Raw genomic sequence first — 56204 nt, 5'->3', positions numbered from 1 at the left:
CGATCCGCCTTGCGTGGTTCTTCTTCGTGCTGCCCGCGCTGCTGATCAACTACTTCGGCCAGGGCGCGCTGCTGCTGCACGACCAGACCGCGATCGAAAACCCGTTCTATAAGCTGGTGCCGGAAAACCTGCTTTATCCGATGGTCGCGCTGTCGACCGCGGCGGCGGTGATTGCATCGCAGGCGGTCATCTCCGGCGCGTTCTCCATGACCCGCGAAGCCATGTCGCTGGGGTATTCACCGCGCATGGCCGTGGTGCACACCTCGCGTGAGATGTCCGGGCAGATCTTCGTGCCGTGGATCAACCGCCTGTTGTTCGTCCTCGTGATCCTGGCGGTGCTCGGCTTCCGCTCGTCGAATAACCTGGGCGCGGCCTACGGTATCGCCGTGACCGGCACCATGACCATGACCACGCTGCTGGCGCTGGTCGTGGCCAAGCGCCGCTGGAACTGGCACTGGTCGGCCGTCATCACCGTCGGCGTCATCTTCCTGGTCACCGACCTGTCGTTCTTCGGCGCCAACGCGCTGAAGATCGCGCACGGTGGCTGGTTCCCGCTGGTGCTGGGCGTGGTGATCTTCACCATGATGACCACCTGGCGGCGGGGCAGGGACCTCGTGGTTCGCGAGATCAAGCAGTCCGGCCTGGCGCTGGAGCCGTTCGTCGCGAACATTGCCGACCACCCGCCGCTCATCGTGCCGGGCACCGCCGTGTTCCTCACCGCGAACCAGAACAGCGTGCCGCACGCCATGCTGCACAACCTCAAGCACAACAAGGTGCTGCACGAGCGCAATGTGCTGCTCACCGTGGAAATGCTCGAGACGCCGGTGGCGGACTACGAAGAACGCATGGAGGTGCTGGAGTACGGCAACGGCTTCTTTGGCCTGCAGCTGCGCTACGGCTTTGCCGAGGATCCGAACATTCCGCAGTCGCTTTCCCGTGCGAGCGCGCTGGGCCTGGATTTCGACATGATGGACACGACGTTCTTCCTGTCGCGGGAAACGATCGTGGCCGATGTGCGCCGCCCGGGCATGGCGTTGTGGCGCGACAAGCTCTTCGCATTCCTGGCCCGCAACGCGCTGCCCGCCACGGCGTTCTTCCAGATCCCGGGCAACCGCCTGATCGAACTGGGCGCCCAGGTCGAGATCTAGGGGCGGGACGTGTAGGCGGCGGCTAGCCGGTCGCACCGCGACCGGCTTATGCGCATGCCATAATGGCCCCATGTCCGAGCACCGCATCATTTCCGCTGCCGCCGCCATGGATGACGAGGCGCTGGAGGCCAGCATCCGTCCGAAGCGCCTTGCCGAGTACCTCGGCCAGCAGACGGTGCGCGAGCAGATGGCCATCTATATCGAGGCGGCGCGGCGCCGGCAGGGTGCACTCGACCATGTGCTGATCTTTGGCCCCCCGGGCCTGGGCAAGACGACGCTCTCGCACGTCATTGCCAACGAGCTGGGCGTGAATGTCCGTTCGACCTCGGGCCCCGTGCTCGAGCGCGCTGGCGACCTGGCCGCGCTGCTGACGAACCTCGAGGCCAACGACGTCCTGTTCGTCGATGAAATCCACCGCCTGTCGCCCGTGGTGGAGGAAGTGCTTTACCCGGCGATGGAAGATTTCCAGATCGACATCATGATCGGCGAGGGCCCCGCCGCCCGTTCGATCAAGCTGGACCTGCCGCCCTTTACCCTGATCGGTGCCACCACCCGCGCCGGCCTGCTCACCGGCCCATTGCGCGATCGCTTCGGCATCATCCAGCGCCTGGAGTTCTACAGCGTCGATGAGCTGACCGCGATCGTTCGCCGTGCGGCGAAGATCTTTGGCATCGATTGCGATATCGAGGGCGCCACCGAGATTGCCCGTCGTTCGCGCGGTACCCCGCGTATTGCCAACCGGCTTCTGCGACGGGTGCGCGACTACGCCGAGGTCCGCGGCGATGGCCGCATCACCCACGAGCTGGCCCGCGCGGCCACCGACATGCTGAAGGTGGACGCCCAGGGCTTCGATGACCTGGACCGCCGCCTGCTCGGCACCATTATCGAAAGTTTTGACGGCGGCCCGGTTGGCGTCGAATCGCTGGCCGCAGCGCTCAGCGAGGACCGCGGCACGCTGGAAGACGTGGTGGAGCCCTACCTGATCCAGCAGGGCTACCTGATCCGCACGGCGCGTGGCCGCATGGCCTCGGCCAAGGCCTGGCGCCACCTGGGCCTCAACCCGCCACCGCGCCAGGCCGCCACGCCCGATCTGTTCCAGGACGCCCCATGAGCCTGTTTTCGTGGCCGGTGCGGGTGTACTGGGAGGATACGGATGCGGGAGGGGTGGTCTACCACGCCAGCTACGTCCGCTTCATGGAGCGGGGCCGTACCGAGTGGTTGCGCGCCCAGGGCATCGACCAGATGACGTTCCGGGAGAGCACCTCCCTGGGCTTCGTGGTCCGTGAGATGCACCTGGATTTCCTCCGGGCGGCCCGTCTGGATGATGAACTCCTGGTCACCGTGGCCGTCAAAGAACGTCGTTCAGCAAGTATGCTGTTCGGTCAGGAGATCGTGCGGGGGGATACGACGGTGTTGCGCGCCACGGTGCGCGTGGCCTGCGTCAACCTCGATACGATGCGCCCGGCCCAGATCCCCGCGGATCTGTTCGCCCCCGAATTACCCCTTACCTAAGCCTCAGATACCCGGCGGAGCTTCAAGCAATGAACGGTGGACTCAACATTTTCAAGCTGGTCACCGAAGCCAGCCTGCCTGTGCAGCTGGTCATGCTGCTTCTCCTGGTCTTTTCGTTCCTCTCGTGGGTGATCATCATCCGCAAGTACGGCCAGTTGAAGGAAGCCCACACCAACGCCGAGACCTTCGAGGACCGCTTCTGGTCGGGCGCCGACCTGGCCGCCCTGTTCCGCGAGGTGGGTAACCGCGAAGGCCAGCACGGTATCGAAAACGTGTTCGAGGCCGGCTTCCGTGAGTTCGCTCGCCAGCGCCAGCGCCGCGTGACCGATGCCGACCGCATCATGGAAGGCTCCGAGCGCGCCATGCGCGTGGCCGGCACCCGCGAGATCGGCAAGCTCGAGCAGAACCTGGAGTTCCTGGCCAACGTCGGTTCGATCAGCCCGTACATCGGCCTGTTCGGCACCGTGTGGGGCATCATGGGCGCCTTCCAGGGCCTGGGCGAGATGAAGGATGTCACCATCTCGGTCGTGGCCCCCCACATCTCCGAAGCCCTGATCGCCACCGCCATGGGCCTCTTCGCCGCCATTCCGGCCGTGTGGGCCTACAACCGCTTTGCCACCAAGGTGGAGCGCGTGGCGTCGCGCTACGAGGTGTTCCAGGAGGAGTTCTCCTCGGTGCTGCAGCGCCAGATCCACGCCGACGACACGGTCTGAGCCACCGCCATGGCTACCCGTAACGTCTACCGCCGTCACAAGCGGAAGCTGAAATCCGAGATCAACGTCGTGCCGTACATCGACGTGATGCTCGTGCTGCTGATCATCTTCATGGTCACCACGCCCATGATGAACCTCGGCGTGGATATCCAGCTGCCGCAGACCAACGCCAAGTCCCTGCAGGACAAGAAAGATCCAGTCGTCGTCTCTGTTGACGAGCAGGGCCAGATCTACCTGACCGCCAACGGCACGAAGCGCGAGCCGGTGAGCGTCGATGAGTTCACCAAGAAGGTCACTGCCTTCCACGACGCCAACCCGGAGCTCCAGGTACTCCTGGCCGGTGATGCGCGCGTGGGCTACGGCAAGGTCTACCAGATCCTCCCGATCCTCCAGGCAGCTGGTATTTCCAAGATCGGCCTGATGAGCCAGCCCCAGTCCGCGCCGAATGGAAAACCGTAACGGTACCCCCCGCGCGGTCGTCCTGGCCGCGCTCCTGCACCTGGGCATCGTGGCCTTCCTGGCCATCGCGGTGATCCCCTGCACGGACTACGAAAAGTGGGCCGAAGCCATCGGTGTGCCCGCCGATTGGAATCCGATGAAGTGCCCGGCGCCCATCCAGCTGCCCGGCCAGATCATCGAGGCCACCATCATCGGCCCCACTGGCTCGCCGCCGCCCAAGGCCACCAAGGTCAAGCCGACGCCGGATACCACCCCGCCGCCGCCGGTCACGCCTGCGCCCACGCCTCCGCAGGAGAAGGTGCCGGTGCCGACGCTCCCGCCGCCGCCCAAGCAGCCTGACGTCAAGGATCAGCAGAAGATCGTCGATGACGCCCTGCAGAAGGCCGAGGATGAAAAGAAGCTGCAGGAAGAAAAGCAGCGGCAGCGCCAGGCCGAGCTCGACGCCCAGCAGGAAGAAAAGAAGAAAGAGCAGCAGAAGAAGATCGATGACATCTTCAAGCAGCTCGATGCCGCCAAGGCGCAGACGAAGAAGGCCGATTCGAGCAAGAAGCAGGCGGAGCAGCAGCTCAAGGACCTGGCCAACGCGAAGGATGACGGGCTTCCCGACCTGCCACCGGCTGACCAGCGGCAGACCGGGCAGAACGGCAAGGACAACAGCAAGCAGGCCCTGTACATCGCGGCGATCCAGAACGCGGTGACCCCGAACTGGCTGCGTCCGGATAACACGCCGTCCGCCCCCTGCATGGTGCATATCGTGCAGATCCCGGGTGGACAGGTCCTGAGTGCCAAGGCCGATGCGAGCTGTCCGTACGATGCCGCCGGCAAGGCCTCCATCGAAAATGCGGTGCTTCGTGCCCAGCCGCTGCCGTACCAGGGCTTCGAGGATGTGTTCCAGCGCAACCTCACCTTCACGTTCCGGCCGCAATGATGTAGCGCGCCTCGCCCGGTCGCCGGGCGGGGCGGTTCAGAAACGGGTCACGCAACTTGCGACCCACGCGTTAAGATTCCGTCGACGTCCCCAGCCCAGGCCATGACCCCACCCATGCGCAGAATGCTTCCCCGCTTTGTCCTTCTCCTGGTGGCTCTCGCCGCCCTCGTGGCTGGCCCGGCCTCGGCCCAGTCCCTCAACGTGGATATCGTCGGCGGCCTGAAGACCGCTACGCCGATTGCCGTCGTCCCGTTCGCCCAGGCCGGCGGTGCACCGCTGCCCACCGATGTGGCCGATGTCATCCGCGCCGATTTCAACCGGTCGGGCAAGTTCCGCTCGCTCGACAAGGCCGATATCGTCGAGACCCCGTCGCAGGGCTCGGATATCAAGTTCGCCACCTGGCGCCTGCTCAAGCAGGATTTCCTGACCATCGGCCGCATCAGCGATGCCGGCGGCGGCATGGTCAAGGTGGACTACGAACTGTGGGACGTGAACCGCCAGCAGAGCCTGCTGGCCCAGTCGTTCACCGCCCCCACGGGTGACCTGCGTGGCGTGGCCCACCAGATCGCCGACCAGATCTATGAAAAGATCACCGGCGTGCGCGGCGCGTTCTGGACCCGCATCGCTTATGTCACGGCGGTCGGCACCGGCAACAACACCACGTATTCGCTGATCGTGGCCGATTCGGATGGCTTCAACCCGCAGGTCGTGGCCCGTTCGCGCGAGTCCCTGCTTTCGCCGGCCTGGTCGCCGGATGGCAGCAAGATTGCCTACGTATCGTTCGAAAGCGGCAATTCGGCCGTGTATGTGCAGAACATCTCCACCGGTTCGCGTAGCCTCATCGCCTCGCACCCCAAGGGCATCAATTCTGCCCCGGCCTGGTCGCCGGATGGCAGCAAGCTCGCCGTGAGCCTGTCCTACGTGGGTAACCCGGAGATCTTTGTCATCGACGTTGCCAGCCGCACCGAAACCCGGGTGACCAACAACTTCGCGATCGATACCGAGCCCACCTTCACCCCGGATGGCCAGAGCATCATTTTCACCTCGGACCGCTCCGGTAAGCCGCAGCTCTACCAGACCTCGATCTCGGGCGGCAACGCCCAGCGCCTCACGTTCCAGGGCGGCTTCAACGCCAGCGCCTCGGTCAGCTTCGACGGCAAGCAGATTGCGATGGTGCAGGGCAACGGGAACGTGTATCGTATCGCCATCATGGACCGCAGTCTGGGCGGGCAGGTGCGCTTCGTCTCCCCGGGTAACGTGGATGATTCGCCCAGCTTCGCGCCCAATGCCAGCATGCTGCTTTATGCCGCATCGCAGGGTACGCGTGGCGTCCTGTATGCGGTTTCGGCGGATGGCCTCGTGCGTCAGCGTCTCGTCCTTTCGGATGGCGACGTACGCGAGCCGTCCTGGGGACCGTACCGACAGCGTTGATGGCGCGCCCGTCAGGGCTGCGACATCGACAACGTCCCGGGAGGGCGCGGCTAGTCCGCGCCTTTCCTGCGGGCGAAGAATTAGGAACACCCGGCGATCACCTCCAAGGTGGCCGACGGAGCGAAGGCGTAGGGTGCGGGACAGCGCCCCGTCTGCGTGGATGTAAGTAGAAAAACAGCCGGCCAACCGGCGGTGTCTGTCCCGAAACCGTAAAAGACTGTCGGAACTCAACTGTTGAAGGAACGTCCCATGAATAAGACCGTTACCGTCACCCTGGCCGCTCTGCTCTGCGTGGGCGCGGCCGCGTGCGCCAAGAAGAACACCAAGCCGGCTCCGATGCCGGAACAGCAGCCGGTCGCCACGACCCAGGCCCCGACCAACGATGGCAAGTACAAGCCGGAAGACCTCGACACCGACGCTTGCCTGCGTCAGCGCGTCGTGTACTTCGACTTCGACAAGAACGATGTGAAGCCGGAATTCCAGCAGATCATCGCTTGCCACGCCAAGTACCTGCAGGACCGTCCGCAGTCGGCCATGACCCTCGAGGGTAACACCGACGAGCGCGGCACCCGCGAGTACAACCTGGGCCTCGGCGAGCGTCGTGGCAATGCCGTCTCCAGCGCCCTCCAGGCGGCTGGTGGTTCGGCTGGCCAGGTCAACGTGACCTCGTACGGCAAGGAAAAGCCGGTGTGCAAAGAGCACAACGAAGACTGCTGGGCCAAGAACCGTCGCGTTGAGATCGTCTACACCGCGAAGTAATGAAGAAGTCACTGGCTAAAAGTTTCACGGCCAGGCTTGGCGTGGCGGGGGCAATTGCCTCCGCCACGCTTTTTGCGTCTGTGGCCCCCGCGCAGGATCGCCTCAGCCTTGCCGATCGCGTGGCGCGGCTTGAGCAGCAGAACCAGGCGCAGTCCGGCACCACGCAACTGGTGAACCAGGTCAACGACCTGCAGCAGCAGGTGGCCCAGCTCCAGGGCCAGATCGAAGAGCTGCAGCACCAGAACCAGCAACTCCAGGATTCCCAGAAGGCGCAGTACGCGGACATGGATTCGCGGCTGGGCCGTATCGAGAAGGGCGGTGCGCCCGCTGGGCAGCCGGCTGCGGCAGCGCCCGGCCCGCAGCAGCCCGCGCCCGCCGCAGGTGCGCCGCAGCAGGCAGCTGCCCCGGCGCCGGCCGCGAGCACCGGTGGCAGCAACCCGGGCGCCGCATCGCCGGCCGAACAGGCCGCCTACGATGCGGCTTTCAAGTCGCTTCGCGGCGGTGATTACGTCACCGCATCGCGCGGCTTCCGCGACTTCCTCGTGAAGTACCCGGATAGCCCGCTCGCGCCGAATGCCTATTACTGGCTGGGCGAGTCGTACTACGTCACCATGAATTACCAGGTGGCCATCGAGGCTTTCCAGCGCCTGGTGAAGAACTACCCACAGAGCGACAAGGTCTCCGATGGCCTCCTCAAGGTGGGTTACTGCCAGATCGAGCTGAAGCAGCAGGATGCCGCCGTCGCCACGCTGAAGCAGGTATCGGCGAAGTATCCGGGCACCAAGGCCGCCGGCCTCGCACAGGAACGCCTGCGTCGCCTGCAGCGCCAGACGGCCAACTGATCCCATGAACGGCAACACCGCAATTCCGGCGGATGTTCCGCCGGCGGCTCCCGTCCGGGAGCGCTTGCGGATCACCGAGATCTTCCACTCCGTGCAGGGCGAGGCCGATGCGATCGGCTGGCCCACGGTGTTCGTGCGCCTAACGGGCTGCCCGCTGCGCTGTGTGTGGTGTGATACCGAGTATTCGTTCCACGGTGGCCAGTGGCACGACATCGATGCGATCGTCGAGCACGTCGCCAGCTTCGGTGCGAAGCACGTCTGCGTCACGGGGGGCGAGCCGCTGGCGCAGAAGCGCTGCCAGATCCTGCTACGCAAGCTGTGTGATGCCGGCCACGAGGTATCCCTCGAAACCTCCGGTGCGCTCGATGTCTCGCAGGTTGATCCGCGCGTCCGCAAGGTCATGGACCTCAAGGCGCCCGATTCGGGCGAGAGCGCGCGCAACCTGTGGTCCAACCTGGATCACCTGCTGCCGCACGACCAGGTGAAGTTCGTGATCGCCAGCCGCGCCGACTTCGAATGGTCTCGCGACGTCGTTCTCGAGCACGGCCTCGACAAGAAGGCGATGGTGTTGTTCTCCCCGGTGTGGGGCAACGTCCAGCCGCGCGAACTCGCCGAATGGATCCTCGCTGACCGCCTGCCGGTGCGCTTCCAGCTGCAGCTGCACAAGCTGCTGTGGAATGACGCCCAGGGCCATTAAACCCCAAGGTAACCGCATGAACGCTTCGAACTCCCCCCGCAAGGCCGTCATCCTCGTATCGGGCGGCATGGATTCCGCCGTGACGATCGCGATGGCCCGCGAACAGGGTTTCGACGTGCATGCGCTCAGCGTGGCTTACGGCCAGCGCCACAGCTCTGAACTCGAAGCCTCCGAGCGTGTCTCGAAGATGCTGGGTGCCGTTGAACACAAGACCGTGCATGTGGACCTGCGCAGCATCGGTGGCTCGGCACTGACGGCCGATATCGATGTGCCGGAAGACGGCGGCGAAGGCATCCCGGTTACCTATGTGCCCGCACGCAACACCATCATGCTTTCCATCGCCCTGGGCTGGGCGGAAGTGCTCGGCTCGACCGATATCTTCTGCGGTGTGAATGCCGTGGATTACTCCGGCTACCCCGACTGCCGCCCCGCGTTTATCGAAGCATTCGAAGCCCTCGCCAACGTGGCCACCAAGGCGGGCGTGGAAGGCGCCGGCATCCGTATCCATGCGCCGCTCATGCAGATGGGGAAGGGCGACATCGTTACCGAAGGCATCCGCCTCGGTGTCGACTTCTCCGAAACCGTCAGCTGCTACCAGGCCGATGCGCAGGGCCGCGCGTGTGGCCACTGTGATGCATGCCGCCTGCGTGCCGAAGGCTTCGCCAAGGCCGGTGTGCCGGATACGACGCGTTACGTGTGATGCCTGCGTTACATACCTGATGCCGCAGCCATGCGCATCAGGGTCGTGACGTACGGTTTGGCTAGCCAACATCCGGCGCCAAGAATGGCAATCAAGACGCTGACAACGCCGCTAAGAATCCACGTGCGTGGCGCGCTGTGAAGCACCCTTTCGTCGAGCCTCGAGACTGTACGGGTGAGTTCGACGATGGAATCCTCGATCCTCGCGAACCGACCGTCGAACCGATCTACGGTTTCTTTAAAACGGTCCTCGAGATTACCCATCTTAAGGTCGATCTTGTCGACCTTGTTGGAAAGGGCCTGAAGATCGTCACGCGTTTTCGCGAGCTTCGTATCGACCTTGTCGACTTTCTCTGAGACAGCCTGAAGTTCACCACGCGTAGCAACCTTCGTGAGGATGGTCTGCAGCGATGGGGCTGTTTCGCTACGCTGTGTTCTGCTCACACGCTTGCTCCTTGCGCCATGGTTTCAGCGCTGTGGTTGAGATATGACTTGTACGCTGAGGGCTGGCTCGAGATCGCTCTCCTGGTGGTGGGATCAGTCGAACGCGAAGGCACGGCGACGCGCACCAGAATGAAGGTGCAGATGCATGCCATGATGCAGCCAAGCAGGACGGCAAGAACCCAGGCCTTTGACGCGCTATCGATCGACAGCACATCGAGCCAGGCCGCTGACCGGGAAACGTCACGTACCGAGGATTCAACTCGCACGAACCGGTCGTCCTGCATATTGCTCCGGGATTCGAATCGACGCTCAAGCAGGCCGAGGCGTGAGGCCATGTCGCGCGAAACGATATCGAGGTGCGCCTCGCAGCGGCAGCGACACGTCCGCTCCGTGACGAGACCGCTTCCGCGTATGGAAGTGGGTGGGAGAGGTTGATGCATGAGGACCTCCTGGACAGGAAGGTCACTGTAGCCTGACGTCGACGCGTGAAAATTGAGAATCACACCCGACAACGATAGGCGAATGCCGATACGTTGCGTAGGCGAAACGGAAGCGGGGAAGGGCGCGATGGTGGGTCGTGACGGATTCGAACCGTCGACCTACGGATTAAAAGTCCGCTGCTCTACCGACTGAGCTAACGACCCATGCGCAAGGAGCCGGCTAGTTTAGTGCCCATGGCGGGGTGGCACAACCCAAGGGGCCGCCAGGGCCGTTCAGGTGGCCAGGACAATGGCCTCGACATCGCGGCCGGCATCGCGCCAGGCCGAGATGCCCCCCGTGAGGGGCCGGACGTTGGCGAAGCCCAGCTTGGTCAGCCGCTCGGCCACCTTGGCCGCCGAGACCTCATTCGGGCAAGAGCAATAGATGACCACCGCGGTATTCCGGGGCAGCTCGGAAAGCTCGGCGCTGGCGGTCGTCAGGTCGAACAGCCGCGAGCCGGGGATGACGAAAGGATCATCCTTTCGGTTCGAGAGGCTGCGGACATCCACGATCAGGGCGCCCGGGTCATTCGCCAGCAGCACGGCCAGTTCGTCGACCGAAATGCGGCTCTTGCGCAGGCGGGCGATCAGCAGTGTGCGCCGGATGTAACGGAACGCGATCCACACGACCAGGCTGATCGCGGCCAGCGTGGCCAGGCCGAACCCGAACTGCTTCAGGAAGGCCAACACGGCGTCGATCTGCCGGTAGAACAGCATGCCGACCGAAAGGCCTACGGAGATCCACAGCGCCGCGCCCACCAGGTCGTACACGGTGAACCGGCTGAAGCGGGTGTCCCCGGCCCCGGCAATGGGAATGGCCACCAATGAGAGGCCCGGGATGAAGCGCGATACGAGCAGCAGCTTGACCCCGCGCTTCTCGAAGAAGCCGCTCGCGCGGCGCACGCAGGTATCGGGTGACAGGGAGATACGGCACAGGCTATCGAGCACGCGGTAGCCGAACCGCCGCCCGGTGAGGAACCAGGCCGTGTCGCCGGCAAAGGCCCCCGCAAGCGCCCCCAGGAAGGTAGCCAGGATCAGGACAGGGTCACGCGCGAGGACCAGCGTGCTGCCCACCACGATAAGGGTGGGCATGGCCGGAACAGGAAGGCCGATGGCACCGGCAAATACGCCAAGGAACGCCACTACCGGCGCGGTATCCGACCAGTTGACGCTCGCCACGACCATACCCTCGGATGCACGGTTTCAGTGGCGCAAGGGTACGCCGGTCCTTGTTGCAATCACAGGGGCCGGATGCGCACTTTTCATAGCGCCGGGTGATGGCTCAGCGCGTTCGCAGCGCGCACCGTGGCGCCTACCGCGGCGCCCTCCAGCTGGACCCAGAACAGCGAGCCGCGTCCGGGGCTGGAGCGCACCCCAATGGTGCCGCCAAGCAGATCGGCGATACGTCGCGCCACGGCCAGGCCCAGCCCGTACCCTGGGTGCCCAGGCAGCCGCGTGAAGTCGTCGAACAAGCGCTCCTGCTGGCGTGGTTCCAGGCCCATGCCGTTGTCGCGCACCTCGAGTCGTACCGCGCTACCGCGGCGGCGCAGGGCAACCAGGACACGGCCATGCGGCGTGCTGATCACGGCGTTGGCGACCAGCCGGTGAATCAGTTCCGAGAGCAGGTTGGCGTCGCTGCGCACGGGCAGGCGGCCGCCACGCCAGTGGATCGTGACGCTGAGGCGCTCGGCATCGTTCGCAATGGCGCCGCGTTCGCGCACGAACAGGTCGGCGGCGATGAATTCGCGGGTCGCCGGTTCGATCGCGCCGGCATCGAACCGCGCCAGATCCAGTAGCCCTTCCAGCAGTTCGTTCAGGCGTGTGACGTTGGTACGCATTTGCCCCTGGACCGCGCGCTGACGCAGGTCATCGCCCGGCTGCATGCCACCCACGAACAACGACAGGGCCTGCAGCGGCTGGCGGAAGTGATCGCCCAGCTGTTCGATGAAGCGCGTCTGCCGTGCCATCTCCTGCATGCGCTGGCGGAACGCGTCGGCAAGGTCGGCGTCGTGGCGGGCGCGGAGGTCACGCAACTCACCTAGCAGCCGGGTCACGGCGAGGTCGAGTGATTCCGCGTCGGCCGGTGCACTGTCGGGTTGCGCTCCCAGGTCGGTATCGATCCGGGCCTTGATGGCATCGACGCCATCGACGAGTTCGCGTTCCATGAGGCGCTTGCTGGCAAGGTACACGGCGACGACACCCGCGCCGAGCAGCAGGATCATCAGGGTTCCGGCGAGGCGGCGTTCGCGTAGCGCTGACGTATCGGAAATCGTCTCAAGCTCGCCCAGCGGTGTCGCGACCGTCACGCGCAACTGATGGCCGTCGCGCAGCGGACGGCCGCTGTCGAGGACGATGGCGGTGCCTTCGTTGCGATGGAGGACGACGCGCCCCGTTGGCGAACTCCGCGATAACGTGCGCGAAAGCGCGTCACGCACCGCGTCATCTCCCATGCTTGGCACGACGACCCCTGCCAGCCGCACGGCCTGGATACGCGCGACGTTGCGTGCCTCCAGCGTGATGCCGCGCAGGTGCATCACCCCCAGCGTACCCGTCAGCGCGAGCGCGACCGCCACCATCGGCAGCAAGCCCTTGCGGACCCGCCGCTCGCTCGGCGGTAACGGCCGGCCGGGGAGGGTGGTGGACGCGATCATGGAGACGCCTTGGACGAGATCTATGACGAATCTATGAAACGCCCGGGCGCCGCGCGATAGACAAGGGGAGCTAAGACTTGCGGTGTATACCTTTCGGCCGACGGCCTATTTGCCACGCAGGCGCGCGACCAGCCCATCGTGATCGGTCTGGATTTTCTTGAAGCGCGCTTCGCGCGCGTCTTCGCTCACCCACTGCGCCGTCGTGGCACGGCGCTTTTCCAGGGTGTATTCGATATCCGCAAACGGCACCAGGCAGGCGTTCGTCGCTGGCGCAAAGCCGCTGATATCGTGGATGAGCTTGAGGTTGGCCTCCTCGCGGGCGCCATCCTTGCCCTTCCCATAGCCAGTAATGAACGCGGCTACTTTCTCGCGCAGGACAGGCGGCAGGTCGTTGCGGATGACGATGACCGCGTGCGGGATGAGCGACGATTTCCACAACACCCTGAGACGGGCGTACTGGTCGGGGAAATGCTGCTGAAAACGCTCCAGGTCAGCGGTGTTGTTCGTGGCCACATCCGCTTCGCCGTTGGCCACGGCCAGTGCGTTGTTCTGGTGGTTATCGACGTGGACCTTGGCGAAGAACGTGTCCGAATCCACGCCGCGCGCGGCAAAAAGCTGGGTTTCAGGGACAAGGTAGCCCGATACCGATAACGCCTCGCCGCGGGCGAACCGCCACTGGCCCGGGCGGGCGAATAGCTGGTCGAGGTTGCCGATGCGTGAATCGGCGGCGACCAGCAGTACTGCGTAGTAGCCCTTGGAGCCATCGCCCCGTGTCAGCTGGCCGATCACCTGCATGTTCTGGCCCATGACCGCATCCAGTGCGAGCCGCCCGGAAAGGAACGCGATATCGACGCGCTGCTCGCTGATCGCCTGGGCAATGCCCTCATAGGTCGTGACGGAGACGGCCCGCACGGGACGGCCGAGGGCCGTATGCAGGTCATCGAGCATGGGCCGCCAGGCTTCCAGCGATTCGGCCGGGCCGCCAATGGGCAGGATGCCGAAGGTGAGCGGGGCGTTCGGATCGATATCGGTGCCGCGGGCGCTGGCGGTGCCCGCAAGGAGGGTAAGGAGTACCAGCAGCCCGGCACTCAGCCAGCCACGGTGGCGCACTCGGGTCGTGCCTGCCCTGCCTGCCTGCATGCGCCTGCCTCGCGTCGTTTGACGTGTCGTCCCCCGGCGCTCCCTGCCTACACGGGCGCCAGATTACGCCGGCCCCGTGGCAAAACCGTGTCCTGTGTCAGTCCCCGAGGTGCTGCGCGGCCACGAGGGCCTCGAGGCGGTTGCGCACGTGCAGTGCGCGGAAAATGGCCGCCAGGTGGATCTTGACCGTGCCCTCGCTGATGCCCAGCTCGCGGGCGATCAGCTTGTTCGGGCGGCCCTTGGCCAGCAGCTTGAGCACATCGATCTGGCGATCGGTGAGCACCGTGGCGAGGCGCTCCTTGGTGGTCAGGCCGTCCCCACCGGCCATGGCGAACGCGGGGGTGAGCGGCGTGGCGGAGGCCGCCTTCATGGCCTCGGGGGGGACATAGATACCACCGCCCACCACGAGCCGCACCGCGTTCAGGATCACATCGGGTGGTGACGATTTCGGAATGTAGCCCTGCACACCCAGATCGAGCACATGGCGGATCGCGGTCGGGTCTTCCGTTCCGGAAAGCACGATGACGGGGCGGGCCCGGTCGGTCCCATCCTCGTCGGGTTCCTTCAAGGCGGCCACGGCCTCCTTGATGTGCTCGACACCATCGGCGCCGGGCATGGCCATATCGATCAGGGCGATATCGGGCAGGGGCGGTTTCGCCAGGTGGGCCTTCAGCGTCGCCACCGTTTCAGCTTCGACGAACTCGACGCCATCACCCAGCTCGCGAAGCTTCAGCTTCACGCCCTCGATGATGAGCCGATGATCGTCCGCGATCAGAACACGCATGCCACTCCTCCGCCCGCACTGCCACGAGCATCCCCGTTCGAAGGACCATAGCCCTCCCGGGTCGCCTCGGCAAGCAGGCCATTTGCATCAGACGGCCGCATGATGGACAGACCATGCGGAAACCATTACATCGTGGAGCCGTTCGGGGGATACCGGCTTGTACAGGACCTGCGTGGTCGCGGTATCCACGCTGGCCAGGTAGTCGCTGCGGGTTTCACCGGTGATCAGCACCCGGGCGAATGGCGGCGGATCGCCCGGACGGCGCCGGTAGTAGCGATCGAGCAGGGCCAGGACATCCAGGCCGGTGCCTTCCCGAAGCCGCAGGTCGGAGATGACCAGGTCGGGCGGCTGCATCCACAGGTGCACCGCTTCCATGGCCTGCTGGGCATCCTCGGCGGTCATGACTTCGCAGCCCCAACTGCCCAGCAGGTAGCTGATACCCGCCAGGATGCTGGGCTCGTCGTCGATGACGAGCACGCGCATCCCGGCGACGTCGCGCGGCATGCCCGGGTCGGGCGCCTGCGCGGCCGGCACCTCGGGCACGGGGTTGGCGGCCACCTCGGGCAGCGTGATCGAGAAGACGCTGCCTTTACCGGGCCTGGAGGTCACCGTGGCTTTGGTATTGAGCAGGCCTGCCAGGCGCTGCACGGTAGAAAGGCCCAGGCCGAGGCCGCGGCGGGTGCCCTCCGGCCGGCCGGCCTCGGGGCCGCTCTCCACGCGGTAGAACTCATCGAAGATGTGCGCCACGTGCTCGCGCGGAATGCCAAGGCCGGTATCCCATACATCGATGCGGACCGTGCCATCACCGCGGCGCCGGGCCCCCACCAGCACGCCGCCGCAACGCGTGTAGCGCAAGGCGTTGCTCACGAGGTTATTGAGGATCCGGGCCAGCATGGTGCGGTCGGTACGCACCCATACGCCCGTGGTGCGGACGACCAGGCGCAGGTCGTGCTGTTCGGCCACCATGCGGAAATTGACGCTCACCTCCTCGAACACCTCGTCCAGCGCGATGTCGCGGGGCGCAGGCTTCATGCCGCCCGTGTCCAGCCGTGAAAGATCCAGCAGCTCGCTGAAGAGATGATCCAGGGACTCCACGCATTCCTGGATGTGGGCGATGCGGTTAAGACGGACCGGGTCGAATTCATCCACGGCGAGGCCGGAAGAGAACAGCGTCAGTGCGTACAGCGGCTGGCGCAGGTCGTGCGATGCGGCCGCAAGGAAACGGGCCTTGGCCACGCTGGCGGCTTCCAGCGCCGCATTCTTCCGGGCCAGCTCATCGGTCGCGGTGGCGATCTCGCGCTCCATGCCGATTTGCGCGTGCAGCAGCTTGGACGCCGCGCCGTTGAAGCCCCGCTGCAGGTCACCGATCTCCGTGTCGTCGGTGACCGGTACGACCACCGTGCGGTCGCCCAGGCCGAGCTGGCGCACGGCGATGGCCAGGTTACGCAGCGGGGCGCTCATCCAGCGCGCGGCAGACCAGCCGATCATGACCGCGATCAGCAGGCTCAGCGACAACCAGATAAGCGCGTTATGGACGCTGGCGCGCTGGGCAGCCACCGCATCCTCCACGCTCACATCCACGGTGACGGACCCGACCACGCGGCGGCTCACGGGATCGAGCACGTCGCGTGACACCGTCAGGTTGTCGTCGTCCTCGACGGCCCCATTCACACGGTCCGCGAGAATCTCGCCATCGCGATCGGCGATGCGCACACGCGATACCTGGGGCAACTGGACGATGGACTGCGCGATGCGGCCGAGTTCGCGCCGCTGCTCACCACGCAGGGCATCACCGGAGACCGTCGCGGCCTGCTGGGCGATGGCATCCGCGGTCGAGCGGCCCATCTCGTGCAGGGTATCCATCTGGTGGCGGGTGAGCAGGGTGACGAGCAGGACGGCGCTGATGGCGGTGGGGGCAAGCGCCACGCAGGTCAGGCGCTGCACGAGCGACGTGCGCCGCCAAACCTTTTCAAGCCAAGAAGCCGATCCATCCCGCATGCCTTGTCCCCTGGCGCCGCGTTGGCCGGCGCGAGCCGTTAGCCTAGCGCAGTTTGCCGGGGGCGCGCTCAGCCCTGGCGGGCCGCCGCCATGCCTTTACGGCCGGTCGCTCCCCCAGGGGCGCGACCGGCTCCCCGGGACATGGGGGCCGCAGGGCCTTGCCGTCAGTAAGCGGCGCCGATCTCGCCGTAGTGGCGCAGTACGGCACGTGCGTCGTCGCGCAGGATATCGCGGCGTACCGCGATCCCGCGGCGCTCGAGTTCGCCCACCCAATCCGCGGGCAGGGGGCCCTCATCGAAGGGCGTGAGTTCTTCCACGTCGCTGGCGCGCGCACCGATCAGCAGGGTATCCACGCCGGCCCACACGGTGGCCCCATAGCACTGGCAGCACGGCTGGGAGCTGGTGGCCAGGGTGAACTGGCCGCCGTCCTCGTTCAGCCGGAAGCGCTGCATGCGCTGCTGGGCGAGCATGTAGGCCATCATTTCCGCGTGTGCCACCGAACAGCTGTGCGGCACTACGCGATTGACGCCCACGGCCACGATGCGATCGTTGCCGTCGAACACGGCCGCGCCAAACGGGCCACCCGTCACGCTGTCGACGTTGTGCGCCGAAAGATCGATCGCGAGCTTCACCTTGGCCTCGTCGCCCGCGTAGGGCTTCGATGCATCGACGAACTCATGCACCCAGGCGGGCAGGGTGAGGTGGACCTGTGCGTACAACATCAGCCCTGCTTCGCCCACGAGTCACGCAGGGTCACCACGCGATTGAATACCGGCGCAGCGTGCGTGTGGTCGTGCATGTCGGCCACGAAGAAACCAAGGCGTTCGAACTGCACGCGATCCTCGCGCTCCGCACCGGCGGCCGCAGGCTCGACATAACCGTGTACGACGCGACGCGACTCCGGATTCAGGTGATCCTTGTAGGTCTTGCCGTCGGTGTCGTCGTCCGGATCGTTCACGTCGAACAGGCGATCGTACAGGCGCACGACGGCAGGCACGGCGTCACGCGCGCTGACCCAGTGAATGGTTCCCTTCACCTTGCGATCGGCGCCCGGCATGCCGCTGCGCGATTCCAGATCGAGCGTGCAACGCAACTCCGTGACGTCACCGGCATCGTTCTTCACGACCTCGTCGCAACGCACGATACCGACGCCGCGCAGGCGTACTTCGCCTTCAGGCTTCAGGCGGTGGAAGCCCTTCGGCGGTACTTCCGCGAAATCCTCGCGCTCGATCCACAGCTCCGGCGCGAACGGCACGCTGCGCGTACCGAAGCTCTCATCCTTGGGGTGGTTCGAAAAGGTGAGCGTTTCGGTGTGGTCCGCCGGCAGGTTGGTGATCACCAGCTTCACCGGATCGATCACCGCGAGGCGGCGCGGCGCCTTCGCGTCCAGATCCTCACGCACGCAGCCTTCCAGCACGCTCATGTCGATCGTGCTGTTCTGCTTGCTCACGCCGATGCGCTCCCAGAACAGGCGGATGCCGGCCGGGGTGAAGCCGCGGCGGCGCACGCCCGCGATCGTGGGCATGCGCGGGTCATCCCAGCCATCCACCAGGTTCTCGGAAACGAGCGTGATGAGCTTGCGCTTGCTCATCACCGTGTAATTCAGGTTGCCGCGTGAGAATTCGATCTGGCGCGGCTTGCTCGGCACGGTGGGCAGGCCGGCGGCGACCAGCGTTTCCCACAGCTGCGGGTCGTTGGCCAGGTCCACCTTGTCCACGCACCAGTCGTACAGCGGGCGGTGGTCTTCGAATTCCAGCGTGCACAACGAATGCGTGATGCCTTCGACGGCATCGGAGAGCGAATGCGCGAAGTCGTACATCGGGTAGATCGACCACGCATCGCCGGTGTTCTGGTGGTGCACCTTGCGGACGCGGTACAGCGCGGGGTCGCGCAGGTTGATGTTGCCCGAGGCCATGTCGAGCTTCGCGCGCAGGGTCTTGCTGCCATCGGCGAACTCGCCCGCACGCATGCGCTGGAACAGGTCCAGGTTTTCCTCGATCGAACGATCGCGGTACGGTGAGTTGCGGCCTGCCTCGGTCAGGGTGCCGCGGTACTCGCGCACTTCCTCGGCCGAAAGATCATCCACGTAGGCCAGGCCGAGGCGGATCAGCTTGAGCGCGGAGCGATAGAACACCTCGAAATAGTCCGACGCGTGGCGCAATTCAGCCCACTCGAAGCCCAGCCATTTCACGTCGCGCTGGATCGCCTCGACGTATTCCACGTCTTCCTTCGACGGGTTGGTATCGTCGAAGCGCAGGTTGCAGGTGCCCGCGAACTCGCCGGCCAGGCCGAAGTTCAGGCAGATGGACTTGGCGTGGCCCAGGTGCAGGTAGCCATTCGGCTCCGGCGGGAAGCGGGTATGGATGACCGTGTGCTTGCCGGAAGCCAGGTCGTCACGGACGATCTGGCGGATGAAGTGCTGCTGCAGGACGGGCGTTTCGGTGGACATCGTCGAGTGACTCTGGGGTGGGTGCGGCGCAAACGTCCGAGTTTACCTCCCCTGCGGTCGCGATGCTTGCCGTGGGCACGGTGGCCGGGGTAGCTTGCCCCCATGCGGATCGCTTACCACGCCCAGAGCCTTATCGACGCCCACCTAGTGAGGGATGCGTTGGAGCAGGGCGGCATTCCCGCATTCGTCTCCGGCGAGTACCTGACGGGCGCCATCGGCGAGTTGCCTGTCATGGGCCTCGTCTCGGTCATGGTGCCCGACAGCGCGGCGGAAGCCGCGGAGGGTATCGTCCGCGCGGTTGACGCGGGGCTGGCCGAGGCGCGCGCCGCGGCCGCCGACGGCGACTTCGACGCAGGCATCCTGCCGGCCTGAGGCCGGCATTCCCACAGGACCACCCCATGCAGGCCATTTTCGACCTTGTCCGCGACGTGCCGGACTTTCCGCGCCCGGGCATCATGTTCAAGGACATAACCCCGCTCCTTGCCGACGCCACGGCCTTCGCCGCATGCATCGATGCGCTTTGCGCGCCGTGGCGCGGCCAGGGCATCGGCGCCGTGTGTGGCATCGAATCGCGCGGCTTCATCTTCGGCGCCGCCATGGCGCAATCGCTCTCGGCAGGGTTTGTGCCACTGCGCAAGGCGGGCAAGCTGCCGCCGCCGGTCGTTGGCATGGACTATGGCCTGGAATACGGGCTGGATCGCCTGGAGATCGGGATCCACGCCATCGAACCGGGCGAGCGGGTCATCATCGTCGATGACGTACTGGCCACTGGCGGCACGCTGGATGCCGGCCGCCGCCTGGTCGAGCGGCTGGGTGCGGAAGTGCTCGGTGCCAGCGTGGCGATCGAGCTGGGCGGGCTGAACGGGCGTTCCCGCTGGGGCGGCAACAGCCCCCTGCATGCGCTGGTTACTTACTGACCACGCCTGGCTTCTCTTCGGAAATACTTTCCACCAGCACGATCTCGCAGCCACCCGCGCCGGTATCTTCGCGGGTGAGCGAGGTATCCCAGTGCCAGCCATCGTCACGCTTCACATCCACGAGGAAGCCTTCGAAGTGGATGACCTCGCCCTGGCGCACCTCGCGCAGTTCGCGCGCCGCGGTGTCGTTGGCCGGGATCATGTGCATGTTCGCGCTGGAATCCTCGATCTCGTGGCGTGGGATCGGGAAGTTGTCGGTGTACCAGAAGTAAAAGCGGTTCGACTGGGAAATGCGGATCTTGTCCAGTACCGCTGAATCCGACATCCGGCCCCAGCCCATGGCGAGGTCCGTGGGCGCGATAGGCGCCAGGTCATCCAGCTGGTAATCCTCACGGGACAGCACGCGCCCGCTCATGGCAAACCGGGCGCGCGGCTCCAGCTTGAAATGGCCCCGGGCCAGTTCGGCGCCGCGCTGGATATCTTCCTGATCGGGAACGTCGCCCGCGACGATGCCCGGCGCATTGTGCACCGGCCTGTGCCGCCACCAGTTGTAGCCGCCCCAGCCGCACAGGACGACCAGCAGGACGACGAGCCATGAACGCATCAGGAAAAACCGTCAGGGGATCGGGAGGGCAACGTTCGAGGGCTTGCCCGGTTGACCGGTGGCACACCCCTGGGTGCTGAACAGGTCGGCGGGAACCCCCCGGACCACCTCGGCAAGCGCTTCGAAGAACGGCGTCATGGCCGAGCTCTTCCGCCACAACATGGCGATGCGCCGGCTTGGCGCGGGTGCTTCGAATTCGATGAGCTCCACGTTGGACGACTGGGCTACCGGCGGCTTCACCGCCAGGCTGGGCAACAGCGTGATGCCGACGTTGGCCGACACCATCTGGCGCAGCGTTTCCAGGCTGGTGGCCCGGAAGCCCGATTTTTCGCCCGCGCCCGCGAGGTGGCAGACCTCGAGCGCCTGGTCACGCAGGCAGTGCCCGTCTTCCAGCAACAACAGGTTCTGCTCGGCCAGGTCATCCATGCGCAGGCACGAGCGGCCGGATAGCGGGTGGCCCGTGGGCACGGCAAGTACGAACGGTTCCTCGAACAGGAACTCGGTGTGCAGCGAATCGTCGTGCACGGGCAGGGCGAGGATGCCTGCATCCAGGGTGCCTTCGCGCAACATGTGCAGCACCTGCTCGGTCTTCTCCTCGCGCAGGAGCAGTTCCAGCCGTGGGAAGCGATCGCGCAGGCGTGGGATCACGTGGGGCAGCAGGTAGGGCCCCAGGGTGGGAAAGATGCCCAGGCGGATCGTGCCCGACTCCGGATCGCGCGTGCGCTGGGCGATCGCCTTGATCTCGTCCACTTGCGACAGCACGCCACGGGCGCGCCGGGCGATCTCGCGGCCCGTCTCGGTCAGCAGCACCTTGCGGGGCGTTCGTTCGACCAGCGCGACGCCCAGCTCGTCTTCAAGCTTGCGGATCTGGGTGGAAAGCGTGGGCTGGCTCACGAAACTGGCTTCGGCCGCGCGGCCGAAGTGGCGATGCTCGGCCAGAGCCACCAGATAGGATAGGTCTCGAAGGTTCATGGGACGTCTCGAGAGGCATTGCGATAGCCATAGACTATCACATTCATGCCTACAATCGATTTGAGATATATGTATCCCTTCGTTAACCTTGCTCCATCGCTCGCTTCCCCAGGCGGGCAACCCTTGTACACCAACCCTCACTCTGGAGAGTCGATCCATGCTGACCATTGGCGATAAGTTCCCCGAATTCAACCTGCTGGCCGTCGACGGTGGCCCGCTGGCCAACAAGATCGAAGACGCGTTCACCACGATCTCCGACAAGTCGTACGAGGGTAAGTGGAAGCTGGTGTTCTTCTACCCGAAGGATTTCACCTTCGTGTGCCCGACCGAGATCAAGGGCTTCAGCGACCTGAACGAGCAGTTCGCCGACCGTGACTGCCAGATCCTGGCCGCCTCGACCGACAGCGAGTTCGTCCACCGCGCATGGCGCATGGACCACGCCGACCTGAAGGACCTCAAGTTCCCGATGCTTGCGGACATCAAGAAGGAGCTGACCTCGGCTCTCGGCATCCTGACCAACGACGGCGTCGCCCAGCGCGCCACCTTCCTGGTCGATCCGAACAACGAGATCCAGTTCGCCTACGTCACCGCCGGTTCGGTCGGCCGTAACCCGGACGAAGTTTTGCGCGTCCTCGACGCCCTGCAGACCGACGAGCTGTGCGCGTGCAACTGGAAGGCCGGCGACGAGACCCTGAAGGTCGCCTAAGCCTTAGCGTTCGAAGTCCCGCGCCGCATCCCTCCCTCCCCCGCGCGGCGCGGGCACCCTGTAGGAGCGCACCCTGTGCGCGACAGCTTTTCGCGTTACGGCCACAGGCCCTGTTGCTCGATCGCGAACAGCGTCGCCAACAGGGTGGGCTCCTACAACCCTTTTCGTTGCACCCCCGAATTTTGACAGGGGCGCCAGCCGGCGCTCCCTCGCGTGAACCGGTGCCCGCGCTCCGAGCCATTCCGCGATCCTTTCCCTAGTCCTTACTTACGATCTGGAGCACACCCATGAGCATCGCCGACCTGCGCAGCCAGCTGCCCGAATACGCCAAGGACCTCAAGCTCAACCTCGATTCCGTGCTGAGTGAAGCCGGTGCCCCGGGCCTCAACAAGGCGCAGATCGCGATGATCGCGCTGGGCTCCGCCTACTCCGCGCGCTTCAAGCCGCTGACCGAAGCTGTCGCCGCGTTCGCCGCCGAGCACGCCAGTGCCGAGCAGCTGACCGCCGCCAAGGGTTCGGCCGCGATCATGGGCATGAACAACATCTACTACCGCTTCCAGCACCTTGTCTCGCACCCCGAGTACGAAACCATGCCGGCCAAGCTGCGCATGAACGTCATCGGTGCCTACAAGGGCGATGCCAAGAACGATTTCGAACTCGTCTCGCTGGCCGTCTCGGCCGTGAACGGTTGCGGCATGTGCATCGATTCGCACGACCGCGTGCTCCGCGAAGGTGGCGTTTCGGTTCAGGCCATCCAGAGCGCGGTGCGCATCGCCTCGGTGATCCACGCCGTGGCCGTGGTGCTCGAGCAGGCTGACGCTGCCGGCTAAGATTTTTCGTAAACCCCGATTCGCCCACAGGCCACGCTCCAGGTAGGAGCCCACCCTGTGGGCGACATCTTTCGCGCAAAGGCTCAGGCCCTGCAGCTCTCGCGCGAACGGAGTCGCCCACAGGGTGGGCTCCTACCGGGCGGTGTTCTTAACGCGGTCTTTCCTTGAGCCGGCACATTCTCCGCCCACCACCCAGCGGAGGGCTTTGCCATGAGCTACGTCGATGGTTTCGTCATGCCGGTGCCGGAAGACCGGCTGGCCGACTACAAGAAAATGGCCAAGGTAGGCGCGAAGGTCTGGATGGACCACGGCGCCCTGGCCTACACCGAATGCGTGGCCGATGACGTCAAACCCGGCAAGGTCACCTCCTTCCCCCAGGCCGTGAAGCTCAAGCCGGGCGAGGTGGTGGTGTTCTCGTGGATCGTCTACAAGAACCGCCGCGACCGCGATCGGATCATGAAGAAAGTGATGGAAGATCCGCGACTTGCGAAGTACATGGATGCGAAGAACATGCCCTTCGACGGCAAGCGGATGTTCTGGGGCGGCTTCAAGCCCATCGTCGAGGCCTGACGCGCTGCGGCATCCGGGGGGTGCCTTCCGGCACTGTGTCAAAGGTCACCCCTCTACGCACGATGGGCGGGATTATCCACAGGGAGTCCCACCCGCCATGCGTCGTTTCGTCCGTCCCCTTGTTCTCACCGCGCTCGCCGCCTGCTGTGGCGCCGCGCTTGCCGCCGGCACGGACGCCGCGCCGCCGCTTGGCCACCTGCCTGAGTGGGCCCAGCCTGAAAGCTACAAGCTCGCCTTCAAGGTGGATCCCAAGCAGGAAGACTATTCCGGCTCCACCACCATCAAGCTCAAGCTCACCCAGCCGTCGGACTTCGTCTGGATCCACGGCAAGGAGCTGAAGGTCTCCAAGGTGGTCGTCACCGATGCCGCCGGCAAGAAGCACAACGGCAAGTACACCGTCGCCGCCGAGAAGGAAGGCGTTGCCCGCCTTGACCTGGGTGCCAAGCTCGAGGGCGAGATCACGGTCGCCATCGATTTCACCGCGCCGCTGAACAAGCAGCTGCAGGGCCTGTACAAGGTCTCGCATGAAGGCATCCCGTATGCCATGACGCAGATGGAACCGGTCTCGGCCCGCTATGCGTTCCCGGGCTTCGACGAGCCGCGCTTCAAGACGCCGTACGACATCAGCCTGACCATCCCCGCCGACGACCAGGGCGTGGCCAATACCGCCCAGGTGAAGGAAGAGAAGGCCGGTACCGGCTGGAAGACCCTGACCTTCTCCACCACCAAGCCGCTGCCGACCTACCTGGTCGCGTTCGCCGTCGGCCCGTGGGATGTGGTGAAGGGCCCGGACATCTCCCCGACCGAATACCGCACCACCGCCACCCCGCTGCGCGGCATTGCCGCCAAGGGTGAAGGCCACCGCATGCAGCACGTGCTGGGCGAAACCAATTCGATCATCCACACGCTCGAGGATTACTACGGCTTCGGCTACCCGTTCGACAAGCTCGATCTGCTCGCCGCGCCGGATTTCAGCGCAGGCGCCATGGAGAACGCTGGCCTGGTCACGTTCCGCGACTGGCTGCTGCTGATCGATCCCGATTCGGCCGCGAATTACGTGCGCGGTTCGTTCAACGTCAACGCGCATGAGCTGGCCCATCAGTGGACCGGCGATACCGTGACGATGGCCTGGTGGAACGACCTGTGGCTCAACGAAGCGTTCGCCACCTGGATGCAGCAGAAGGTGACGCAGAAGGTGCACCCGGAATACCGCGCCGACCTGGACCGCGTCCGTGGCGCGCAGGGCGCCATGAACAACGACAGTCTGGTCAGCGCCCGCAAGATCCGCCAGGAAATCACCGGCAACGGCGATATCGAAACCGCATTCGATGGCATCACCTACCAGAAGGGTGCCGCGGTGCTGGGCATGTTCGAAGGCTACGTGTCCGAGCCCACCTTCCAGAAGGGCATGCGCGCGTACATCCAGAAGCACAAGTTCGCGAACGCCACCGCCGATGACCTGGTCGATTCGATCGCCGAGGCCGCCGGCCAGGGCGAGCAGTTCAAGAAGGCGTTCAACACCTTCCTCGACCAGTCGGGCGTGCCGTACGTCAGCACCGAGGTGAAGACCGAAGGTGGCAAGACCGTGCTGCACGTGAAGCAGAGCCGTTACCTGCCGCTGGGCAGCACCGGTGATGCGAACCGCGTGTGGGGTGTGCCGATGTGCGTGCGTTATGCCGCCACCACCGGCGACAAGGTCAAGTGCGAGATCTTCGATACCGCCGAAGGCAGCATCGTGCTCGATGGCGCGGCGAAGAACGCCTGGGTCATGCCCAACGCGAACGGCCGTGGCTACTACCGCTTTGCCCAGAGCAAGGCCGACCTCGCCAACCTCGCCAAGGTGGTCACCAAGCTGACCGATGCCGAGCAGCTGGCGTACGCCGATGCCGTGCGCGCGGGCTTCCAGCATGGCGACATCAACGCGGGTGATGCACTGGCCGCGTTGAAGCCGATCACTGCTTCGGAAACGCGTGAAGTCTTCACCGCACCGCTGCCCACCTTCACCTGGATCATGGACCGCGAAGCCACCACCGATGCCCAGCGCGCCGTGCTGCGCAAGTGGGCCATCGATGCGTACAAGCCGAAGCTGGCGCCGCTGGGCTACCGCAAGAAGGCCGGCGAGAAGGATAACGACACGCTCACCCGCAATGTCCTGGTCGCGCTGCTGGCCGACAAGGACATCGCCGACAAGGAAGTGCGCGCCGAAATGCTGGCGCAGGGTGATGCCGCGCTGAAGCAGAAGGATGGCCACCTGGACCTCGACGCCGCCGATCCCGACCTGCTGGCCACCGCCCTTGGCGTGGCTGTCGAGGAACGTGGCGCACCGGCGGTCGATGCACTGATCGCCGAGATCCCGAAGACCTCCGACCCGGCCAAGCGCAATGCGATGCTTGCCGCGTTGGGTGACGCGCCGAACGAAGCCCTCGCCAACAAGGCACGCGACTTTGCCCTGGGCAAGGACGTGAAGGTGGGTGAGATGGCCATGGTGTTGATGGGTGGCCGCGACAACCAGAAGTCGCGCGATGAACTCTGGCAGTGGTTCACCACGAACTACGACAAGATCGTCGCCCGCACCGGCAGCTTCGCCGGCGGCAAGCTCCCGTCGCTCGCCGCGAAGGGTGGCTGCTCGAAGGCCGAAGCGGATCGCCTCAGCGCGTTCTTCAAGCCGCGCCTGGGCCAGGTGAGCGGCGCGGAACGCGGCCTCGCCCAGACCAGCGAAGAAATCCTGCTGTGCTCGGCGTTGAAGGATAAGCAGGACCCGAAGACGATTAAGTAAGTCAAAGCGACACGGAGTGAAAAGGGCCGAGGGTTACCTCGGCCCTTTTTTTGTGCGCTCGTCGTGGGAGCGCGCTTGCGCGCGGCAAATCTTCCGAGGCTACATGCCCGCCATCATGCCCATTGACGCCAGGCGTCCATCACCGTACCTGGAGCACAGTCCGCTGTGTGCTACCGCTCCCAGCTGGATATATGACGTACAGGAAATTCCCGCCCTGGTGACCGCTGGCATCCCAGGTGCGGCGGTATCCGGCGATTGTGTCGCCACGACGGCAGGGGCCAACACCACTGCCTGCGCGGCAAATAGGTTCCTTGGCTATCTCGCGAAGCGCGTTGCTGAGCAGGCTTGCTTGCGCGTGCTGTCCGTAGCCGATTTCGTCGGTAAGGACATGCATCCATGCACCGCCATGGTCACGGTTGGTTACGCTCTGGCCGTTAACCACTTCATTGCCACCGGTCGCCGACTTGACACTATGGACGTAGGCGCGTGAAAGGGAGTTCGCGTGCACGGGAAACGCGACCGCTGCCGCGAGAAGAGTCAGATAGGTTGCTTTCATGATGTGTCTCGATGGTCGGCTACATGGCCGGTAACCATGATCGTTCTGCGTTGACGGGTTGCGGACTCACTGGCGCTCGGCGTGATGCGTGGGTGTTCGACGGGATCGTGCGTAGGCGTCCGCGAAGGGCTGGAATTGTGTAGGCCTTCGGCGCAAATCGTTGTCAGCGTTCGCTGCGACTGCTGTCCCGATGTAGGCAGGGTGCGACTAAGCGTGTTTCGATTTGCGCACCTCTCCCGCAGGACACGACGCGATGCAGATTTCCATCTATTCGGCAGTTCCCGCTTCGCAGCTCAAGCCGCCTTCGCGCACTGAAGGTGCGCGCGCGATGCCTGACGCGGAGGCGAAGCCGACCTTGCGAAGGGGGATCGACTTCTCTCATGTCACCCCTCGCCAACTGCTCGCGTACGTCGATGAGCAGGAAGCATCGGGAGCACTCGACCCACTTGACGGGAGTTCGCTCCTCTTTCAGGTGCCATCAGGCGACTGGGAAGGCGCGCTCGACATCCCATTCAATCTTCGTGACCGCCTCGACGGCACCATGGCGTTCTACAAGGATCGCGGTGACCCTCTCGCCGTGTGGTACGCCGGCCTGATCAATCGGCTGGACGCCATGGAAGCCCAGTCCCTGGGCGTGGACGTTTTCGCCTAGCAACCGTGGCGCTGCCATGGGTTACGCTTAGCCCATGCACAGCCGCACCACTACCGCCCGTGATGTTGCCGAACTCGCCGGGGTTTCGATCTCGGCGGTGTCGCGCACGTTTACGCCCGGGGCCAGCGTGTCGGCGAAGACGAAGGAGAAGGTGTTGGCGGCGGCCGAATCGCTGGGCTACCGGCCCAACCAGCTGGCCCGTAGCCTGATGACCGGCCGTACCGCGCTTATCGGGCTGGTCTCCAACCATTTCGCGAACCCCACCTTCATGGAGGTGTTCGACCTGTTCACCCGGGAACTCCAGGCCCGCGGGCTACGGCCGTTGTTGGCGAACCTGGGTGAGGATGAGGATGGGAGCCAGGCGCTGGACATGATGCGGCAGTACAGCGTCGATGCCGTGCTTATCGCCACCTCGGCGCCTCCGGCGGGCTTTGCTGCTTCGTGCCGGGCGGCAGGCATGCCGGTGATCCACGTATTTGGCCGGGCAGGGCGGGGCTCACCTGTGCCCGTGGCGACGGTCGATAACGTCGCGGGCGGACGCCTGGTCGGAGAGGCTATGCGGGAGCGGGGCCTGAAGAAGCTGGTGTTCCTTGGCGGCTCACCGCACGATGCCTCGTCGATCGATCGTGCCACTGGCTTTGCGGAGGCAGCCGGAAAATTGCTGCGCCGCACGGTGTTCGCGGGCAACTACACGCACGATCACGGCCGCGATGCGATGCTGGCCCTGCTTGATGACGATGCGAGCATCGATGGCGTGTTCTGTGGCGATGATGTGCTGGCGATGGGCGCGATCGACGCGTGCCGCGAGCGCGGTGTGGATGTGCCGGGGCAGGTCAGCATTGTCGGCTTCGATGACATGCCGCTTGCCGCGTGGTCGTCCTACTCGCTCACCACCGTTCGTCAGCCGATCCGCGCGATGATCCTGCATGCGATCGACCGCATCGCCGTATGGATGGAAGACGCTAACGCCGTGCCGCGCAGCAAACTGTTCCCCTGCGAACTGATCGAACGCACCAGCCTGCGCTAAAACGCGCTCCTACAGTTCAGATATCGACCCAGCGACGCTCGCGGGCCGAGACCAACGCCGCCGCCACGACCCTGTCTACCTCATACCCATCCCGGAATGTCGGCCACACTGTCTCGCCGGTCTCCACCGCACGCAGGAAGTCCCGTAGTTCGATCACGATCTGATCGTTGTACCCGGTGCCATGGCCCACGCCCTGGCTAAAGGCCAGGTAATCGGGGTGGGCGGGGCCCATCAGCAGTTTCTGGAAGCCGCGTCGTGAAGGTTCGCGTGAGGCGTCGTACAGCCATAGTGCGTTCTGATCTTCCTGGTCGAAGTACAGCGCGCCCTTCGTGCCTGTGATCCGGTAGGTGTAGCCCATCTTCCGCCCCGCCGCGACGCGGCTGAAACTCAGGCTGCCGCTGGCGCCATTGGCGAAGCGCAACAGCATCTGGCCCTGGTCGTCGTTCTCGATCGCCTCCGGTCCCTGCGGGCCGGGCCGTTTGGCGTGGACGATCTGTGTATCGGCAACCAGGCTGCTTATCGGTCCCACCAGGCGCAGGGAGGCATTGATGATATGCGGCGCGACATCGGCGAGCGCACCGGCCTCGGTGCCGGTGCTGATGCGCGTGCGCCACGAAGCGGGTAGGGCGGGGTCGTGGAGGTAATCCTCGACATGCTCCGCGGTCACCTGGATCACGTCGCCAATCTCACCCGAGGCAATGATCTGTTTTGCCAGCTGGCTGGCCGGTGTGCGGATGTAGTTGAAGCCCACCATATTGGCGAGGCCGGCCTGCTCAATCGCTTCGACCATGCGTAGCGATTCGGCAGCGTCGCAGCCCAGCGGCTTCTCGCAAAGCACCGGTTTGCCTGCGGCTACGCAAGCCAACACCATCTCGAGGTGCGTGCGCGGCGGCGTGGCGATGATCACCGCATCGATCTCGGGATCGGCCACCAGCACGCGCCAATCGCCGGTGGAGCGTTTCCATCCCCATCGTGACGCGTTTCCAGCCGCGCCGCTTGCCGTGGAGGTCGCGATCATTTCGCAACGTGGCCGCAGCCCCGTCTCAAAGACAGCGCCCACCGACTGCAAGGCGATTGTGTGCGCCTTGCCCATATATCCCGCGCCGATCAACCCAACCCTCAGCTCCGCCATGTGAAGTCCCATGCATGCTTTCAGTAGGAGCGCGCTTGCGCGCGATAGCCGCCCAAGGCGACGGACACCCCGATACTGCCGATGCTGCACTGCAATTTGCAAGCGCTTGCAAAATGGCCTAGCGTAACCCCCATCGCCGCCCTGACGCCGCCATCCGCGGCCGGAGACCCGCCATGAACGCCGTCCGCCAGTCCGCCGTCGTCCCGCCCGTGTTCACCGAGGCCAACCTCGATACCGATGCCATCGTCCGGGAGCTGCTTGAGGGTGCCGGTGCCGTGACGCTGCGCGGCCTGTTCAGCAAGGCGGAAATCGCGGAAGCGCGCGACATCGTCATGCGCGAATCCAATGCCGATGATCGGGGCGCCAAGGTCACCCATTTCCAGGGGGACGCGGAGAAGGCAGGGCGAATCCAGCTCCAACGCCGCGTGTGGAACCTGCTGGCCAAGGGCGACATCTTTTCGCGCATGGCCGCGCACCCGGTGATCATGAAAGTGATGCGTGCCTTCCTGGGTACGGAATTCATCATGGGCTCCATTGCCGCGAACCGCATCCTGCCGGGTGGTCCGGGGCAGGAGCCACACATCGATTACCCCTATTGGGATTTCCATTCGCCGGAAACACATCCGGTACGAATCAACTCGTCGTTTCCGTTGAACGGGCAGGTCACGATCATGCTGGACCCGTTTACCGAGGAAACGGGTGCAACGGCCTACGTCCCCGGCACGCAGCGCGAACTGCGCTACCCGGATGACGCCGATCGCTTCTTCGACCGTTGCGAGCGCATGTTGGGTGAAGCGGGTGATACGGTCGTGTTCTTCGGTGCCGTGTGGCATTGCGCCATGCCCAATCGCAGTACCATCGATCGCTCGGCGATCATCACCCAGTACCTGCCGAAGTTCATCAAGCCGATGGAAGACCTGCCGGCCGCGTTGCCGGAAGCCTTCGTGAAAGCGGCGAGTCCGAATATCAAGCAGTTGCTCGGGTTGAACTACCCGTACCCGGAGGTGCTTGATGCGGCGCGCGGAGGCAACGCGGAAGGCCGCAGGAAGTACTGATGCCTCTGCAGGAGCGCGCTTGCGCGCGATGCCACCTCGCGACGAGTACCCATCGTGCGCAAGCGCGTTCCTACAGGGCGCGCATGCCTCGGCCGACCTGGTAGAGCAGTGGTTTGTCGAACGGCGACCATGCCGGCACCCGCACACCACTCACGCTCAGCGCATCACGCGTCCATTGGTTGCACGTGACGAACAGGCTGTAGTGTCCCGTGCCTTCGTAGAAGGCATCCGTATCGCTGTAGGCATGGTCACGGATCCATAATGCATTGCCGTCCTTGCCGACCTGCGTGCTGGCGCGGATATAGGCGGCCAGGCGAACATACTGCTCGTGGGTAAGCACCAGGCGGCGCGCGTTCGCGCCTTCGACGGGCGGCGGTCCGTATTCCACGTGCATGGCCGTCTGGTCGAATCCACTTAGTGCGTAGAGCGCCGTCGATGCCTTGAGGTCGCCCCAAGTCGGCACATTGAGGAAGAAGGTGCGGTCGCCCCAGCCGATGTAGGCCACGTCACCGGCGCGAATCTCGCGCGGCGCCCGTGCATGCGTCGGCGGAAAGAAGCCCGTCCAGTCCATGGCCACGTCCCGCGCCGGCACTGCAAAGCCGGCATGCACGCCGTTGGTGGTCAACCATACGACCGTACCATTCAGGGGCGGTCGCCAGTCCCGATTGACGGGGATGAGGGCGAGCAGCAGGGCGGCGAGCAGGTAGGTGAGCGGAACTGCAATGACGCCAAGGAAGAGGACAAACAGACAGCGCAAGACGCGGCGTCCGCGGGTCATGCTCCCTCCGTTGCGCGTCATGGCGTGATCACGCGTTCACGTTCAATGGCCGGGATATCGGTGAATGAAATCGATCGTATCGGCCAGCACGCTGGCGCGCTGCTTCATGGGGCCGAACGCCAGTAACAGGGCTTCATGGCCAACGCCGGGATAGAGCCGCAACTCCGCGGGCTCACCGACATCGTCGTATCGTGACGCCATTGAAATCGCCTCGGCAGGGAAGACTTCGGTATCGTCCTCCCCCTGCAGCAGCAACGCGGGTGGCGCACCGGGTGTCACGAAATTCACCGGCTGCGACGCGACTTGCTGCTCACGTGTGGTGCCGAACATGCCCACGTAATCAGCATCATCGTCGATCGGCAGGAAATCGTACGTGCCGGCCACGCCGATCCAGCCAGACAGGTCCCTCGGCTGCATGTCTACCTTCGCCAGCCACTGGCGATCGGTTGCCAGCATCGCCGCCACGTGCCCGCCGGAGGAGTGCCCCATCAGGAAGAGGTTGTTGGGCGCACCACCGAACTCGGCGGCGTGATCGTGCGCCCAGCGCACGGCGTTGGCCGCATCGGTGAGAAAACCTGCCATGCCCACCGTGGGCCAGAGCCGGTAATCAGGCACGACGGCGACAACCCCCTGCTTTGCCAGCGCTTCGCCCATCCAGCGGTTCCACTGGCGCTTCCCTTCCTGCCAGTCCCCGCCAAAGAAGTACACGACGACCGGCGCGTGCTCGGCGTGCGCCGGGGCGTAGACGTCAAGCGCCAGGTGGTGCGTCGGGTCGTAAACCAGGCCATCGTGAGCGATCACACCTTCCCCCGATTGAGTCGCATTGATGCTCGCAAAGAAGGTCGCCCGGCAGGCCGTCAGGCAGAGGAGGGTGACCGCGATGAGGATGAGGCGCATGGGCGCATTGTAGGTGCGCCCGGCCGGTAGAATGCGCCGATGACCGATATCCGCACGATCCTGCGTACCGCCAGCCACGCCCTGGGTGACCGCCTGGAGGCCGAGCTGTTGCTGGCGCACGCCCTGGGGGTGAACCGGGCCTGGTTCTTCGCCCATGCAGAGGATGCGCTGGCCGCCGCCGACGAAACCCACTTCAATGAACTGGTGGCCCGCCGGGCGAGGGGCGAACCCGTGGCCTACATCACCGGCCGCCGCGACTTCTGGTCACTGCCGCTCGAAGTCACCCCGGCGACGCTGATCCCGCGCCCGGAGACGGAGCTGCTGGTCGAACTTGCGCTGGCCCGCCTGCCGGAAGGCGGCCGCCTGCTCGACCTGGGCACCGGCAGCGGCGCCATTGCCCTGGCCATCGCGAAGGAGCGGCCCGATGCGACGGTGCACGCCGTCGATGCCAGCGAAGCGGCATTGAAGGTGGCGCAACGCAATGCGCGTGCGCTCGGCCTGAAGGTCACCTTCTTTCATGGCAACTGGTTCGCCCCCGTCACCGGCGAGACCTACGATGTCATCGTCAGCAATCCACCGTATATCGAAGACACCGATGAGCACCTGGGGCAGGGCGATCTACGCTTTGAACCCATGAGCGCCCTGGCCTCGGGCGCGGACGGGTTGGACGATATTCGCAAGATCATTGCCGGCGCGCCGGCCCACCTGGCCGAAGCCGGGTGGCTGCTGTTCGAGCACGGCTGGAACCAGGGTGGGGAGGCACGCGCCTTATTCAGTCCGTCAGCGTGGGTGGATGTATCAACGCTACGCGATCTGGAAGAGCGCGACCGCGTCACGGGTGCCCGGCGCCCTTCGCTACAGATATGACGGCGAGGCGCTGGCGCCAACCGCGCTAACCCGCGTATCGTGCGAATGCCTTAGGGGAGGCAGGGGGGACGCACCGTGTCACTTGGCCGTTGTCTGTTGTTCGCCGCCATCGCCACCATCGCCGCTTGTTCGGATACCCACCGTTACGCATTCGCCGGCGCGCGCGGCGCCTTCTGCGTGCCTGATGCATACGCTATCGAAGCGCCGCTATGGTTGACGTCGGATATCGCCGAAGATGATGGTGGCTTTGCGTTCCGCGGATGCGGTTCTACGTACAAAGGTGACTGTGCCGTGCCTGCGAACGTGGCCGCAGGCACGGTCGGTCCACTCGATAGCGTTTCCCGCCGTACCTGGGCCGATTGGCAGCGCGGCGGTGGGCGTTACGACAGCATGGTGGCGTCGCTCGCGCGGCACGATTACCGTGTGTACCCCGATGGTGATGACCCCGCCGGCCGTATTCTCGCCATCGCTGACCGAAGCAGGGGCACCACGGCTACGGCCTACTGGCGAATTGGTGCGGAGGGCGAGCCGGCACTGGATTCCGCAAGCGTCGTCTTGGCCGAGTGTGATGGCGTCAAGGAGACACAGGTGGGCGATTCTGGCGAGGTCGCCTTTGCCTGCTCACGCGACCTCCGCGAGGGAGCGATGCAGGTTCGCTATGACTTCTACAACGGCGTCATTAGCTCTCGCTTCGTCGAAGCAACGGATCGAAAGGTCCTGGCGGGAATAGCCCGGTGGCGATGCGGGGACGCGGGGGGAGAAGGGCATGCGAGCTGAGCTGAAGGCCATCTACAGTGGCGATGTCGACATGAAAGCGTTCGAGCCAGACGAGCCGGGCGATTTTGGCGTGAGCTTCTATGCCGAGTTCGGCCCGCTAGGGGATGTCGGCGGCGACACCTTCACCTTCCTGGCGTGCTCACCCACATGGATGCAACGTGGCTTCGAAAATGGAACGTTTCCCGCATCATCCTTCGCACGGGGCATGATCATTCTCTTCGACTACGACTACACCGAAATCGAACGCCTGCTGGAACGCCTTACGGCCCGTTGTTCGGGGGCGACATGGGACGATATCGCTGCGCAGTTGAACCGCTTCGGCCAATGGGAGTTCGATGAATATCAGGGTGTGCGGTCTGAACGCGGCTAACCCGCGTCGGGTGATGCGATGGGGCGCAATCATGGCCCTGCTCGCAGCTTCCTCGGGAGTGTGGAGTCATGGCGACCCACCGCCGGGGTCGCGTGCCATTACCGGTACGTGGTATTGGCGAACCCTGAGCGCGGGCGTCAATCGCTGGCATTCCACCCAGGGTGAGGGAGTACTGGTACTGACCGGTGACCGGTTCGAACTGGATCTGCGCGACGGGACGGATGGCTCGCTCAATTACGTTGTAAAGGGCCGTGTCGCAGGTCGCCGCTTGCAAGGGACCGTTTCGAAATGGGCGACGGATCTCATGCCATTCCAGATCGCCGGCGACGTCGTGGGATCCTCCAGCAAGGATCACGGATCGTGGCAGATCATTACCTTCCGTCGTGACGGCTTCGTACTGGCGCTTACGCGCGAAACGGCGAACGTTTCATCGTCGGCGAGCGCGTGCGGCGATCCCAGGTATGACGCCTTAGCGGCCGAAGGGGCGCGCTCCGTCATCGTCACCCGGCCCTTTTCACTACCGCCGGAGGCATGGCGTCCTGACGTTGATGCCGCGTGTGCGACGGTGCTGCTCACGGTAGGAAAGGATCAGCGCGCGGAGAACATTCGTGTCGTCGAGGCTTATCCAAAACCCGCCGCCATTGACGCGGTTGAACGCGTCATTCACGCCTATACCTTCGACGACGCGACGGGCACCGAACTCGCATTGCGCTTTCACATCACGCCGCCCGACCAGACGCCGTGAGGCGTGATACGGCAACTAACGCGGTTAACCCGCGCTAGCCACCGCCGTCGCCACGAACTGCGGGAACCGCCCACGAATCGCCGCACGGATCTGCGGCAGATCCAGCCCGGCCATCGTCAGCACTTCCTCGCGGCTGCCGTGCTCGAGGTATTCGTCGGGCAGGCCCAGGTGGAAGATGGGAATCGTGATGCCCTTCGACGCCAGGAACTCGGCCACGCCCGCACCCGCACCGCCGGCGATGGCGTTGTCCTCGATGGTGACGAACGCTTCGTGCGTGCGCGCCAGTTCCAGGATCAGCTCTTCATCGAGCGGCTTGACGAAACGCATGTTGGCGAGCGTCGCATCCACTTCGGCCGCGATGATGGCCGCAGGTGCCAGCATGGTGCCGAACGAAAGAATGGCGAGCCCATGGTGGCCGCGGCGGCGCACCTCGCCCTTGCCGATCGGCAGGGTTTCCAGGCCTTCGGCAATCTTGGCGCCCGGGCCGGTACCGCGCGGGTAACGGATCGCGGCGGGGCCGTTATACGCATAGCCCGTGCTAAGCATCATGCGGCATTCGTTTTCATCGGCCGGCGCCATGATCACCATGTTCGGCAGCACGCGCAGGAACGACATATCGAAGCTGCCGCAGTGCGTGGCGCCGTCGGGGCCGACCACGCCTGCGCGATCGATCGCGTAGGTCACGTCGAGGTTCTGCAGGGCCACGTCGTGGATGGCCTGGTCGTAGGCGCGCTGCAGGAATGTCGAGTAGATCGCGACGACCGGCTTGGCGCCTTCGACGGCCATACCGGCGGCCAGCGTCACCGCATGCTGCTCGGCGATTGCCACGTCGAAATAGCGCTGCGGGTATTCCTTGGAGAAGCGCACCAGGCCCGAGCCCTCGCGCATGGCGGGGGTGATGCCCAGCAGTCGCTCATCGGCGGCGGCCTGGTCGCAGAGCCAGTCGCTGAAGATGTCGGTGTAGGTCGGCTTGGCCGGCGCACCTTTCTTCACCAGGCCGGCCACGGGGTCGAACGGACCCACGGCGTGGTAATCGATCTGCGCCTTTTCGGCAGGTTCGTAGCCCTTGCCCTTGGTCGTCATGACGTGGAGCAGCTGCGGACCGGGCAGATCCTTCACCATCTCCAGCGCCTGCACCAACTGGCCCATGTTGTGACCGTCGATGGGGCCGGTGTAATGGAAGCCCAGTTCTTCGAACAGCGTCGACGGCACGAACATGCCCTTGGCGTGTTCTTCCCAGCGCTTGAAGAAGCGGCCGAAGAAGGATTCGCGCGGCATGGCCTTCTTCGCACGCTCGCGCCAGGCATTGAGCGTGCGGCTGGACATGGCGCGGGCCGCCATCTTGGTCATGGCGCCCACGTTCTCGCTGATCGACATGCCGTTGTCGTTGAGAATCACCAGCATGTTCGGCTCGACGTCACCGCCATGGTTCATGGCTTCGAAGGCCATGCCCGCGGTGAAGGCGCCATCGCCGATCACGGCCACGACCTTGCGGTTGTCGCCACGGCGCTGCAAGGCGATGGCCATACCCAGCGCAGCCGAGATCGACGTGGACGAGTGGCCGACACCGAAAGTGTCGTACTCGCTCTCGTCGCGGCGCGGGAAGGGGGCCAGGCCGTCTTTCTTCTTGATCGTAGTGATGCGGTCGCGGCGGCCGGTGAGAATCTTGTGCGGGTAGCACTGGTGGCCCACATCCCAGACCAGGCGGTCCTTCGGGGTCTCGAACACGTGGTGCAGGGCCACGGTGAGCTCCAGCACGCCCAGCCCCGAGCTGAAATGGCCGCCCGACGAGGCCACGGCCTCGATCAGGTAACGGCGCAGCTCATCGGCGATGGCCGGCAGCTCCTCCGCCGGGAAACGGCGGAGATCCTCCGGCGAGTTGATCTGCGCCAGATAGGGGTAATGGGAAAGGTCGTTCATACCCGTATTGTTCGCCCTGAGCGGGGCTGGGGCAAGGGACGGGGTGTGAATCCTTGCGGGCAAAAGGCGGGCAGGGTTCAGCCGGGGCGGCGGTCCCGTGGCAGGTGGCTTACCAGGAACTCCATCTGGTCGGCCAGGATATTGCGGTTGGAGAGGATCAGGTGCTCCACCCAGCTGGGCCGGTAGGGCACGGCCAGGAGCGGCATGTTCGCCTGCTGCGGGGTGCGGTTGCTCTTGCGCAGGTTGCAGGCCAGGCAGGCGCTGACCACGTTCTCCCACTCATCGGCACCCCGCTTGGAGAGCGGCACCACGTGGTCCCGGGTGAGCTCATGGCGGGTGTACTGGTGGCCGCAATACAGGCAGATATGCCGGTCGCGGGCGAACAGGGCGGTATTGGTGAGCGCCGGGGCCGGGTCGATGGCATGGTCCCGGCAGTGGCCGGTGCTGGCCACGATCGGGTGCAGTTCCAGGCTGCTGCGCAGGCCCGAGGCCCGGCTGATGCCGCCGCGAACGGTGACGCAGGGATCGCCCAGGGTCCAGGCCACCACCCCCCGGACATACAGACAAACGGCATCTTGCCAGCTGATCCAGTCCAGGATGCGCCCTGATGCGTCGAGCGAAAGGACCCGGGTGGCGTGCAACGCCGCCACCTTGGGGAGGTCCTCTTGGAGCACTTCCATCGTCATCTAGTCTCGTCCTTCACGTGCGCGAAAGAGCGTTCCAGCAAGCCGAACTCCGTGCGGGCCAGTGTCCGGCCCCGCCCCACAAGGGGCGTTGGCCCGAGCATAGCCCATTATTGCTACAGAAAAGCACGGCACCGGTACGCTTCTTGCGGGGCTTTTCCTGTCACCCGGCGCTGATATAGTGGGCGTTCGATAAGAGCCCGCAGGGTTTGGAAGGGGGGCCGGGGTGGCTTCCCAGGCCTGGCGGGTCCCAGAGGGAATGAAAGTGGCTGAAGTGCTTTTCTACGAGCGTCCGGTTGCGCTGAACCGTACGACCCATCGCGACCTTCGCCTGAAGGCCGTCAACAACATCCATTTCGCCGCCAAGGCCCACTCCGTCCCGCTCACGGGCGTCGAGTTCGCCCCGGCCGCCCGCGATTTCCCCATCCTGTTCGCTGGCAACAGCATCGAGGACGCGGGCCCGATGGCCCTGCTCGGCCTGCGCCAGGGTGAAAACCTGCTGGTCGGCGAGAACGGCTTCTGGGAGCAGGGCATCTACATCCCGGCGTTCGTCCGCCGCTACCCGTTCGTGCTGGCCGAGAAGCCGGCCGGCACCGAGGGTGACGATTTCACCGTGTTCCTCGATGAGGCCTACGAAGGCTTCAACGAGACCGAAGGCGAGCGCCTCTTCAACGAAGACGGCACCGATGCACCGGCCCTCACCAACGCCGTGAACTTCCTGGGCGAGTTCCAGGACCACGTGGCCCGCACCCAGTGGTTCATGGGCAAGCTGCGCGAGCACGGCCTGCTGGAGGAGCGCACCATCACGCTGCAGAAGGAAGGCCGTGGCATCAACCTCAACGGCCTGTTCGTGATCAACGAAGAGAAGCTGCGCAAGCTCGACGACAAGGTCGCCGGCGAATTCCTGCGCGAAGGCGCGTTCGGCTGGATCTACGCGCACCTGGTGTCGCTGGCCAACATCGACCGCATGGCGGCTCGCCTGGACAAGCGCGAGACGGTGGAAGACGGCGCGAAGGCCAACGCCTGATCGTTGATTCGCCGCAGTGCGAAATCAAAAGGCCGCCCATGGGGCGGCCTTTTTTTGTTCCGGCGTTTCCGCTTCGCTGGCTTATCGCGCGCAAGCGCGCTCCTACAGGGCGGGCCTCAGCGTACCGGCCGTGCCATGCGCACCAGGTCGGTATCGAACCCGTGCTTGGTATAGAGGTCGCGTGCACGCTCGTTGCCGGGGAACACCGCCAGGGTCACGAACTGGCAGCGATGTTCCTTGGCCCAGGTGTAGGCATGGTCGAGCATGGCCTGGCCGACGCCGGAGCCCTCGTACCGCTCATCCACCGCGATATCCGAGATATGGCAGTTGTCGCGGTGGGTGAAGAAATCCTTGGTCTTCTGCAGGTGGATGAACCCCACCGCGTCGCCGTCGTCGTTCTCGGCAATGAAGATGTAGCTGTTGGAAGGCTGCTCGTCGAGATGGCGCACCAGGTCCGCTTCAATGCCCTTCAGGCAATCGGTCTTGGTACGGCCGTTCGGCAGCGGGAAGTGGATGAACCGGTGGACCAGGCCAAGGATGAAATCATCATCGTCGCTCTCGGCGAGACGAATCAGGAACGCTGGGTCGCTCATCGTTTCGGGAACCGTGGTTGGCTTGGGAGGTCCGGGCCCGTTCAGTTCTACACCCAAGGGCGTAATGGGTAAAGTGTGAAGCGTCAGCAGGATCGCGCGCGCCCAGCCCGCGATCCTGCTGACGATTTCCAGCCGCCCGTGGCGGCGACTCCCAGGCCGCAGGCGGCCGCCTTACCCCCTTACAACACCTCGGGCAGGGTCGCCACGCCCGCGTCGATCGCGGCCTTGTGCAGGTGGATGCGCGGCAGGATGCGGGCGAAGTAGAAGTTCGCCGTGTCGCGCTTGGCCTGCTTGCCCTCGGCATTGAGCAGGCTGCTGCCCTCGGCGGCCAACACGCTGCGGGCCAGGAAGTAGGCCAGGGTGATGTAGCCGGAGTAGTAGAGGTAATCGACCGCGGCCGCGCCCAGTTCCTCCGGGTTGGCCTGCGCCTTGCTGGCGATCTCGAGGGTCAGGTCGCCCCATGCCTTGGCCGCGGTGGCCAGCGGCGCGATGTAGGCCTTGACCGAATCGTTGGCCGCGTTGGCGTGGCAGAACGCCGAGATCTCGCCCAGGAAGTGCTTCAGGCCGGCGCCCTGCAGCTGCACGATCTTGCGACCAAGCAGGTCCAGTGCCTGGATCTGGGTGGTGCCTTCGTACAGGGTGATGATGCGGGCATCGCGGACGAACTGCTCCATGCCGTGCTCGGCGATAAAGCCGTGGCCGCCGAAGATCTGCAGGGCTTCCTTGGTGCACTCCTGTGCGGCCTCGGTAAGCAGGCCCTTGGCGATCGGGATCAGGAACGAAAGCAGTTCGCCGGCTTGCTTGCGTGCCTGCGGATCGGCATCACGCGATTCGATATCGCTTTGCAGTGCGGCGTAAGCGGCCAGCACGCGGCCACCCTCCACGAACGCGCGCTGGGTGAGCAGCATGCGGCGCACGTCGGGGTGCACGGTGAGCGGGTCGGCCGGCTTTTCCGGCAGCTTCGGGCCCGAGAGGGCACGCATCTGCAGGCGCTCACGCGCGTAGTTCAGGCTGTTCTGCAGGGCGCGCTCGGAGACGGCGAGACCCTGGATGCCCACGGCCAGGCGCGCCGCGTTCATCATGGTGAACATAGCCATGAGGCCCTTGTGCGCCGGGCCGATCAGCCAGCCCTGCGCGCCGTCGAAGTTCATGACGCAGGTCGCCGAGCCCTTGATGCCCATCTTGTGTTCGATCGCACCCGCGGCCGCGCCATTGCGCTCGCCCAGCGAGCCATCGGCGTTCACCTTGAACTTGGGCACCACCAGCATGGAGATGCCGCGGCTGCCGGCCGGCGCATCCGGCAGGCGCGCGAGCACGAGGTGGATGATGTTCTCGGCGAAATCGTGCTCGCCCGCGCTGATGAAGATCTTGGTGCCGGTCACGCTGTAGCTGCCATCGGCATTCGGCTCGGCGCGGGTCTTCAGCAGGCCCAGGTCGGAGCCGGCCTGCGGCTCGGTCAGGCACATGGTGCCGGTCCAGCGGCCTTCCACCAGCGGCTTCAGGAAGGTTTCCTGTTGCCATGCATCACCGTGGTGTTCGAGTGCATCCGTCGCGCCGTGCGAGAGCAGCGGGTAGATGCCCCAGGCGAGGTTGGCCGAGTCGATCATTTCCTTGGTAAGCGCGCCGAGCACCGCCGGCAGTGCCTGGCCGCCCCATTTTTCATCGGCGGTGAGACCGGCCCAGCCGCCTTCGGCGTACTGCTTGTAGGCCTCCTTGAAGCCCTTCGGCGTGGTCACCGTCGCGGTGGCCTTGTCGTAATGGCAGCCCTCGGCATCGCCGGAAGCGTTCAGCGGAGCGAGCACCTGTTCGTTGAAGCGGGCGGCTTCATCGAGCACGGCATCGAACAGTTCGCGGTTGTGGGCTTCGCCACCTTCGAGGCGGGCGAGCACGGCCTCGGCGCCGAGCACGTCGTAGAGCGCGAAGCGCATGTCATTGAGCGGGGCTTTGTAAATCGTCATGGTGGATCCTGGCGAATAGGGCTGGGTAGGGGATCAGGGCGAGCGGTAGGTATCGGGGATGCCGGGCACCGGCGATAGCCAGCTCCTGCCGTGCACCGGGAAGGTGCGTGGCTTGTCTTCTTTTTCCGGGGTGCCCGTGACCTGGCCTTCGATCGTGTAGGGCAGGGCGCCGCCGCTGCCCTTGGCGGCCAGTTCGGCCAGCGCTTTCGACATCTCCGGTGTCGGCAGGATGTCGATGCGGGTGACATCGGCGGCAAAGGAGGGAATGTCCTGGCTGATGTTCGCATCGAGCAGCACGCCGCCCAGCTGGCCCACCTGCAAGGTGCCCTGGATGCGATCGAACGACATGCCGCCGTAGCTGTTATTGCGCAAGCGCAGGGTCACATGCCAGGTGCCGCCAGGCTTCGCGGAGACCTCCGTGAGTGTGACCGCGGGCGGGAACACGCTCTTCTTCGGTGGCCCGCAGGCGGCGAGCAGGGCCACACCGGCAAGGGCCATTACGCGGAGGATCGGAAAGCGTCGCATCAAGGTCATTCCCTGGGCTTGGGGCATCGAACACTCGTTCGATGGTAGCGCCGCGCGGGCTTCCAGCGCGAGACGGCGTTTGAAACGCGGTTCCCAAGCGCGGGCCGAGCAGGCATCATCCGTGTTTGCCTTCCATGACGACTATTTACCCATGACCCGACGCATTGTTGCGCGCCGCTCCCCCATCCATGGCAATGGCGTTTTCGCCACCGCGCCGATCAAGGCCGGCGAAGATGTCGTCGAATACAAGGGCGATCGCATTACCCACGCCCAGGCCGACAAGAAGTACGGCGATGGCGGTGAAACCGGCCACACCTTCCTGTTCACGCTGAACGACAAGTGGATCGTCGATGGCAACAGCCACGGCAATACCGCGCGCTGGATCAACTACGGTTGCGACCCGAATTGCCAGGCCGTCATCGTGGAAGACGAACCGGGCAAGGACTCGAAGAAAGACAAGGTGATGATCGAGGCCATCCGCGATATCGCCCCGGGCGAAGAGCTGACCTACGATTACGGCATCACCATCGATATGCCGTACACGGCGCGCCTGAAGAAGATCTGGGCCTGCCGCTGCGGCTCGCCCAAGTGCATCGGCACCATGCTGAAGCCGAAGCGCAAGGCGGCCTGACCCACGCCGGCCGGTTCTCGTAGGAGCGCGCTTGCGCGCGATGGGGCTTTCGGTAACGCCCATCGCGCGCAAACGCGCTCCTGCAGGGGCCGTCCAGGCCGTACCGGCTTAATCGTCTTCAGCCTTGGGTTTCCACGCCTCCACAAGTTTCTTCTGCACACCCGGCGGCACCGTGTCGTAGTGGCTGAAGTCCATGGCATAGCGCCCCTGGCCTCCCGTCATCGCCTTCAGCTGGGTCGGGAAATCCGCCAGCTCCGCCAGCGGCACACGGGCCTTGATCAGGGTCTCCCCGCCACGCAGTGAATCCGTGCCCATGATCTGCGCGCGCCGTGAGGCGAGGCCGCCGGTCACATCGCCCACCGACGGATCGGGGATCGATACTTCCAGGTCCACCACGGGTTCCAGCACCACGGGCCGCGCTCGCGATACCGCATCCAGGAACGCCTTGCGGCCGGCGCTGATGAAAGCTACTTCCTTCGAATCCACTGGGTGGTGCTTGCCGTCGTAGACGCTGACGCGCACATCCTGCATCGGGTATCCCGCCACGGCGCCGGCATCCATGGCCTGGCGAATGCCTTTCTCGATCGCCGGCATGAACTGGTTGGGGATCACCCCGCCCTTGGTGTCGTCCGAGAACACGAACCCGGCGCCGCGCTCCAGCGGTTCGACGCGGAGGAATACCTCGCCAAACTGGCCTGCGCCGCCGGTCTGCTTCTTGTGCCGGTGGTGTCCTTCGGATTTGCCGCCGATGGTCTCGCGGTAGGCGATACGCGGTGGGTGCGTGATCACTTCCACGTCATAGCGCGACTTCATCCGCTCGAGCATCAATTTCAGGTGCAGGTCGGAGAGGCCGCGGATGACCGTCTGGTTCACCTCGGCATGGTGTTCCACGACAAAGCACGGATCCTCTTCGGCGAGCCGCGCCAGGGCCTGTGCGAGCTTCTGTTCCTGCCCCTTGTGCGCTGGCTCCACGGCCAGCCCGAACATGGGGGCGGGGAACGGGCATGGCTGCAGGTGGATGCGTCCTTCATCGGCCGCATCATGCAGCACGGCATCGAAGTGGATGTCGTCCACTTTGGCGACCGCGACGATATCGCCTGGCAGCGCTTCGTCGATCTCGACGTGATCCTTGCCTTTCAGGCGGAACAGGTGCGCCACTTTGAACGGCTTGCGCCCGTCGTCGACCAGTAGCTGCGAATCCTTGCGCACGGTGCCTTGCCACACGCGGAACACGCCCAGTTTCCCGACAAAGGGATCGTTGACGATCTTGAACACATCGGCGACGACATGTTTTCCGGCGTCTGCTGCCACGTCAAAACGAATGCCCTTGTCATCATGGAACGGCGGTGGATTCGTTTCGTTGGGACAGGGCAGGATGCGCTCGATCAGCTCAAGCAGTTCCGCCACGCCGACCCCATCACGCGCACTGGTGAACACGATGGGCACCAGGTGGCCATCGCGCAGGCAATGCTCGAGGGCATCGTGGAGTTCGGCGGCGGTCAGGGCGTCCTCACCCTTGTCGAGATAGTGCTCCATCACGCCGTCGTCGATTTCCACGACCTGGTCGATCAGCTGCTGGTGCGCTTCGCCCGGCGAGGAGAAATCGCTATCGCCGCCCTTTTGGAAAAAAGCATCGCGCACGGCGTGTCCCTGTGACGCTGGCAGGTTCACGGGCAGGCATTCGTTGCCGAACTCCGCGCGAAGATCATCCACCAGCGCCGAGAGATTCACGCCTTCGGCGTCGATCCGGTTGACGATAAGCAGGCGGGCCAGGCCGCGCTCCTTCGCATGCGCCATCATGCTGCGCGTGCCGTGCTCGATGCCGTTCGCCGCATTCACCACGATGGCGACGGTATCGGTGGCCGCGAGGGCGGCCAGTGCTGGCCCGCGGAAATCCGCGTAGCCTGGGGTGTCCACAAGGTGTATTCGGAAGCCGTTGCGCTCGATCGAGGCGATCGAGGCATCGATCGAGTGGCCCCTGGCGCGTTCCATGGGGTCGTTATCAGAAACGGTACTGCCCTTTTCCACGCTGCCCATGCTGTTGAGCGCGCCGCCGGCGTGGAGCATGGCTTCAAACAAGGTGGTCTTGCCGGCCCCGGCGTGGCCGGCAAGTGACAGGCTGCGGATGCGTTCCGTGGATGGCGACACGATGCGACCCTCCCTAAGGATGGCGGTCCCCCCGTCCTTCCAAGCCTTCTCCGATTGGTGGCGGGAATCAAGGGGTACGGGAATCTTCTTTCGAGGGCGGTGTCTGTAGGCGCAGGCTTAAGGTGCGGTCAGGCCGTCGCGCTAAGCTGTACAGCTTTCCCCTCAGGCCCGATCGGGACGTCCCCCCAGCGTGCAATACCCAGGCAAGGCGCCACCGCCGCACGTCGAATCGCACCGGCTACCGCCGGAGGCGACGCGGCGCCATGGGCTGCACCCCATCGATCCGGCCACGATCACGGCCCTGCGCGCCATCCGGCAGCGCAAGCCGCCGCACGATCCGGTGCGCTCCACGCTGGCGATCGTCGGCACCCTGATCCTGCATATCCTGATCATCCTGCTGGTGCGCTACGAAATGCAGCCGCGGCCGCTGGTCGGCTATGCGGTACCCGACGATAAGGACGATGTGCTCGAGGTGCGCTTCATCGAGCCCACGCCGCCGCCCGTACAAGCCAACGTCCCGCCGCCGCCCCCGGTCAGTGAGCCGCCGCCGAAGGTGCGCTCCCCTGAGGCCACGCGACCCGAGCCGCCCAAGCCCAAGGAGCCGCCGAAGGAAACGCCGCCTGCCGAAAACGTGGCGGTGCCAGCCCCGGCGGCTCCCAACCCCGCGCTCCATCTGTACGGGAAGAATGGCCAGATCGACACCGGCCCGGCGCCGGCGTCGGCAGCACCAGCCACCCAGGCCGACTTCGTTGCGCGCAAGCCAACGGACGATGCGGGGGTCATGGCCCACAAGGGCCCGGTCACGTACAAGGAAACCCGTTTCGAGAAGGACTGGGCGCCACGCGATGAGAACATCGTGAATGGCGGACTGCGCAAGGTCATGGAAAACACCACGCTGAAGAAGCAGGTGAACGTGGGCGGCACGCGGATCAATTGCGCGACGGTGTTCTTTGTCCTGCCCGTGGGCTGCCGTGGCGAGGATCCGCCGAAGCCGCCGCCGAAGTCGGCCGATGGGCGCCTCAACATGGCACCGGCGCACGCGCTGGCGGATGGCCCGGATGTGGTGAAGCCACCGAGCGAAGCCGAATGCATCGCTGCGTTCCGTGCCGACAAGCCACTCCCCCAGGGCTGCCCGAGCGACGTTCCCCTGAAAGCGATCGACCAGGAAAAGGCCGAAGAGCAACGCCGCACGGGCCTGTAGGAGCGCGCTTGCGCGCGATGGGCGGGCCGCAGCCTGCACGAAGGCGATTGTGCGTGACCCACGCACCATAGACACTACCGCCCAATGCCTACCCATTACACACCGGACAGCGAGCGCGAGGCCGGCGAACCCACGCTGCCCGTGTCGCCGCGCGATGCGGCAATGCACGCGCTCGTCTACCGCCGCCAGCTGCGCCAGAAGCCAAGCCCCAGCGGCCGGCGCATCGCCGGCTGGGTCGGTACGCTGCTTATCCACCTGGTGTTCCTGTTCGGCATGATCCTGGGGCCGGCGTACAACGTGCTGCCGCCACCGCCCGATGACCTGGATAACCCGGATGCGCTCCAGGTCCGGTTGATCGACAAGCCACCACCGCCTGTGCCGCCTGTTCGCGGTACGCCGTCGAAGGCGCCGGTCGCGAAGGCGAAGCAGGCCACCAGCAAGTCCGTCGCCAGCCGCGCTTCGCGCGGTTCGCATGCCGCCGCTACCGCATCCGCCGACAAGGCCTTGCCGGCCATCGCCGTGCCCGTGGCGCCGCCGCCGCAGGTGAAGCCCGACGTGAAGCTCACCGCGCCGCCGCCGAGCGTGCAGGCCGTGGCCGAGAAGCCGTTGGTGCAGCCGACGGCGCCCCCGCAGCAGCGGGATCTGGAACAGGTGCCCGTGCCGACGCCTGCGCCGCCGGACCTGGCCGTCGATACACCGAAGCCGCAAGTCGTGCCGCCGCGCTTCCAGCCCGAGCCCGTGCGCAAGGCCCAGGTGGAGGGCACGGCACCCATGCCGCCGCCCGCCTCGCTATCGCTTCCGCCGATCCCGGCATCGCAGCCGGCGGTAACGCCCACGCCACCGCAGATCACGGCCGAGAAAACCACGCCGGTACCGACCACCACGATGACGCTGGCGTCCGTGCCGCGCCCCGAGGTGCAGGAATCGTCGGCACCGCCCACGCCGCAGGACACGCCGCTACCCGCGATTGCGCAGGAGCCGACCGCACCGCCGGCACCCAAGGTCACCGCGGATGTGCCGAGCCCCGTGCCGCCCAAGGTGGCTGTTGAGACGGTACGCGCGCCCGCCGTGGAGGCCGACGCTGAGCTGGAAGCCGTGCCGCTGCCCGATGCCACGGCGAAGGCGAACCTCTCCGCGCCCGTCGCCGATGTGTCGCGCCCGACGATCCAGGCCCCCGAGGTCACGCCGGGTGAACTTCAGCGCCCGGTTGCCGGCGAAGACACCAACCCTGCGCCACCGGGTCAGGCGCCAGGCGATAACGCCGCGGGTGAATCCACGGCACAGGCGCAGAACGAGCAAGGCAAGGCCGCTGCCGATAACAGCGCTGCGCCGAGCAAGGGCGAGCCGGGTGCGCCATCGGCCGCCGGTGAATCCACCGCGGCGAACGCAGGCACGAACACCCCCGGCGCCGCTGCCGATACCGGCAAGCCAGGCGCCGCGAAGGGGGCTGACGAGGGCGAGCGCCTGACCGGCGCAAACGGTACCTCGCAACGCGCCGATGGCGTGGCAGGCGGGCAGGGCGACAAGGCCGGCCAGGTGGGTGCGTACGTGGAGCTGAAGCCACGCGGCAACGTGACACCGCAGAATGGTGCCCGGGTGCACATCGACTACAAGTCCACGCGTTTTGATGATGCGTGGACGCCCAAGGGTGAGAGCTCGGTCGACACCGCCTTGCGCCACGGCGTGGAAGCGACGACGGTGAAGTTCACCGTGCCATTGCCGCGCGGCGTGCGCATCAACTGCACGGCCGGTCCGGGCGTCTCCGGTGGCGCGATGAAGCAGGCCATCTCGCTATTCACGTTGGGCTGCGGCGGCGATCCGCCGCCCAAGCCATCCGAGCCTGACAAGCTGGTGAAGAACCAGACGATGGCATCGAAACCGCTGGCGGATAACCTGCCGCCCGCGAACGCAACGACCGTGGCCACGGTGCCGCAACCGATCGACAACACCGCGTTCTGCACCACGGCGCGCGTCGCCGGCGGCCCGTTGCCGCCAGGCTGCGAACCCACCATCAAGATCAACGTGCAGGCCGCGCCCCAGGCGAACGGCTCATGGGTACCCGCGAGCGATCAGTTCAAGTAGCGAGCGGGCGGATCTCGGTACCCGCGGCCATGTCGTGCAGGCCGCGGCGGCGCGCATCGAACAGCGATGGCAACAGGATCACCGCCCAGCCGATCAGCGGTGCCCACAAGGCGACCTGCAACGACGTCACGGCATAAAGCATCAGCAACAGCACGGGCAGGCCCGCCACGACGACGCGCACCAGGGCGCGTTTCAGATCCACGGCGTTTCCTTCGCGGGTCACCACGCGAATACGCCACGGCCGCATCCCCAGCGTCTGTCCACCCCGCGTCCACGAGAACAGGAAATACGCCGCAACCACCAGGGCCTGCAGCGGCTGGTACCACCACGCCACGATGTGTCCCTTGTCGTCGGCCACATGCCCACCGGTCGCCATCTGCGCGATCAGCCCCACTACCATCACGATGGCGACCACCGCAAGCACGTCATAAACGATCGCCGCAAAGCGGCGCCAGGCTGGGGCGGGTAGGGTGGGCGTGCTCATGCGGCCTCGCGGTGGTGTGCTCGGGCCATTATGGGTTTTCCTTGCATGCTCGTGCGACCATCGGCGCATGAAGGAAAGAAGCACGGAACCTGGCGGCGCTGACGCGCGTCTCATTGATCGCTTTATCGAGCGTGTGTGGTCGGAAGATGGCCTGGCCGATCGCACGCTCGAGGCGTATCGGCGTGATCTGGCGCAGCTGTCGCGCTGGCTTGAGGGGCGCGGGCATACACTGGCAACGGCCACGCGCGAAGACCTTTCCGCGTACCACGGCAGCCAGCCGGTTTCCGTGCGCAGCATGGCCCGGCGGCAATCCGCATTCCGGCGTTTCTACGCGCAGATGGCCCGCGATGAGGGCAAGCGCGAAGATCCCACCCTTCTCATGCAGCGGCCGAAGATGCCGCGCGGGCTACCCAAGGCGCTCGCCGAGCGCGAGATCGAGGCGCTGATCGTCGCGCCCGATACCACGACGCCGCTGGGCCTGCGCGATCGCGCCATGCTCGAATTGATGTACTCCTCGGGCCTTCGCGTTTCGGAATTGGTCGATCTGCCGCTGGCCGGTCTTAATCCGCGCCAGGGCGTGCTGCGGGTCACGGGCAAGGGCGGGAAGGATCGCCTTGTGCCGGTGGGCGAGGAAGCGCTGGCGCATGTCGAGCGCTACCTCGCCGAGGCGCGGCCCGGGCTGGCGCAGGGCCACGGCCAGCCGCTCGCGTTGTTCCTCTCGCGTCGCGGCAGCGCCATGAGCCGCCAGCAGTTCTGGACCCTGGTGAAGGGTTACGCGATGCAGGTGGGCATCCCGGGCAAGCGCGTCTCGCCGCACGTGCTACGGCATTCGTTCGCGACGCATTTGCTCAACCACGGCGCCGACCTGCGCGCGCTGCAGATGCTGCTGGGCCACAGCGCGCTCAGCACCACGCAGATCTACACCTTGGTGGCGAAGGAAGGCCTGAAGCGCCTTCACGCCCAGCATCACCCCCGCGGATAACCTGCCGTGCCACAATCGGGGGAACCGATCGCGTGCCGCGCGTTCCAAACACGGCCGTGAACTCCCCCCGGTACCCCATGGAGCCGTACCCCATGTTCAAGAAAATCCTCCCGGCACTGCTGGCCGGTGTGTTCGCCATGACGGCGGCCGCCGCCGATGACACCAAGGCCGTTCGCGCTGCGGTCGAGGGCCTCGGCCCCGGCATCAAGGTCGATAGCATCACACCGTCGCCCATGCCCGGTTTCTTCCAGGTCGTGGCCTCGGGTCGCATGGTGTATGTCACCGCCGATGGCCGCTACATGCTCAACGGCAACCTGATCGACCTGAAGAGCCAGACCGATCTTTCCGCCGCGAGCTGGGCCGCTACGCGCAAGGCTGAGCTGGCCAAGGTGCCGGCATCGCAGCGGCTGATTTATTCGCCCGCGAACCCCAAGCACACGGTTACGGTGTTTACCGACGTGGATTGCGGCTTCTGCCGCCAGTTGCACTCGCAGATCGATGAGTTCAACAAGCAGGGCATCGCCGTGGAATACGTGTTCTGGCCTCGCGAAGGCATCAAGACCACGGCGGGTAACGACACGCCCTCGTACACCAAGGCCGTCTCGGTCTGGTGTGCCTCGGACCGGAAAAACGCGTTCAACGAAGCCATGAAGGGCGGCTCGGTGAAGGCGGCCACCTGCACCAACCCGGTGAAGGACGAGTTCGAGCTGGGTGAGCGCCTGGGCGTGAACGGCACCCCCACCGTCGTCACTGAAAATGGCGATGTCGTGGGTGGTTACCTCACCCCGGCCCAGCTGCTGAAGGCCGTGAACGCACCGGCCGGCACCATCAAGGGCGGCTGAGCCATTCCACGGTAGGAGCCCACCCTGTGGGCGATGTCTTTTCGCGGGGCGCGACAGGTCCTGAACCTTATCGCGAAAAGATGTCGCCCACAGGGTGGGCTCCTACGGCATCAGGGTAGCCCCGATGCTGTCCCGCAACATCATGTAGAATAGGCGTTTTCCTCCAGCGCCTTATCCCCCCGCATGATCGCACTCGACGGGCAGAGCGCCCTCTCGCCGTTTCGCCTCGAACGCCTGAACGCCCACCTGGAGTCCCTGTACCACGGGACCCGCGTGCAGGCGGCCTGGTTCGTGTATTTCGTGGATGCCGCCACGCCGCCGGAAGGCGACGCGCGAGCGCGCCTCCTGGCCATGTTGGAAGCCAAGCCGGGTAACCCCGAGCCGGCCAGCTTCTGGGTCGTCCCGCGCCTGGGCACCATCTCGCCGTGGTCCAGCAAGGCCACCGATATCGCCCACGGGGCCGGTTTCAACGTGCACCGCATCGAGCGGGGCGTGGCCTGGCAGGTCACCGGCATGCCGGCCGCCACCGATCCGGCGTACGCCCAGGTCATGGCCGCCTTCTGCGACCCCATGGTGCAGTCGCCGCTGTCCACGCTGGCGGATGCCGCCGGCCTGTTCCTGGCCGGCACCCCCGGTGATATTGGCCGGATCGAGCTGGGCAATGACGCCCACGCCGCGCTGGATGCCGCCAACAGCGAGCTGGGCCTGGCCCTGGCTGCCGATGAAGTGGATTACCTGGCCGAGCGCTACAGCGAGATGGGCCGTGCGCCCACCGATGCCGAGCTGATGATGTTCGCCCAGGCGAACTCCGAGCATTGCCGCCACAAGGTGTTCAACGCCACCTGGACGCTGGATGGCAAGGAACAGGAGAACTCCCTGTTCGGCATGATCAAGAACACCCACAAGCATTCGCCGAAGTTCACGCTGTCCGCTTACAAGGACAACGCGGCCGTGGTCGAGGGCTACGAGGGCAACCGCCTGTTCGTGAACCCCGACGATGGCGTGTTCCGCACGGTGAAGGAAGCCGCGCCGTACGCGATCAAGGTGGAGACGCATAACCACCCCACGGCCATCGCGCCGTGGCCTGGTGCCGCCACCGGTTCCGGCGGCGAAATCCGTGATGAAGGCGCGACCGGCCGCGGCGGCAAGCCCAAGGCGGGCCTCACCGGCTTCTCGGTGTCGCACCTGCGTATCCCGGGCACGCCGCGCCCGTGGGAAACCGCGCGTCCGCTGCCGCCGCGCATGGCGTCCGCGTTCGAAATCATGCGCGATGGCCCGCTCGGCGCCGCTGCGTTCAACAACGAATTCGGCCGCCCGGCACTGGGTGGATACTTCCGCACGTTCGAACAGGAAACGGGCGAGAAGGGCATCCGCCGCGGCTACGACAAGCCCATCATGCTGGCGGGCGGCCTGGCCGCGATCCGCGAGCAGCACGTGCAGAAGCGCGATGTGCGCCCGGGCGACAAGGTCATCGTGCTCGGTGGCCCGGCCATGCTCATCGGCCTGGGCGGTGGTGCTGCCTCGTCGGTGGCGTCGGGCACCTCCAGCGCGGAACTCGATTTCGCCTCGGTGCAGCGCGATAACCCGGAAATGGAGCGTCGCGCGCAGCAGGTGATCGATGCGTGCTGGGCACGTGGCGAGAAGAACCCGATCGTCAGCATCCACGACGTGGGTGCAGGTGGCCTTTCCAACGCCATTCCCGAGATCCTCAACGACGCGGGCGTCGGCGGCATCATCGATCTGTCGAAGGTGCCTTGCGACGACCCGACGCTTTCGCCCATGCAGGTGTGGAGCAACGAATCGCAGGAGCGTTACGTCCTGGCCATCGGGCCCGAGGACATCGCGGAGTTCGAGGCGTACTGCAAGCGCGAACGTTGCCCGTTCGCCGTCGTCGGCGAAGCGACCGCCGAAGCCCGCCTCATCGTGCGCGACCCGCGCCGCGACCTCACCGTGATCGACCTGGGCATGGATGTGCTGTTCGGCAAGCCGCCGCGCATGCACCGTGACGCACAGCGTGTGAAGCCGCGTGTCGATCTCGTGGCCGACCTGACCGGCATCGGCATGGATGAAGCGCTCATGCGCGTCCTCCGCCTGCCGGTCGTGGGCTCGAAGAACTTTCTCATCACCATCGGTGATCGCACCGTGGGCGGCCTTAACGCGCGTGACCAGATGGTCGGCCCGTGGCAGGTGCCCGTGGCCGATGTCGCCGTCACCATGACCGACTTCGAAGGCTATACCGGCGAAGCCATGGCCATGGCCGAGCGCGCCCCGGTGGCGCTGCTCTCCAGCGCGGACGCCGCGCGCATGGCCGTGGGTGAAGCGATCACCAATATGGCGGCCGCACCGCTCAAGCTTGAGGAAATGCGCCTGTCCGCTAACTGGATGGCCGCGGTGAACCACCCGGGCGAAGATGCCGCGCTGTTCGACGCCGTACGCGCCGTCGGCATGGAATTGTGCCCGGAGCTCGATATCGCCATTCCAGTCGGCAAGGATTCGCTGTCGATGTCCACGGTGTGGACCGACGAGGCGGGCAAGAAACAGAAGACCGTCTCCCCGGTATCGCTGGTGATCACCGGCTTCGCCCGCGTCGATGATGTGCGCCGCGTGCTCACGCCGCAGCTGAAGCTCGATCGCGGTGATACCGACCTGTGGCTGATCGACCTCGGTGCAGGCCGCGACCGCCTCGGCGGTTCCGCGCTCACCCAGGTGTTCAACCGCGGCGGCGGCGTGCCTCCCGATCTGGACGATGCAAAGCGCCTGCGCGCCATGTTCGAGCTGATCCAGGAAGCGAACCGCTCCGGCCTGCTGCTGGCTTACCACGACCGTTCCGATGGCGGTGCCATTGTCACGTTGCTGGAAATGGCCTTCGCCGGCCGCTGCGGTCTCGAGATCCGCCTGGATGGCTGGGCCGACGCGACGCTGCGTGCGCTGTTCAACGAAGAGCTGGGTGCCGTCGTGCAGGTGGCCTCGGCCAACCGCGAGGCATTCGAGCAGCTGCTGGTGAAGCACAACCTGGCGGGCATGACCCACAACGTGGGCCGGCCGAAGGAGAAGCTAGGCATCAAGCTGCACCTGAATGGCGAAACGCCGTTCAAGTGGAACTGGACCGAGCTGTTCCGCGCCTGGAACGAAACCAGCTACGCCATGCAGCGCCTGCGTGATAACCCGCTCAGCGCGGACCAGGAAAGCGAGTGGCGCCTCGACGACGCCGATCCGGGCCTTTCGCCGAAGCTCACGTTCGATCCGGCTGACGACATTGCCGCGCCGTACATCGCGACGGGCGTACGCCCGCGCGTGGCGATCCTGCGCGAGCAGGGCGTTAATGGCCAGGTGGAAATGGCGGCGGCGTTCACCCGCGCCGGTTTCGACGCGGTCGATGTGCACATGACCGACCTGGCGACCGGGCGCCATCACCTGAAGGATTTCCGCGGCTTCGCCGCCTGCGGTGGGTTCTCGTACGGTGACGTGCTCGGTGCCGGCCGCGGCTGGGCCACCTCCATCCTCTACAACGACGCGTTGCGCGAACAGTTCGCCCGCTTCTTCGAGGATGGCAGCAAGTTTGCCCTCGGCGTGTGTAACGGCTGCCAGATGATGTCGCAGCTCAAGGACATCATCCCTGATGCCGACCATTGGCCGCAGTTCCTGCGTAACCAGTCGGAGCAGTACGAAGCGCGCCTGGCCACGGTCGAGGTCATGGAATCGAACAACCTGTTCTTCCGTGGCATGGCCGGCTCGCGCCTGCCGGTCGCGGTGGCGCATGGCGAAGGCCGGGTGCATTTCCCCAAGGTGTGCAGCCCGTCCAAGAGCCATGGCGCCGCACGGTTCGTGGATAACCGCGGCAAGCCCACCGAGCACTACCCGCTGAACCCGAACGGTTCGCCGGGAGGCCTCACGGCGTTCACCGCCGCCGATGGTCGCGTGCTGATCATGATGCCGCACCCGGAGCGCGTGTTCCGCAGTGCCCAGCTCAGCTGGCACCCGGAGCAGTGGGGCGAGGATTCGCCCTGGATGCGCATGTTCCGCAACGCGCGAGCCTGGGTCGGTTGAGCCAGGCGGCAAGCGAGAAGCAAACCGTGACGACGGGCGATCTCACCAGCATCATCATCGTCCTGGCCGATAGTGGCCCGCTCACTCGCGATTGCGTGGAACACGCCCTCGCGAGTGACCGGCCTGTCGAAGTGATCGTGGTCGACAACGGCTCGGACGACGGGATTCCCGAAGCGCTCGATCGCGCGTACGCGGCCGATGATCGCGTACGCGTTATCTACAACCGCGCCAACCTCGGGTTCGGCCCTGCCGTGAACCGTGGTGCGGCACAGGCGCGCGGGAAATTCCTGCTGGTGCTGAATCCGGATTGCCTGATCGATCCGGATACCCTCTCGCGCATGCTCGCGCACGTGGGCCCGCACACGGGTATCGTGGGCGCCGTCGTGCAGGACGCGGCGGGTCATGTCGATCCGGCCTCGCGCCGGCGCGATCCACTGCTCGCCAGGGCCCTCGCCACCAAGTTGGGCCGGGGCGACACGGGCATCGATATTCGCGGACCGTTGCCGGCGACAGCAGTGCCGGCCGAAGTGGTATCGGGTGCCATCCTGCTCATGCCGCGTGCGGCTTTCGAAACCCTGGGTGGTTTCGACGAGATCTTCTTCCTGCACTGCGAGGACATGGACCTGTGTCGCCGTGCGCGTGACATGGGCTACCAGGTACTGCTGGCGGGCGATGTGCATGTCATGCACGGCAAGGGTGGCTCCAGCCGGCACCGGCCTGTGTTCGTCAGCCGGCACAAGCACCGCAGCATGTTCATCTGGTTCCGCCGGCACGATCCAGCGGCGAAGAATCCGTTGTTGCGTGGCCTGGTCTGGCTGGGTATCTGGTCGCACTTCCTCCTCAAGATCCCGGGCCAGCTCGTACGGAAAAAGCGCCGATGAGCGGCGTGGCGAAGGGCAGTGGCCTGGCAACGCTGGGCCTGCTGGCAGTGACCGCGATCTGGGGCTCGACCTTCGTGATGATCAAGGACGTCGTCGGGCGCATGTTGCCGATCGACTTCCTGGCGGTGCGCTTCACGATCGCCGCGGCCGCCATGCTCTTGCTGTTTGCGTTGCCGGTGCGCCGGTTAAGCCGTCCGCAGCTTTACCGCGGGCTCGCGCTCGGTCTGCTTTATGGCGTCGCGCAATGGTTGCAGACCGAAGGCATTGCGCTGACCTCACCCAGCGTCAGCGGCTTCGTCACCGGCATGTACGTGGTTATCACACCCATGCTCGCGTGGCTGTTGTTCCGCCAGCGTATCCCCGTCATCACGTGGGTGGCTGTCGTCGTGGCCACGGTGGGGCTGGGTGTCCTCGCACTGAATGGATTCGCAGTTGATCTTGGCGTGTTGCTGACGCTCGCGTCGGCGGCGCTCTATGCGCTGCATATTGTCGGGCTCGGGCACTGGTCGAAGCCTGGCGAAGCGTTCGGCATGTCGGCCGTCCAGATGCTGGGTATCGCCGTGGTCTGCGTACTTGCAACGCTGCCGCACCATGGGCCATCACTGCCGCCTGATGGCAAGGCGTGGGTGGCTATCGTCTACATGGCGCTCATCGCTGGCGCACTGGCCATGCTGGTGCAGACGTGGGCACAGGCGCATATGCCGGCGACACGCGCCGCGATCGTCATGACCACCGAACCGGTATTTGCGGCGGGCTTTGCCGTCGCGCTTGGGGTTGATGCGCTCACCACCCGCATGGTGTGCGGCGGCGGCCTGGTGCTGGCCGCCATGTACATG

The 56204-nt window shown here is 65.4% G+C and carries 55 protein-coding genes and 1 tRNA gene (2 of these 56 running past the window's edge); 33 read left to right on the top strand and 23 right to left on the bottom strand.

What is annotated here, in order from left to right:
• The 11 genes from L2Y97_RS18090 to queC all read left to right on the top strand — a co-directional run.
• Nucleotides 1–1148, top strand: the 3' portion of a protein-coding gene (locus L2Y97_RS18090) for a potassium transporter Kup (protein ID WP_247429412.1). It extends 745 nt beyond the left edge of the window; only the last 1148 of its 1893 coding nucleotides appear in the window; its start codon lies beyond the left edge, outside the window; it ends in the stop codon at nt 1146–1148.
• A gap of 70 nt (nt 1149–1218) precedes the next feature.
• On the top strand, nt 1219–2259 hold the full coding sequence (gene ruvB, locus L2Y97_RS18085) for a Holliday junction branch migration DNA helicase RuvB (protein WP_247429410.1): 1041 nt from the start codon (nt 1219–1221) through the stop codon (nt 2257–2259).
• Nucleotides 2256–2660 (top strand): tol-pal system-associated acyl-CoA thioesterase, encoded by a 405-nt coding sequence (gene ybgC, locus L2Y97_RS18080; RefSeq protein ID WP_247429407.1) that lies wholly within the window; start codon nt 2256–2258, stop codon nt 2658–2660. The genes ruvB and ybgC overlap by 4 nt, the downstream gene beginning before the upstream one ends.
• Before the next feature lie 29 nt (nt 2661–2689).
• Nucleotides 2690–3373: a protein TolQ gene (gene tolQ / locus L2Y97_RS18075; protein ID WP_247429405.1), complete on the top strand. Its 684-nt coding sequence runs from the start codon at nt 2690–2692 to the stop codon at nt 3371–3373.
• A gap of 9 nt (nt 3374–3382) precedes the next feature.
• Entirely contained in the window at nt 3383–3832 is a 450-nt protein-coding gene (gene tolR / locus L2Y97_RS18070) for a protein TolR (RefSeq protein ID WP_247429403.1), read from the top strand.
• Nucleotides 3819–4760, top strand: coding sequence for a cell envelope integrity TolA family protein (locus L2Y97_RS18065; protein WP_247429400.1), 942 nt, complete (start codon nt 3819–3821; stop codon nt 4758–4760). Before tolR ends, L2Y97_RS18065 begins: the two co-directional genes overlap by 14 nt.
• A 114-nt stretch (nt 4761–4874) precedes the next feature.
• A complete protein-coding gene (tolB, locus tag L2Y97_RS18060; RefSeq protein WP_247429396.1) occupies nt 4875–6191 on the top strand; it encodes a Tol-Pal system beta propeller repeat protein TolB in 1317 nt (438 codons plus the stop codon).
• 249 nt (nt 6192–6440) lie between these two features.
• The gene (pal, locus tag L2Y97_RS18055) at nt 6441–6950 is read left to right on the top strand and encodes a peptidoglycan-associated lipoprotein Pal (protein ID WP_247429394.1); all 510 of its coding nucleotides are present in this window, start codon (nt 6441–6443) and stop codon (nt 6948–6950) included.
• The gene (ybgF, locus tag L2Y97_RS18050; RefSeq protein WP_247429392.1) at nt 6950–7792 is read left to right on the top strand and encodes a tol-pal system protein YbgF; all 843 of its coding nucleotides are present in this window, start codon (nt 6950–6952) and stop codon (nt 7790–7792) included. The genes pal and ybgF overlap by 1 nt, the downstream gene beginning before the upstream one ends.
• A gap of 4 nt (nt 7793–7796) precedes the next feature.
• Complete coding sequence (queE, locus tag L2Y97_RS18045; protein WP_247429390.1) at nt 7797–8489, top strand: 7-carboxy-7-deazaguanine synthase QueE; 693 nt, start codon at nt 7797–7799, stop codon at nt 8487–8489.
• A gap of 16 nt (nt 8490–8505) precedes the next feature.
• On the top strand, nt 8506–9189 hold the full coding sequence (gene queC / locus L2Y97_RS18040) for a 7-cyano-7-deazaguanine synthase QueC (RefSeq protein ID WP_247429388.1): 684 nt from the start codon (nt 8506–8508) through the stop codon (nt 9187–9189).
• Nucleotides 9190–9197: 8 nt separating this feature from the next.
• Here queC and L2Y97_RS18035 read toward each other — a convergent pair whose 3' ends face one another.
• From L2Y97_RS18035 to L2Y97_RS17990, 10 genes are all read right to left on the bottom strand, one after another.
• Nucleotides 9198–9632, bottom strand: a complete 435-nt coding sequence (locus tag L2Y97_RS18035; RefSeq protein ID WP_247429386.1) for a hypothetical protein — start codon at nt 9630–9632, stop codon at nt 9198–9200.
• On the bottom strand, nt 9629–9967 hold the full coding sequence (locus tag L2Y97_RS18030) for a hypothetical protein (RefSeq protein WP_247429384.1): 339 nt from the start codon (nt 9965–9967) through the stop codon (nt 9629–9631). The genes L2Y97_RS18035 and L2Y97_RS18030 overlap by 4 nt, the downstream gene beginning before the upstream one ends.
• 233 nt (nt 9968–10200) lie before the next feature.
• A tRNA-Lys gene (locus tag L2Y97_RS18025) sits at nt 10201–10276 on the bottom strand.
• Between the two features lie 69 nt (nt 10277–10345).
• Nucleotides 10346–11290, bottom strand: coding sequence for a VTT domain-containing protein (locus tag L2Y97_RS18020; protein ID WP_247429382.1), 945 nt, complete (start codon nt 11288–11290; stop codon nt 10346–10348).
• Nucleotides 11291–11373: 83 nt separating this feature from the next.
• The gene (locus L2Y97_RS18015) at nt 11374–12762 is read right to left on the bottom strand and encodes a sensor histidine kinase (protein ID WP_247429380.1); all 1389 of its coding nucleotides are present in this window, start codon (nt 12760–12762) and stop codon (nt 11374–11376) included.
• 105 nt (nt 12763–12867) lie between these two features.
• A complete protein-coding gene (gene phnD, locus L2Y97_RS18010) occupies nt 12868–13902 on the bottom strand; it encodes a phosphate/phosphite/phosphonate ABC transporter substrate-binding protein (protein ID WP_247429378.1) in 1035 nt (344 codons plus the stop codon).
• A 97-nt stretch (nt 13903–13999) separates the two neighbouring features.
• Nucleotides 14000–14686 carry a LuxR C-terminal-related transcriptional regulator gene (locus L2Y97_RS18005; protein WP_247429376.1) on the bottom strand — a complete coding sequence of 229 codons (687 nt, stop codon included), beginning with the start codon at nt 14684–14686 and terminating at the stop codon, nt 14000–14002.
• Between the two features lie 87 nt (nt 14687–14773).
• Nucleotides 14774–16630, bottom strand: a complete 1857-nt coding sequence (locus tag L2Y97_RS18000; RefSeq protein WP_247429374.1) for an ATP-binding response regulator — start codon at nt 16628–16630, stop codon at nt 14774–14776.
• Nucleotides 16631–16848: 218 nt separating this feature from the next.
• Nucleotides 16849–17406, bottom strand: a complete 558-nt coding sequence (locus L2Y97_RS17995) for a nucleoside deaminase (RefSeq protein ID WP_247429372.1) — start codon at nt 17404–17406, stop codon at nt 16849–16851.
• Complete coding sequence (locus L2Y97_RS17990; RefSeq protein ID WP_247429371.1) at nt 17406–19133, bottom strand: glutamine--tRNA ligase/YqeY domain fusion protein; 1728 nt, start codon at nt 19131–19133, stop codon at nt 17406–17408. Before L2Y97_RS17990 ends, L2Y97_RS17995 begins: the two co-directional genes overlap by 1 nt.
• A gap of 102 nt (nt 19134–19235) precedes the next feature.
• On the opposite strand from L2Y97_RS17990, the gene L2Y97_RS17985 reads away from it, so the two are divergent.
• Nucleotides 19236–19505, top strand: a complete 270-nt coding sequence (locus L2Y97_RS17985; RefSeq protein WP_247429368.1) for a putative signal transducing protein — start codon at nt 19236–19238, stop codon at nt 19503–19505.
• Nucleotides 19506–19531: 26 nt separating this feature from the next.
• Nucleotides 19532–20050, top strand: a complete 519-nt coding sequence (locus L2Y97_RS17980) for an adenine phosphoribosyltransferase (RefSeq protein ID WP_247429365.1) — start codon at nt 19532–19534, stop codon at nt 20048–20050.
• On the opposite strand, the gene L2Y97_RS17975 is transcribed toward L2Y97_RS17980, so the two are convergent.
• Together L2Y97_RS17975 and oxyR are read right to left on the bottom strand one after the other, a co-directional pair.
• Nucleotides 20040–20654: a hypothetical protein gene (locus L2Y97_RS17975; protein ID WP_247429362.1), complete on the bottom strand. Its 615-nt coding sequence runs from the start codon at nt 20652–20654 to the stop codon at nt 20040–20042. The genes L2Y97_RS17980 and L2Y97_RS17975 overlap by 11 nt on opposite strands.
• Before the next feature lie 12 nt (nt 20655–20666).
• Nucleotides 20667–21626: a DNA-binding transcriptional regulator OxyR gene (gene oxyR / locus L2Y97_RS17970; RefSeq protein ID WP_247429360.1), complete on the bottom strand. Its 960-nt coding sequence runs from the start codon at nt 21624–21626 to the stop codon at nt 20667–20669.
• Between the two features lie 157 nt (nt 21627–21783).
• Between oxyR and L2Y97_RS17965 the strand changes: the two genes are divergently transcribed.
• The 4 genes from L2Y97_RS17965 (at nt 21784) to L2Y97_RS17950 (ending at nt 26508) form a co-directional block, all read left to right on the top strand.
• Nucleotides 21784–22332 carry a peroxiredoxin gene (locus tag L2Y97_RS17965; protein ID WP_247429358.1) on the top strand — a complete coding sequence of 183 codons (549 nt, stop codon included), beginning with the start codon at nt 21784–21786 and terminating at the stop codon, nt 22330–22332.
• Between the two features lie 287 nt (nt 22333–22619).
• Nucleotides 22620–23162 carry a carboxymuconolactone decarboxylase family protein gene (locus L2Y97_RS17960; RefSeq protein ID WP_247429355.1) on the top strand — a complete coding sequence of 181 codons (543 nt, stop codon included), beginning with the start codon at nt 22620–22622 and terminating at the stop codon, nt 23160–23162.
• Between the two features lie 210 nt (nt 23163–23372).
• The gene (locus tag L2Y97_RS17955) at nt 23373–23732 is read left to right on the top strand and encodes a DUF1428 domain-containing protein (protein WP_247429352.1); all 360 of its coding nucleotides are present in this window, start codon (nt 23373–23375) and stop codon (nt 23730–23732) included.
• Between the two features lie 97 nt (nt 23733–23829).
• Nucleotides 23830–26508, top strand: a complete 2679-nt coding sequence (locus tag L2Y97_RS17950; RefSeq protein ID WP_247429349.1) for a M1 family metallopeptidase — start codon at nt 23830–23832, stop codon at nt 26506–26508.
• Between the two features lie 139 nt (nt 26509–26647).
• Here the strand turns inward: L2Y97_RS17950 and L2Y97_RS17945 are convergent, their stop codons facing one another.
• Nucleotides 26648–27064 carry a DUF4879 domain-containing protein gene (locus tag L2Y97_RS17945; protein ID WP_247429346.1) on the bottom strand — a complete coding sequence of 139 codons (417 nt, stop codon included), beginning with the start codon at nt 27062–27064 and terminating at the stop codon, nt 26648–26650.
• A 253-nt stretch (nt 27065–27317) separates the two neighbouring features.
• On the opposite strand from L2Y97_RS17945, the gene L2Y97_RS17940 reads away from it, so the two are divergent.
• Entirely contained in the window at nt 27318–27716 is a 399-nt protein-coding gene (locus L2Y97_RS17940; protein WP_247429343.1) for a hypothetical protein, read from the top strand.
• Nucleotides 27717–27750: 34 nt separating this feature from the next.
• A complete protein-coding gene (locus L2Y97_RS17935; protein ID WP_247429340.1) occupies nt 27751–28743 on the top strand; it encodes a LacI family DNA-binding transcriptional regulator in 993 nt (330 codons plus the stop codon).
• A gap of 16 nt (nt 28744–28759) precedes the next feature.
• Here the strand turns inward: L2Y97_RS17935 and L2Y97_RS17930 are convergent, their stop codons facing one another.
• Nucleotides 28760–29836 carry a Gfo/Idh/MocA family protein gene (locus L2Y97_RS17930; protein ID WP_247436881.1) on the bottom strand — a complete coding sequence of 359 codons (1077 nt, stop codon included), beginning with the start codon at nt 29834–29836 and terminating at the stop codon, nt 28760–28762.
• A gap of 212 nt (nt 29837–30048) precedes the next feature.
• Between L2Y97_RS17930 and L2Y97_RS17925 the strand changes: the two genes are divergently transcribed.
• Nucleotides 30049–30930: a phytanoyl-CoA dioxygenase family protein gene (locus tag L2Y97_RS17925; protein WP_247429337.1), complete on the top strand. Its 882-nt coding sequence runs from the start codon at nt 30049–30051 to the stop codon at nt 30928–30930.
• 70 nt (nt 30931–31000) lie between these two features.
• Here L2Y97_RS17925 and L2Y97_RS17920 read toward each other — a convergent pair whose 3' ends face one another.
• Entirely contained in the window at nt 31001–31708 is a 708-nt protein-coding gene (locus tag L2Y97_RS17920; RefSeq protein WP_247429335.1) for a TIGR02117 family protein, read from the bottom strand.
• Nucleotides 31709–31750: 42 nt separating this feature from the next.
• Nucleotides 31751–32605 (bottom strand): alpha/beta hydrolase, encoded by an 855-nt coding sequence (locus L2Y97_RS17915; RefSeq protein ID WP_247429332.1) that lies wholly within the window; start codon nt 32603–32605, stop codon nt 31751–31753.
• Between the two features lie 39 nt (nt 32606–32644).
• Here L2Y97_RS17915 and prmC point away from each other — a divergent pair, with 39 nt between their 5' ends.
• The 4 genes from prmC to L2Y97_RS17895 all read left to right on the top strand — a co-directional run bounded on the left by prmC (nt 32645) and on the right by L2Y97_RS17895 (nt 35364).
• Nucleotides 32645–33472, top strand: a complete 828-nt coding sequence (gene prmC / locus L2Y97_RS17910; RefSeq protein ID WP_247429329.1) for a peptide chain release factor N(5)-glutamine methyltransferase — start codon at nt 32645–32647, stop codon at nt 33470–33472.
• 75 nt (nt 33473–33547) lie between these two features.
• Nucleotides 33548–34249 (top strand): hypothetical protein, encoded by a 702-nt coding sequence (locus L2Y97_RS17905; RefSeq protein ID WP_247429328.1) that lies wholly within the window; start codon nt 33548–33550, stop codon nt 34247–34249.
• Nucleotides 34239–34619: an Imm8 family immunity protein gene (locus L2Y97_RS17900; RefSeq protein ID WP_247429325.1), complete on the top strand. Its 381-nt coding sequence runs from the start codon at nt 34239–34241 to the stop codon at nt 34617–34619. Before L2Y97_RS17905 ends, L2Y97_RS17900 begins: the two co-directional genes overlap by 11 nt.
• Nucleotides 34620–34650: 31 nt before the next feature.
• Nucleotides 34651–35364 (top strand): hypothetical protein, encoded by a 714-nt coding sequence (locus L2Y97_RS17895; RefSeq protein WP_247429323.1) that lies wholly within the window; start codon nt 34651–34653, stop codon nt 35362–35364.
• Between the two features lie 24 nt (nt 35365–35388).
• Here the strand turns inward: L2Y97_RS17895 and dxs are convergent, their stop codons facing one another.
• Nucleotides 35389–37284 (bottom strand): 1-deoxy-D-xylulose-5-phosphate synthase, encoded by a 1896-nt coding sequence (gene dxs, locus L2Y97_RS17890; RefSeq protein ID WP_247429320.1) that lies wholly within the window; start codon nt 37282–37284, stop codon nt 35389–35391.
• 77 nt (nt 37285–37361) lie between these two features.
• A complete protein-coding gene (locus L2Y97_RS17885; protein WP_247429317.1) occupies nt 37362–37964 on the bottom strand; it encodes an HNH endonuclease in 603 nt (200 codons plus the stop codon).
• A 268-nt stretch (nt 37965–38232) separates the two neighbouring features.
• Between L2Y97_RS17885 and L2Y97_RS17880 the strand changes: the two genes are divergently transcribed.
• Complete coding sequence (locus tag L2Y97_RS17880; protein WP_247429314.1) at nt 38233–38994, top strand: SapC family protein; 762 nt, start codon at nt 38233–38235, stop codon at nt 38992–38994.
• 116 nt (nt 38995–39110) lie between these two features.
• On the opposite strand, the gene L2Y97_RS17875 is transcribed toward L2Y97_RS17880, so the two are convergent.
• From L2Y97_RS17875 to L2Y97_RS17865, 3 genes are all read right to left on the bottom strand, one after another.
• Complete coding sequence (locus L2Y97_RS17875) at nt 39111–39587, bottom strand: GNAT family N-acetyltransferase (RefSeq protein WP_247429311.1); 477 nt, start codon at nt 39585–39587, stop codon at nt 39111–39113.
• A gap of 179 nt (nt 39588–39766) precedes the next feature.
• On the bottom strand, nt 39767–41545 hold the full coding sequence (locus L2Y97_RS17870) for an acyl-CoA dehydrogenase C-terminal domain-containing protein (RefSeq protein ID WP_247429308.1): 1779 nt from the start codon (nt 41543–41545) through the stop codon (nt 39767–39769).
• Between the two features lie 33 nt (nt 41546–41578).
• Nucleotides 41579–42070, bottom strand: coding sequence for a hypothetical protein (locus L2Y97_RS17865; protein ID WP_343218377.1), 492 nt, complete (start codon nt 42068–42070; stop codon nt 41579–41581).
• A gap of 151 nt (nt 42071–42221) precedes the next feature.
• Between L2Y97_RS17865 and L2Y97_RS17860 the strand changes: the two genes are divergently transcribed.
• Nucleotides 42222–42701 (top strand): SET domain-containing protein, encoded by a 480-nt coding sequence (locus L2Y97_RS17860; protein ID WP_247429305.1) that lies wholly within the window; start codon nt 42222–42224, stop codon nt 42699–42701.
• A gap of 108 nt (nt 42702–42809) precedes the next feature.
• Here the strand turns inward: L2Y97_RS17860 and fusA are convergent, their stop codons facing one another.
• Complete coding sequence (fusA, locus tag L2Y97_RS17855) at nt 42810–44849, bottom strand: elongation factor G (protein ID WP_247429303.1); 2040 nt, start codon at nt 44847–44849, stop codon at nt 42810–42812.
• A gap of 190 nt (nt 44850–45039) precedes the next feature.
• On the opposite strand from fusA, the gene L2Y97_RS17850 reads away from it, so the two are divergent.
• Both L2Y97_RS17850 and L2Y97_RS17845 read left to right on the top strand, forming a co-directional pair.
• Nucleotides 45040–46050, top strand: coding sequence for a hypothetical protein (locus tag L2Y97_RS17850; RefSeq protein WP_247429300.1), 1011 nt, complete (start codon nt 45040–45042; stop codon nt 46048–46050).
• 84 nt (nt 46051–46134) lie between these two features.
• Nucleotides 46135–48132, top strand: coding sequence for a hypothetical protein (locus L2Y97_RS17845; protein WP_247429297.1), 1998 nt, complete (start codon nt 46135–46137; stop codon nt 48130–48132).
• Here L2Y97_RS17845 and L2Y97_RS17840 read toward each other — a convergent pair.
• Nucleotides 48125–48616: an RDD family protein gene (locus tag L2Y97_RS17840; RefSeq protein ID WP_247429295.1), complete on the bottom strand. Its 492-nt coding sequence runs from the start codon at nt 48614–48616 to the stop codon at nt 48125–48127. The two genes, L2Y97_RS17845 and L2Y97_RS17840, sit on opposite strands and share 8 nt — an antisense overlap.
• 67 nt (nt 48617–48683) lie before the next feature.
• Between L2Y97_RS17840 and xerD the strand changes: the two genes are divergently transcribed.
• From xerD to L2Y97_RS17815, 5 genes are all read left to right on the top strand, one after another.
• Nucleotides 48684–49598: a site-specific tyrosine recombinase XerD gene (gene xerD / locus L2Y97_RS17835; RefSeq protein WP_247429292.1), complete on the top strand. Its 915-nt coding sequence runs from the start codon at nt 48684–48686 to the stop codon at nt 49596–49598.
• 92 nt (nt 49599–49690) lie between these two features.
• Complete coding sequence (locus L2Y97_RS17830) at nt 49691–50440, top strand: DsbC family protein (protein WP_247429289.1); 750 nt, start codon at nt 49691–49693, stop codon at nt 50438–50440.
• 183 nt (nt 50441–50623) lie between these two features.
• Nucleotides 50624–54487, top strand: a complete 3864-nt coding sequence (gene purL, locus L2Y97_RS17825) for a phosphoribosylformylglycinamidine synthase (RefSeq protein ID WP_247429287.1) — start codon at nt 50624–50626, stop codon at nt 54485–54487.
• Between the two features lie 26 nt (nt 54488–54513).
• Nucleotides 54514–55368 (top strand): glycosyltransferase family 2 protein, encoded by an 855-nt coding sequence (locus tag L2Y97_RS17820; protein ID WP_247429284.1) that lies wholly within the window; start codon nt 54514–54516, stop codon nt 55366–55368.
• Nucleotides 55365–56204, top strand: partial view of a DMT family transporter gene (locus L2Y97_RS17815; protein WP_247429280.1) — the 5' portion only. 66 nt of this gene lie beyond the right edge of the window; the window shows 840 of its 906 coding nt (coding positions 1–840); its start codon is at nt 55365–55367; the stop codon falls past the right edge of the window. The genes L2Y97_RS17820 and L2Y97_RS17815 overlap by 4 nt, the downstream gene beginning before the upstream one ends.

Origin of the sequence: Luteibacter aegosomatissinici, assembly GCF_023078495.1 — a bacterium.
Classification (GTDB): Bacteria; Pseudomonadota; Gammaproteobacteria; order Xanthomonadales; family Rhodanobacteraceae; genus Luteibacter; species Luteibacter aegosomatissinici.
This window is presented reverse-complemented; position numbering and strand designations above follow the sequence as displayed.

What these genes read in the sequence shown, in the direction of transcription:
- L2Y97_RS17895 (WP_247429323.1), top strand. Translation starts at nt 34,651, where the DNA reads ATGGCCCTGCTCGCAGCTTCCTCGGGAGTGTGGAGTCATGGCGACCCA.
- L2Y97_RS17925 (WP_247429337.1), top strand. Translation starts at nt 30,049, where the DNA reads ATGAACGCCGTCCGCCAGTCCGCCGTCGTCCCGCCCGTGTTCACCGAG.
- queE (WP_247429390.1), top strand. Translation starts at nt 7,797, where the DNA reads ATGAACGGCAACACCGCAATTCCGGCGGATGTTCCGCCGGCGGCTCCC.
- dxs (WP_247429320.1), bottom strand. Translation starts at nt 37,284, where the DNA reads ATGAACGACCTTTCCCATTACCCCTATCTGGCGCAGATCAACTCGCCG.
- oxyR (WP_247429360.1), bottom strand. Translation starts at nt 21,626, where the DNA reads ATGAACCTTCGAGACCTATCCTATCTGGTGGCTCTGGCCGAGCATCGC.
- L2Y97_RS17840 (WP_247429295.1), bottom strand. Translation starts at nt 48,616, where the DNA reads ATGAGCACGCCCACCCTACCCGCCCCAGCCTGGCGCCGCTTTGCGGCG.
- L2Y97_RS17845 (WP_247429297.1), top strand. Translation starts at nt 46,135, where the DNA reads ATGCCTACCCATTACACACCGGACAGCGAGCGCGAGGCCGGCGAACCC.
- purL (WP_247429287.1), top strand. Translation starts at nt 50,624, where the DNA reads ATGATCGCACTCGACGGGCAGAGCGCCCTCTCGCCGTTTCGCCTCGAA.
- L2Y97_RS17990 (WP_247429371.1), bottom strand. Translation starts at nt 19,133, where the DNA reads ATGTCCACCGAAACGCCCGTCCTGCAGCAGCACTTCATCCGCCAGATC.
- queC (WP_247429388.1), top strand. Translation starts at nt 8,506, where the DNA reads ATGAACGCTTCGAACTCCCCCCGCAAGGCCGTCATCCTCGTATCGGGC.
- L2Y97_RS17930 (WP_247436881.1), bottom strand. Translation starts at nt 29,836, where the DNA reads ATGGGCAAGGCGCACACAATCGCCTTGCAGTCGGTGGGCGCTGTCTTT.
- L2Y97_RS17975 (WP_247429362.1), bottom strand. Translation starts at nt 20,654, where the DNA reads ATGCGTTCATGGCTCGTCGTCCTGCTGGTCGTCCTGTGCGGCTGGGGC.
- ybgC (WP_247429407.1), top strand. Translation starts at nt 2,256, where the DNA reads ATGAGCCTGTTTTCGTGGCCGGTGCGGGTGTACTGGGAGGATACGGAT.
- L2Y97_RS18005 (WP_247429376.1), bottom strand. Translation starts at nt 14,686, where the DNA reads ATGCGTGTTCTGATCGCGGACGATCATCGGCTCATCATCGAGGGCGTG.
- L2Y97_RS17870 (WP_247429308.1), bottom strand. Translation starts at nt 41,545, where the DNA reads ATGACGATTTACAAAGCCCCGCTCAATGACATGCGCTTCGCGCTCTAC.
- L2Y97_RS17960 (WP_247429355.1), top strand. Translation starts at nt 22,620, where the DNA reads ATGAGCATCGCCGACCTGCGCAGCCAGCTGCCCGAATACGCCAAGGAC.
- L2Y97_RS17980 (WP_247429365.1), top strand. Translation starts at nt 19,532, where the DNA reads ATGCAGGCCATTTTCGACCTTGTCCGCGACGTGCCGGACTTTCCGCGC.
- L2Y97_RS17920 (WP_247429335.1), bottom strand. Translation starts at nt 31,708, where the DNA reads ATGACCCGCGGACGCCGCGTCTTGCGCTGTCTGTTTGTCCTCTTCCTT.
- phnD (WP_247429378.1), bottom strand. Translation starts at nt 13,902, where the DNA reads ATGCAGGCAGGCAGGGCAGGCACGACCCGAGTGCGCCACCGTGGCTGG.
- L2Y97_RS17885 (WP_247429317.1), bottom strand. Translation starts at nt 37,964, where the DNA reads ATGGAAGTGCTCCAAGAGGACCTCCCCAAGGTGGCGGCGTTGCACGCC.
- xerD (WP_247429292.1), top strand. Translation starts at nt 48,684, where the DNA reads ATGAAGGAAAGAAGCACGGAACCTGGCGGCGCTGACGCGCGTCTCATT.
- ybgF (WP_247429392.1), top strand. Translation starts at nt 6,950, where the DNA reads ATGAAGAAGTCACTGGCTAAAAGTTTCACGGCCAGGCTTGGCGTGGCG.
- pal (WP_247429394.1), top strand. Translation starts at nt 6,441, where the DNA reads ATGAATAAGACCGTTACCGTCACCCTGGCCGCTCTGCTCTGCGTGGGC.
- L2Y97_RS17950 (WP_247429349.1), top strand. Translation starts at nt 23,830, where the DNA reads ATGCGTCGTTTCGTCCGTCCCCTTGTTCTCACCGCGCTCGCCGCCTGC.
- L2Y97_RS17900 (WP_247429325.1), top strand. Translation starts at nt 34,239, where the DNA reads ATGCGAGCTGAGCTGAAGGCCATCTACAGTGGCGATGTCGACATGAAA.
- L2Y97_RS17860 (WP_247429305.1), top strand. Translation starts at nt 42,222, where the DNA reads ATGACCCGACGCATTGTTGCGCGCCGCTCCCCCATCCATGGCAATGGC.
- L2Y97_RS17945 (WP_247429346.1), bottom strand. Translation starts at nt 27,064, where the DNA reads ATGAAAGCAACCTATCTGACTCTTCTCGCGGCAGCGGTCGCGTTTCCC.
- L2Y97_RS18015 (WP_247429380.1), bottom strand. Translation starts at nt 12,762, where the DNA reads ATGATCGCGTCCACCACCCTCCCCGGCCGGCCGTTACCGCCGAGCGAG.
- L2Y97_RS17985 (WP_247429368.1), top strand. Translation starts at nt 19,236, where the DNA reads ATGCGGATCGCTTACCACGCCCAGAGCCTTATCGACGCCCACCTAGTG.
- tolB (WP_247429396.1), top strand. Translation starts at nt 4,875, where the DNA reads ATGCGCAGAATGCTTCCCCGCTTTGTCCTTCTCCTGGTGGCTCTCGCC.
- L2Y97_RS17995 (WP_247429372.1), bottom strand. Translation starts at nt 17,406, where the DNA reads ATGTTGTACGCACAGGTCCACCTCACCCTGCCCGCCTGGGTGCATGAG.
- L2Y97_RS17935 (WP_247429340.1), top strand. Translation starts at nt 27,751, where the DNA reads ATGCACAGCCGCACCACTACCGCCCGTGATGTTGCCGAACTCGCCGGG.
- L2Y97_RS17940 (WP_247429343.1), top strand. Translation starts at nt 27,318, where the DNA reads ATGCAGATTTCCATCTATTCGGCAGTTCCCGCTTCGCAGCTCAAGCCG.
- L2Y97_RS18030 (WP_247429384.1), bottom strand. Translation starts at nt 9,967, where the DNA reads ATGGCCTCACGCCTCGGCCTGCTTGAGCGTCGATTCGAATCCCGGAGC.
- L2Y97_RS17875 (WP_247429311.1), bottom strand. Translation starts at nt 39,587, where the DNA reads ATGAGCGACCCAGCGTTCCTGATTCGTCTCGCCGAGAGCGACGATGAT.
- L2Y97_RS17965 (WP_247429358.1), top strand. Translation starts at nt 21,784, where the DNA reads ATGCTGACCATTGGCGATAAGTTCCCCGAATTCAACCTGCTGGCCGTC.
- L2Y97_RS18065 (WP_247429400.1), top strand. Translation starts at nt 3,819, where the DNA reads ATGGAAAACCGTAACGGTACCCCCCGCGCGGTCGTCCTGGCCGCGCTC.
- tolQ (WP_247429405.1), top strand. Translation starts at nt 2,690, where the DNA reads ATGAACGGTGGACTCAACATTTTCAAGCTGGTCACCGAAGCCAGCCTG.
- L2Y97_RS17955 (WP_247429352.1), top strand. Translation starts at nt 23,373, where the DNA reads ATGAGCTACGTCGATGGTTTCGTCATGCCGGTGCCGGAAGACCGGCTG.
- L2Y97_RS17915 (WP_247429332.1), bottom strand. Translation starts at nt 32,605, where the DNA reads ATGCGCCTCATCCTCATCGCGGTCACCCTCCTCTGCCTGACGGCCTGC.
- L2Y97_RS17865 (WP_343218377.1), bottom strand. Translation starts at nt 42,070, where the DNA reads ATGCGACGCTTTCCGATCCTCCGCGTAATGGCCCTTGCCGGTGTGGCC.
- tolR (WP_247429403.1), top strand. Translation starts at nt 3,383, where the DNA reads ATGGCTACCCGTAACGTCTACCGCCGTCACAAGCGGAAGCTGAAATCC.
- L2Y97_RS17830 (WP_247429289.1), top strand. Translation starts at nt 49,691, where the DNA reads ATGTTCAAGAAAATCCTCCCGGCACTGCTGGCCGGTGTGTTCGCCATG.
- prmC (WP_247429329.1), top strand. Translation starts at nt 32,645, where the DNA reads ATGACCGATATCCGCACGATCCTGCGTACCGCCAGCCACGCCCTGGGT.
- ruvB (WP_247429410.1), top strand. Translation starts at nt 1,219, where the DNA reads ATGTCCGAGCACCGCATCATTTCCGCTGCCGCCGCCATGGATGACGAG.